Here is a 42,031-nt window from a genome sequence, read left to right on the forward strand (position 1 = left end):
AGGCCGATTCCTGGGGCAGTCCCGTAGCAGTTACTAGTCTCGACTTTCTTCATGAATTGTACTACAGCGGAACACTTGCCATCTCCGGCGACGGTCGCGTCCACACCGCGCTGATGGTCAAAGATACGGCACATGGCCACAACATATGTTACGCGTCTTCGTCGGACCACGGCGTCACCTGGTCCAACCTTGAGGTCGTCAACGTCGATACAGCCAGACTCGGACGTTGGTACCCGGAGATCGTCGCCGACTCGGCCGGGCACGTCTACGTGGTCTGGACGGCCGACGGCAAGATCTGGTTCTCGACCAACAGCCTTCCGCCTGGCGTCGCTGAGGAAATGTCGAACGCCGAACTGCGAGCGACGAACAACAGCCCAACCGTCGTCCGCAACGTCCTGTTCCTGCCGAAAATGGGGACTGTACCTTCAGGGACTGTACCCATTTTCGAGCCTTCGCTGCTGGACATCAGCGGTCGGAAGGTGCTTGACCTCAACCCCGGCGCGAACGACGTCCGGGCGCTGGCGCCGGGAGTCTACTTCGTGAGAGAAACACAGGCGCAAGCTCAAGCACAAGCCGTGCGGAAGATTGTCCTGACCGAATAGGCCAAGCGTCCTTCGGGCCAAAGGCTGCCCGCGTTGCTGCGGGCGGCCATTGGCTCAGCTACCACGCGGCCGACATCAGCGCGCCGCGGCTACGGCGTCGGCGCGGGGACGCTGAAGACGTCGGTGCGGATCGCGGCGAGGACCTCGGGTCTGAGACCGCGATTCTGCCACTTCTCAAGCAGCACCTGGGCCTCCCGCGCGAGGGTCGGGCCGGAGATAGCCCGGCCGTGCGAGAGGCGGAAGAGCTGCCGGGCGAAGTCGAGGTAGAAGACGATGAACATCGTGTCGATGCCGCTGGCGGAAAGCACCTGCTTCGTCTCAGTTTCCATCGAGCACAATGCGACCAGCGAAGCCTGGTAGCGGTCGCTCATGTCGGCATAGATACGGGCGGTTGTTTGCGCAGCGATCTCGGGCGAGTACTTCGCCTGCCAGCGCGAGAGTCTGCGAGTTACATCTGACATGGATACTCTCCTTTCCGGCCTTCCGGCCGGGGTTGCGGAACATACCATCTACTGGACTAGAGACTTGGAGGCGTCTCAACGTAACCTCCTATTCTGTTATCTGCCAAAGAAGGCGAAAATCACGGATCGACGTTGCAGGTCCTGACTTGGTTTCAGCGCCAAACGCGCCGATCTACCCAGGACTCGAGTCGGCAATAGGGGGGTCAATCCGGGAGTGACCTCGGGATTCAAGGCCGCGCTCACTGCTACTATCAAAGTGGCAGTCAATCAAGGACTTAACCCGGATTTCAGTTCCGGGCAGATCGCTGCGGCCAACGCGGGGTAGAACGCCGGAGTCAGCGCGGCAACCAAGGCCGCAGTTGACCGCGCCATCAGCGCCGCAGTCAGTCTGGGGTCGAGTTCGGTAGTCAGTTGCGCCATGATCTGTACTTTCACTCGCGCTTTCAGTCGCGAGATGAGTAGCGTAGTCAGTCGCCGGCCGAATTCGCGGTTAAGTGCTGAAGTCAGGGCCGAAGTGAACGCCGCGGTTCCGGTGCGGGTGCTTTGACCGGCAGCCGGTCTCGCGCGTAGGTCCTGTCCCTGCGGAGTCGCCAGTTCGCTGGACTCCTCACCCCGACCCTCTCCCCGGCGAGGAGAGGGGGAAGGAAGGCATCTGGCGGTCATCTATATGTAGCGGTAGACCGTTCTTCGACCACAATTCTGCCGCCCACTCCACGGCCCACAGGCCGCCTCCCCAGTTGCTTCCGCCGACACGGCGCGAGACACAACTGAACCCACAACCAGAGGTACTTCGCAACGAACATCGAGCCGAACAACGCCGCGAACAACTGCTGGAACAGCAGTTGGTACGACTTCTCGAACAACGCGCGGTACAGCGACGGATTCAGGTCGAGATTCAGCTTGAGATACAGCTCGCTGTTCAGCTACGGACACATCTGCCAACGCAAGCGAACACCCAGCTAACGATACGTCTGCCGTTACTTCGTAAGGAACAACGTGGCGTGCTTCGCGAGACGCAACCGTGGCTTCGGCGCGAGGTCGTTTGAGCCTGCAATCGGACGACACGTCGGTGCTCGGGCTCGCGGAGCGGGCTTGGGGTCAGGCAGGCGCGGGCATGGGTCAGCGACGGTTGACCTCAGAGAGTCGGGGCAGGGGTGAGCCTGCCCCGGTTGCCAACAATGCCGAGCGGCTATGGCCCGAACTCGCCGCCGTTCTGGGTTTCCTCGATACCTTCGTCGCGCTGGCGGCGGTCAGGCTTGTAGTTGTTGAAGTTCCAGGTCAGGCCCGCGGTGATGACGGGCGATTTGCGCTGGAAGCTGAAGTGGCTGTAGAATCCCTCGCCCCGCGAAGTCATGTTGTGACCCGAGGTAGTGAAAAGGTCACGCACCGAGAGCGTCAGCACCAGTGCCCGGCTGAACAGCGCCTGTCGGGCCGAGATGCCGGTAGAGAAGTTGGCCCCTTCTTTTCCCTGTGCCTCGACCGACGGCCCTTCGTACTGGGCCCGAAGCTGGATACGCGTGCCGGTCGGGAAGGTGAAGTCGCTCGAGATGTTCGCGTTCCAGTTGAAGCTGGTCTTCACCTCCACGGTGTCGCGGATAGTCGCTTCCAGACGGTAGTCGTAGACATCTCCGCCGAGGGAGAGACTCCACCAGCGGAACGGCGAGTAGTCGAGCGACAGCTCGCTGCCGAGCGCGTAGTCGGTGCCAACGTTCTCGGAAGTGCGGAGCATCACGCCGGGCTTGCCCGGATAGAGGGACACTAGGTCCTCGCTCACGTTGTGAGTTGCTCTGTAGTAGCCGTCGAGCGAGACCCGGTTCTCTCCGAACGGAAAGAGCAGGCCGGCTTCGTAGGAGTCAATGTACTCGGGTTTCAGGGCCGGATTGCCGCGCCGTACGTTGTAGGCGTCCATCCAGTGTTCGGACGGGTCCAGATCCCAGCCGTGCGGCCGGTCAATTCTCCGCGTGTAGCTGGCCATCAGTTGCAGGTCGGCCGGCAGGTTGTACGAAAGGTGCAGCGAAGGGAACAGGTCCCAGGCAGTCAGTTTGAAAGCGGACTCGCGGACGCCGATGGCCCGGTCCGTGTACTCGCCGCGCAGGCCGAGTTGGTACCCGAGTTTCTTCATGCTGCCCGAAAAGGTGGAGTAGAGCGCCTGCACGTTATCCCGCTGGTCCGAGCCGTAGCTGTACTCGGGTCGCAGCAGGTAGCCTGAATCAGTGACGTACTCGTAGGTGCTGACATTCTCTTGCGACCAGTTGAATCTCCCCTGGTATCCGGCCTCAAGCATCGGCTCGGTCGTGCTCCGGCTGCTCGTCCCCGCTCCCTGTCCTCCCGACATCGGCCCGCCATGTCCCGGTCCGTGTCCGCCCGGTCCCGGACCAGACTGGCCTGAGACGCCGGCCCGGGCCCCGCCGCGCGTCCCGTTCTTGCCCAGCGGCAGCGTGTAGTCGAGCCGGATGCCCAGCCGCTGTTCAGGCCCGGCGTCGGTAGTGTGCCGGCCGGAGGTGATGGTACCCGCACTGTCGCGCATCTCGGTGGTGTCATCCGTGCTTCGGTCGTTGAGACCGTAGTCAGCACGCAAGGCGATTTCGTGCCCGGGCTTGCCGAAAGTGTGGGTCTCGTCCAAGTTGGCGGAAAGGTTGGTGCCGCCGCGTCCCGAGACCGAGCTGCCCTGATAGTAGGTGGTGTCGGTTCCCGGTTCGGACCAGCGCAGGTAGTCTGCCAGTTGGCTTCGTCCACCGCCACGCACGCCCCAGCGTGCGCCCAGGCTCATCCTGTCATTCCGGCCCAGTGCGAAGTCAGTACCGGCGCGCAGGCCATAGTTCCTGAACCCGAACTTGCCCGTCCCGACTGAGTTCAGGTGGGTCACAGTGTCTCCCGATCGGGTCCAGCTTTCCACCGTCCGCGTGCCGGGAAAGTTCATGTTGTTGTAGTTCGCACCGAAGAAGGCCGAGGTCGTGCCTCCCCGCCAGTTCATGAGCAGGTCTCCGCCGTACTTGTCGTCGAGCCCGCCCGTGACGGTGGTCATCCCGGAGAGCCCGCTCTGTCGCTGCTTCTTCAGGATCACGTTGACGATGCCCGACACGCCTTCCGGGTCGTACTTGGCCGAGGGGTTGGTGATGATCTCAATCCGGTCAATGGTCGCGGCCGGAAGCTGCTGCAGCGCCTCGCTCGACTCGAGCAGCGAGGGCCTGCCGTCCACCAGTACCGTAAAGCTCCCACTGCCCCGCAGGGTCACATTGTTTTCCACGTCTACCTTGACGCCCGGCGCGTTCTCCAGCGCGTCCACGGCGGTGCCGTTCTGCGCCGAGGGGTTGGAGGCAACGTTCACGACCTTCTTGTCGATGCGGTATTCCAGCCTCGGCCGTTCGGCGGTGGCTTCCACGCCTTGCACGGCGACAGCGGTCTGCCGGAGGTCGGTCCGTCCCAGGTCGCGGGTCGCGGACGGACCCACGGCGATGTCGCTCACGGTCTTCGTGCGGTAGCCGATGAACGATATCTCCACGAAGTAGCGGCCCGGGCGAATGCCGGGCAGAGTGAAACGGCCGGACTTGTCGGTAATGGTCCCGTTGACTTGCGAGCTGTCGGGCAGGCTGCGCAGTACGATGTTCGCATACTCGATGGGCACGTTCAAGTCGGCGTCATACACCTGGCCGCTTATCGAACCCGCGGCCAGGGGGCTGCCGGTGCCGGGCCCGGGTTGTGCGAAGAGACTGCCGACCACAAAGAGGGCCGGAATGACTACGGCTGCCAGAGGCAGCCGGTATCTGTAATGCTCCATTCTCATATGATAGCATAGACACGGCGGCGGGGAAAACTCTGCGGAGGACGGGCGAAGATGACCTGGTCCCTGAATCCGATACAAGAGATCACCACGAAGAGACAGAAGCACGAAGAGGATCCGGCGCTTGATTGCCTCCGGCTACTAGTGTTCCCGGCATCTCTGTGGTTCAGCACCGGGTGCGGGGCCGGCTTGCCGGTTTGACAGCACCGGGAAAGCGGGTACGATTGCGTCCATGAAGAGGCGCAATATGTACGCGGTCGTTTTGCTCTGCCTGGCCGGCGTCTTAAAGGCGCAGCCGGGCGCGGACCAGGGGGCCGGCACAATCAGGGGCCGCGCGTTCGACGCATCCCAGGGAGAACCGGTGGAGTACGCCAACGTCGTCCTCTACTCTCTGCCGGAGAGCACGCAGGTAAGCGGCACCGTTACGGACAAGGCCGGCGGATTCCGGCTCGACGGAGTGAGGCCGGGGCGCTACTACGTCGAGCTCTCGTTTATCGGATACCGCGACCGAACCGTGAAGGAAATCGAGGTCACGAGTGGGGCACAGGTAGACCTGGGCCAAATCGGGCTGGAGCTGAAGCCCATTTCGGTCCCGGGTGTCGAGGCGACGGCGGAGAAGCCGGCAGTCAGCTACCAGGTTGACAAGAAGGTCGTTGACGTCAGCCGACTTCCCAACGCGTCGTCGGGCACAGCCGTTGACGCCTTGCGCGACGTGCCGTCGGTGAAGGTGGACATCGAGGACAACGTTACCCTGCGCGGCAGTTCGAACTTCAAGGTGCTGATTGACGGCAAGCCGACGTTGCTCGACCCCAACGAGGTGTTGAAGCAGACTCCGGCCCAGACCATCGACAAGATAGAGATCATCACCAACCCCTCGGCCAAGTACGAGCCGGACGGCGCTGCCGGCATAGTCAACATCCTGCTCAAGAAGCAGAAGGGCCGGGGAACCAGCGCGCTGGTCAATGCGAACGCGGGCCTGAAGGGCCGCTACGGCGTCGACGCCCTGCTCAGCTACAAGCGGGGAATAGCCAACGTGTACGCCGGCGGGAATGTCCGCCGCTACACCTCTGACTGGAACTCAGGGGATTCGACGTGGATGTTCGGTGCGGCCGACACATATGTCAGAACCAGCGTCGGCGCGGGCGGCTGGTCCGGCATTACCGGCGCGGGCCGGGCCGGGATTGACCTGACGTTCAGTCCCCGTGACAAGTCGAGCATCTCCGGACGGTTCGGCAGCTTCGACGGCCTCACCGTATCCGGCTCGGACCGATTCGAGTCTCTGCCCAGCGATTCCTCGCGACGCTACCGCGTCGCCAGCAACTGGAGCTACTCCCGGCTCTTCTACTTCCTCACTGCCGACCACGAGCATCTCTTCGACACGAGCGGGCACAAGCTGACGGCGAGCGCATACGTTGTGAACAACACCGGCGGCAGCTACTCGGCGAATGCCGACATGGACTCGGTTGGGGGAGACACCACGGGCGGGCGCAGCAGCGACGAGCTGGGCCCGATGACCCGCGCCAGCCTCGACCTGGGCTACACGCTGCCCTTGCGGCAGAAGGAAAAGCTCGAGGCCGGGTTCCAGAGCCGGCTGGATGGTACGGACCAGGACCTGAAGGTCAGCCTCTACGATACGGCGACGCGTGCCTGGGTCCGGGATGCGCGTTCCAGCCACAAGTATGGCGGCGGCCAGAGCATCCAGTCGTTATATGCGACGTACTCGTGGAGCTGGCGCGAGCTGGGCCTGCAGCCCGGGCTGAGGGGCGAGTACGGAACCCGGGTCGTCAGAGTAACGGACATGGACACGACGTGGCCGGTGACGCGCTGGGACTATTTCCCGAGCCTGCACGCGAGCTACGGGCTGGGCGCGGGCAAGCAGGTCACGGCCAGCTACTCGCGTCGCATAGACCGTCCCGACGCCTGGTACCTGCGCCCGGTCGAGCTGTGGTACGACAAGAACTGGGTGAGTATCGGCAATCCACTGCTGCGGCCTTCGTTCACCAATTCCTGGGAGGCGGGGTGCGAACTTCCGTTCGGAGCCAACTTCCTGTCGGCTGAGGCATACTACCGGACTACAACCGACATAGTCGAGTGGGTGAACCGGCGGGACACGACGAACCCGACAGTGTTGCGCCAGACGGCAGAGAACGTCGGGCGCGACCGCTCAGTCGGCGTGGAGGTGACGGCGAACGTGTCTCCATTCAAGTGGTTCACCGCGTACGTGACCGGGGACTTCTACGACTACCGGGAGATTGCGGCGCTGCTCGGTGATGATTCCATTCGCAGCACATTCACGTGGAGCAGCTCGGCCAACCTGACATTTCGTCCGGCAACGAACACGCAGGTCCAGCTCAACGGCTACTACTCGGGTCCGAGTATCACCGCCACGAGCAGGTCCGATGGATGGCTCGGCGCCAACCTGGCGGTGAAACAGAGTCTGTTCAACCGCGCGCTTTCGATCACCCTGCGCCTCAGCAACCTGCTCGGTTCTCGGATTCAGAACTGGAAGACAGACGGTGCGGGGTTTCGTACGGTCACGTCCTACGGTACAGAGGGTTTGACTGTTTCGCTGGCGCTCAGCTACAACTTCAACAACTTCAAGCTCGACCCGAAGATGCGGGCGGGCGAGGGAATCGAGCAGGAAGGTACGGGCGGCGGGGCCGGCGGTCCGCAGCGCTAGCGGGCGACGGCCGGCGTTGGGCGTCCTATCGCGCGAGCAGGAACTTGACCGGCCTGCGCTGGGATTGGCCGCGCACTTCGGCGAAGTAGACGCCGGCAGGCAGTCGGGAGACATCGAGCGTGACTCTGCCCTGTCCGACCTCGGCCGCCGTGAAGTTCCGTGTGCACCTGGCTCTGCCACTTACGTCCAGAATGGCGACCTGACACTGCGCGTGGGCGGGACCCAAGTCAAGCAGCAGAATGTCGGCGGCAACCGTGCCGAGCACTCTCAGGTCGGACGGCATCTTGCTCGAGATTCCGCCTTCCTCAACTCCTTGTCCGTAGTACTGAATTATGCAGAAACCGGCGAGATCGGCTACGTAGGCGATGTTGTCCCGCACGGAGACGTGATAGGCCCAGCGCGGCGTGTTGTAGTATCCGGTCAGCATAGGATGTGCCGGGTCTGTAGCATCGTAGACGCCGAGGCCGTCGTCGCCGAGTGCCACGAAGACCATCGTGGACATCGCGTCGATGCCCCAACTCACGGCTGGCAGAGGCAGTGATTCGTATGCAACCGGATTCGGCTTGCGCGGATCGCTCACGTCCAGGATGCCGAATCCTTGAACATCCGAATAGTAGACGTAATCACCGCGCACAACGAGATCGACGGCCGCAGCGTATGGAGTCGGACAGGAGGCGGCGATCACCGGGTTCGTCGGATCCGAGACGTCAACAACCTGGATTCCTCCGTACCAGTCGGCTACGTAGCAGTAGTTACCGGATAGGTCCAGACCAAACGCGCTGTTGGGAAGCTTGAGCTTGGCGACCTGCGTCGGCTGAGCTGGCGCGGAGACATCGATGATGCGCAGATACTCTCCTACCGAGACGTAGGCAAGACCAGACCGAACCGCAACGTCGTGCCCATAGCCCAGACTGTCAATCAGACCGATGATCACCGGATTTCGCGGGTCCGAGACGTCGATGACCTGGAAGAAGTTACTGTTGTAGATTGCAGCGTAGACATATGGCCACTCGACGAATAGACGCCCTATTCGAGAAGTGTCGCCAGTTTCACCCAGCAGATAGATGTTGGACGGATCGGCAATGCTATAGACCTCGACTCCGCCGCCCTTCACGCCCGCGAATGCGAACGTGTCGACCGTTACCACCACCTCGGTGTTGAGCGGCAACGAGAATGAGCCGGCCAGCGCCGGACTTGCGGGGTCGGACACGTCAATGACCCGAAACCCTCCTTTGGGATCCGACCGTTCCAGGACTGTGTACAACAGACTCGCTTTGGCAGCGATCCCGTAGAACGCCATGTTACGCGGCGGCCGGTATGTGGATACAAGGTAGGGGTGCGCCGGGTCGCTGACATCGACTACCTTGATCTGGGGAGGATTCGCAATCGTTGCATAGGCAAAGTCCCCGGAGATGGCAAGTCCGTCCATCCACCACCCGGCTCCAAATGACGACGACAATCTGGCCGGGTTGGTCGGGTCCGCAACACTCAACACAACGAGACCGCTTTCGGCGAACGCAACGTACAACAGAGAGTCACGGACCCTGAAGCTCTGAGCATAGCTACCGTTAAGCTCGTACGCGCCGATTTCGCAGGGATTCAGCGGGTCGGAGACGTCAGCAACTCTGACGCCGCCTGTTCTGGCAGACACGTAGAGAAGACCCCCGCGCAACTCCACGCAGACCGCCCCACTGGGAACGGGCAGCATGGCGACCTCGCCCGGACTCCCCGGGTCTACAAAGTCCACCACCCGCACTCCGCCGTCGGAACAGGCGACATATGCATACCTGCCGTCAAAGGCAGTACCGAAGGAGCGGCCCGGTATTCGGCAACGCCCGAGAAACCAGGGCCGCGACAGGTCGGATATGCTGTACAGCGCGACGCCTGCCTCGTCCTCGCCCACGCACAACACCGTGTCGTGGACGGAGAAGAAGAGCGGTAGACCGGGGGTCTGAAGCTCACCGACCTCGGCAATGTTGCCAGGGTCCTTCACGTTCAAGATAATCAGGCCACCGCCGGCGTTGACATACGCGAGTGTATCGTTCACCAGGTCCCGTGGCATCTCACCTGCGCCGAAGGGCCACCGGCCAATCATCCGGCAGGCGCTGGAATCAGGAGCTAGGCTTACTACGGCAGTCAGTACCAGAGTGAGTGTTGTGATCATGGTCCTGTCGGGAGGGCACGGACGAATCCGCGCCCTCCCATCCAGACTAGCCCATCACGCTACCAGGCGAGCCCGTACAGAAGCCATATGTTGACTTCCATCGCGAGCGTCTGCCCCGGCCCGCGGCCGTATTCCTTTGGAGTCAAGTAGACTGGCGAGACCGTGGCGGCCCCTGCGCCTTCAGGTACGGGTGGTTCATCGTACGGTTGAGACGGGAAGTGCTCTATAACCGGCGGACTCCAGCACATGCCGGACATGTAGTACTTGTGGTCTTCAGGAATGTAGATGTAGTCGTAGTTCTTGTTCATGACGTACCAGTTGCTGTAGTAGGGATGTATGTGATTCGACCACCAGGCAGTATGAACCCATCGTTTGATATCCGGGTCGTCCTCGGCTCTGCCCCTTACCCATGACCAGTGTGCCGGTGACCAGTCCTCATACCGCACGCCGCCCCGGATTCCCTCCGGGACTTGAGGGGGTTGGCTGACCAAGTCCCCAGTCGCGGCCACGTAGTTCTCTGCCGCGATGCTATCTTCCCACACCTCCTCGACGGCCTCGACGCCCTCCAGTGCAAAGGCGTTCGTCGCCAGAGGCAGAAGACACCCGGCGCACAGCAGAACCAGCGCCAGTGTCGCTTGGCTATGTCTTGACATCCTTATCTCCTTACAGCCGGGTCTTGTTTGTCCGACTGCAGGCCTAATATACTCTCTCTCTCTCTGTGTGTCAAGGAAGACAGCGCAAGACCAACACAGCGCGTAAGTATCCTATTCTAACTAATTTAGCGACTAGTGCGAGCGCGGATTGCGCCCGCCACGAGATGAACTTCGGAGGGGTAACGTCATCTGCTCGTCCCGGGATTTCGGGGGATCTCGAGGGCACAGTGTCTGGTTGGTATTGACGCGTGCGAGCGGATAGTTAAACACAGGTTTCTACACGGTGAGCTGGGATGCGAGAGACAGCCATGGCAGGTAGGTGCCGCGCGGGGTCTACTTCTATCGCCTCGACACGCCGGGATTCCGGGCGGTGAAGAAGGCGGTGGTGGCGAGGTGAGCGGCAAGTAGACAGAATGCAGTAGACAGGATACAGGGAGGGGCGGGCGAAAGCCCGCCCCTTTGCATCCACCAAACGTTGCGGGCGGCGGGGGTAGTTCTGGCTAGGTCCGAGCTATACTCTCGTCGACCAGCGCGGTGATTCGTTCGCGGAGTGTGGCCCGAACCGGCAGGGCTTCGATCCCGATGTCTGCCGTCCAGCGTTCCAGTTCCTCAAGCTTGGGCTTGAGCTTGTGCTCGTCCTTGCTGCGAGTGAGTAACCGCCAGAGCTTCCTCGCGTAGACTCGCGTCCAGGCCGCCTCGACTGAGGCCGGCTTGATGCCGGCGGACGAGAGCTCAGTCTCCACCAGCCGATTCAGCTGGCGTTGCGCTTCCTGGCCTCGCGCGTACGCCCGGACGCGGGCAAGTCGCTTGCGTACCGGCTCTGTTGTCAGTTTGGCCCGCAGGACGTGATGGTCGTACTTCTCGACCGCTCCGGCCACGCGCCACGACAGCTTCTTGGCGAGGCTCCGCACCCGCTTGTACCCGCGCTGCTCCAGCACGGTGGGCTGAAAGGTATAGGCATTGAGCAGGTCGGCGATGTCGGCGAACGAGGCCCGGCACGCCCGCAGATAGTCGGCCACAAAGCCGAGAGAAGGATAGGGGGCCTTGCCAAGCTCCACCTTGCCGATGAGTTGGTGATTGCCTTTGCCTTGCCTCCCCATCAGTACCACTAGCTCCTGCTGGGTCATGCCTTCTCGGAACCGGAGTTCGCGCAGCCTCAATCCCATTTCGGGCGTGAACCTGAACATCTCTTTCGACCTGCTCATATTGACCGCATGATACCAATAGGACTCATGCGGGTCAATGGCATGAATGGGGGATAAGACGCGGTATCAGAGGAGGTTGGGGTCGCTATGCGAGTCGGCCTGGGGGTCGCTCCGGGGACGGCCCGGAGGGCGGTCTGCGGTGTTGTCTGGGAGTGAGTCCCGAAAGCCATTCAGACGGCTATTCTTGGGGTGATTGAGAAAGCGAAATGCAGGCCAGTTCGGAACGCGCTTCGGGACGCAACGCCCTGCGCTACCCCGATTTCTGCTCTATCCGCTATCTGTTCAGCAGCCCCGAGTGTCGCCTAGCGGGTCACTTGTACGACAACCTGCGAGACTGCTTGGAGGGCGATTCGTTCGACTATCTACAGGGCAATTCGCGGAGCTGCGTGGCGGCTAGCAGTCGGGACTGGGGTGAGAGACGGAGGATTGGCTGTCCGGGCGACTATCCGTCCATCCGTAGTTGCCGTCCGTATCTCTGGATTCTGATCTCTGGATTCTGGTTTCTGGACTCTGAGCTCTGGACTATCCGAACCCGAAAGCGCTACGGCAGGTCGGCGGACTTGAGCTCGAACCTCCACGTCGGCGACGTGAAGCCCTCACCCTTCACCGCGCCTATTCCTTTCGCATAGCACACCCGATAGTACAACTGCCCGAGCAGTCCGTAGTAGTTCACCTCGTAGCAGTTCTTGAATGTGCCGGCCGGCAGGATAACGTCCGTCTTCCCAGCCACTACTGCCGAGTCGGTCCAGAGCGCGTAGGTCCAACGCCATACCGCTACCGAATCCAAGGGCTGCACCACTACCGCAAGGGGCGTCAGTCCGCCCCTGGACCCGAGCCAGGTGGTATCTCCGCTCACCGTGTAGAAACAGGAAGTATCGCCGTCGAGATTGTTGAAGGGGAAGACGTTCGCAAGCGTTACCCCGCTGTCGGTGACCGCCTTCGCGTAGTGCTTCACCTCGCCGACCTCCGTCACAGTCACGCTGAAGTCCCAGGTATCGCCAGCGCTCGTGAGTCTGTACGTCCACTTGCTACCGAGTTCCAGCGGAAACCAGCCCTGTGACAGCTTCTTGCGGCAGCCGAAAGACAGCAACGCCAGCGGGATGATGAACAGGAACGTGAGAAGCCTGATGCGTCCGGTCGTCATCGTGCGAATTCTAGACATCCCAACCGCTGATGTCAATGACGCTGCTTGATGAAGGCATGCCTGTTCGTTCGGGCGTGAGCACATAAATGTCCTACTTCCTCTGCTCAATCTCACGGAGCGCGCACCCTGCGGCTACTCTCACGCTTTCCTCGCTGTCTTGGGCGAGACCCTTTAGCAGCAGCCTTGAGCGGTCATCGCCGATCGCCCTAAGTACGCTCACGGCTTTCCGTCGAGCATCCGACACGTAGTACCACCGGAGGACATCATCTTCACTCTTCGGCTGCCGGAGCCCTAGGACTTCTTGTGCGACTTCGAACGCCAACTCCGTGTCCGTGCCAACCAGACGCAAAGCTGCGCCCGCGCGTAGCTCAGGGTTCCGAGATTGCGTCGCCTTTCGGAAGTATCGATAGATAGTGTCGAGGTCCTCGGGGCGGTCACGGTAGGCGTCGATGGACGTGCCGACGGCCCGGAAGGCGTTCGATGGAATCGCTCCGGGATCGCTATCTCCCAGCGCGAGCACTGATCTGAACACGGGCAGTGCTGCATGCAAATCACCGAGCTGGAACAGCGCAGCCGCCGCGCCCAACTGGACAGCTCTGTTCATCACCAGTGTGTTTCCGGCGCCTGTTGCCCGGGCCGCAAAACGGCGCTCCAGAGTGAGATTCTGCTTCAAGACGGGAATAGCGCTCCTTGCTCCCATGCTGCCGAGGAAGTCCGCAGCGATCAGCAGAGCATCGCGCGTCTGCCGCGCCCCGGTGTCCGACAGCATCTCAATCATCGTCGGTATTGCCCGCGGGTCCCGGGAGCTGGCAATCCACTGCATCAGTTGCTCATACCTGAATGTCGAGTTCTGCGCTGCTGGCTGATGAAGCTGTTTGATGTAGCTGGGGAGATTGCGTCGATGAGATTCCCGCATCTTCTTGGTGAGGTCCGGCTCTTGGTCCGCTGCCAGCGCCGTGACGACTGTCATGGAGGATAGCAGCGCAGCTGTTATTGAAAGCCACGTCGTGCGCATCCGCATCGGACCGACCAGCTTACTCAGTCCGGCCGGGTGATGTTGAGAAGCGGTATCTGAGTCGTGCGTCTATCTCGACACGCCAACCGGGGCGACTTGGTAGATGGCTGGCCGATAGCGCGGCTTTGGAACCGGTTTGCGCAGGCGCTTGGCAGCCGACAGCCAAGCAGCCTTGGCCTTCTCGACCTCGGCTAGCGCCTCCTCAGGCGTGCTGCCGAACGCCGAGCAGGAATCAAGGTCCGGGATATCGGCTATGTATCCGCCATCTTCTTCGCTGTAGAAGATGTTTATGTGATAATCCTTCATCATTGTTCCTCAAGCTTCAGATTGTGCCTCTCCACCAACCGCAGGAACTGTCGTATCTGATACGGTTTCGCCTGACCTCGCGCATCTTGGAGGTTAATGAGCTCGGGGATGCCTTCGCGCGCGAAGATATGATGGCTGCCGCTGGTTCTTCGGAGCCTGAACCCGAATCCCTCGATCAGCTTGACCATGTCTGCAAACGGGACATTGTTCAGCGAGCCATCGACCAAGCGGATCAGGAGTTGTCTGCGATTCACTGGCAATTCCTCCTCAAGAGGATAGGCTGCACTTCCTGCGTGTCAAACCACAGCGCGTCGCGTGATCACCTCAATCTCACAGAAGATGTCGTGATTTCTCTGACGTTCCGAGGAACCGAAGACGGGCGGATTACTTGCGTTTGAGGAGGAGCCGACTAGAATGGCGCGAGGAAATCACGCAACATGCAATACGCTAAATGCTCGACGCCAGACAACGGATATAGGACCTCGACGCTGTGGCTAGTTTCCGTTGCTCTTGCTTTGGTGGCAATCGCTGGGTGCGGGACGGCGTGCAGGTGCTGCCGTTCCAACACCGCCTCAGTCGCCTCCGCGCCGGAGCGGGTGGAGATCGACGGCCGTAAGTACACGCTGACCGCAAACGCATGGCGCGACTTCCAGCCAATCGCGCCGCCCGATGGGCAACCGCTCGTGGTGGTCGCCCGTGTGGTTCGTCCGCTACTCCAAGCTGAGCCGAACCTCGACGCCGCCTCGATTGATCGTATCTGGGTGCTTAGCGGCAAGAAGCAGTGGTCGGCGAAGCCTGAGAATCCCTCGATGTTCGAGGCCGCAGTCCGAGGCGGGCCGAAGTGGGGACCGGGAATCAAGGTGGATGTTGTCGCGCGGCTGAAGCAGGGGAAACAGACGTGGCTTGTCCGCGCCGCCGGAGTAGAGATAAAGCGGACGGACTAGGCGCGGAGAAGTCAAAAGGCAAAAGCCAAAGGCCAAAAGTCAAAGGTGCGGGCGGGGCGAAGCTAGAAGTCAGAAGCTAGATGCTAGAAGCTCGAAGTTCGGAGGTGGGAAAAGCGGCAGCTTTGCTGCCGCACTCCAAGACCGAAGTTTCCGTTTCGTGTGTTTCGTGCTTTCGTGGCTAGTCCCGGCTTCTTGACCTTTGAGTCCTAGCCTGTAGATTTCCGCATGGCGCAGCGTATCGCAATCTGCAACCAGAAAGGCGGGGTCGGGAAGACAACGACCTCGGTCAGCCTTGCTGCTGCACTGGCTCTACGCGGGGGACGGGCGCTGCTGGTGGATATGGACCCGCAGGCGCACGCCACGCTCGGGCTGGGAGTGGACCGGACCAAGCTTGAGATATCGGTCTACGAGGCGATGTGTGAGGCGCAGCGGGTCACCGACGCGGTGCTGAAGGACCGGGCGGAGAATCTGGACCTGCTGCCGGCGTCGGTGAGTCTGGCTGGCGGTGAGGTGGAGTTGATAGACGCGGATGAGCGCGAGTTCCGGCTGAACAAGGCGCTGGGGCTAATCGACCCCGACTACCAGTTCATCATCATCGATTGCCCGCCGTCGCTGGGCATTCTCACAGTTAACTGCCTGGTGGCGGCACAGAGTGTGTTGATTCCGGTCCAGGCCGAGTATCTGGCAATGGAAGGAATGTCGCGGCTGCTTGATACCGTCAGTCTCGTGCGGCAGGGACTGAATCTGACCCTGGCGATTGAGGGAGTGCTGATTACGATGTACTCGTCGCGGTTGAGCCTTGCCCAGCAGGTTGCCGAAGAGGTGCGGAGCTATTTCAAAGAGCAGGTGTTCGATACCGTGATCCCGAGGAGCGTGCGGCTGGCGGAAGCCCCAAGCTTCGGGAAGACGATATTCGGCTACGACGGTCATTCGGCCGGGGCGCAGGCGTACATGGCGCTGGCGGATGAGGTGATGGCGAGGCACAAGTCTGCGGAAAGGACAAAGTGACAAGTCGTAAGGACAAAGCAATGACGCAAGGACAAAGTGACAAGGAGGGAGTTCGGCTCCAGCCTTTGTCATTTCTCCTTTCCACTTTGTCATTACCTCCAGGGAGGTCCAATGCGTAAAGCGCTGGGTAAGGGCATCAGGGCGATAATCCCGGAAGAGACCCGGGCCGCGATGGCCGCAGAAGCGCGGCCCATCCGGATTGACGAGATCCGACCCAACCCGTTTCAGCCCCGGACCAAGACCGAAGAGAACCTCGATGAGCTGGTAGCGTCGATCAAGACGCACGGTGTGCTGCAGCCGATCATGGTGCGGCGCCGGCGGGATGGTTACGAAGTGGTGATGGGCGAGCGCCGGCTGCGCGCGTCCAAGCTCGCCGGGCTCGAGCAAGTGCCGGCCGTCATCCGCTCCGTCGACGAGCTGGAGATGCTCGAGTTTGCCTTGATTGAGAACCTGCAGCGCCAGAACCTGAACCCGATTGACGAGGCGATGGGATACAAGCGTCTCAACGATGAGTTCAAGCAGACGCACGAAGTAATCGCCCAGCGTGTGGGCAAGGACCGGTCGACCGTCGCAAACGCTTTGCGGCTGCTCGATCTACCTTTCAAAGTCCGTGACTGCCTGGCTGCGGGTTTGATAACCGCGGGCCACGGGCGGGCACTGCTGATGAGCAAGAACCGGAGATTGCAGGTCGAGGTGTGCGAACGGATAGTGAAGGAAGGGCTTTCGGTCAGGTCCGTCGAGAAGCTCTGCGGCGAGCCCAGGCCGAAAGAGCCGCATATGCCCAAGCCGGAGAAGGACATACACCTGCGCGAAGTTGAGGAGGGGCTGGCCGGATACCTCGGTACGCGGGTTGTCATCAACCCGGGCAAGGCCGGAGCCGGTGATATCGTCGTCCGCTACTTCTCGGCCGAGGACCTGGAGCGGGTGGTCGAGAAGATGAAAAGGCATTAGAGCTCGGCCGAAGTCAGAAATCAGAAGGCAGAAGGCAGGATGCAGAAGTCGGACAGGCGGGCGCGGACTGGATTCTCACCACCAAGACACAAAGCGGTCAAGGCAGGTCACGTCCCTCGCCCTCCTGGGGAGAGGGGTCGGGTGAGGGGTGAAGCGTCGTGCGTCGGGCGTTGAGCATGAAACTTAGAGCATAGCGCATGCCTCGCAAAGAGCTTTCGTTCTTCGTTGCCAGCAACTACAGCACGAATTCGTTGCGATTCAGCCTGCCGTTGTGGATGGTCAGGTTGCTGGCAGTGGTCGCCGGCTTTCTGGCGCTGCTCGTGGTCGCGTCGCTGGTGATGGCGCTGGCCGGTGCCTACCGGCTCAGCCGGCTCTCGTATCTCGAGCGCCGGAACCGGACGCTTGAGGCCGAGTTTACCAAGGTCGTGGCACTGCGCAGGCAGCTTGAGCAGGTCGAGGCGCAGAGCCGGAAGATGGCGACGATGCTCGGGGTCGAACAGACACCGGCCCCGGTGAACTGGGACTCATTCCCACTCGATTCCCAGGCGCTGCCCGAGTGGGTCAAGGGCAAAGCGTGGGGGAGTCAGCTCGTGCCGAAGCTGGTGCCGGTGGAGGATTACGCGGTATCGCAGCGGGCCAAGGACGGCCACATCGGCATCGACCTGGCAGCGGCGGACGGCGCGCCGGTGCGGGCGACGGCGGACGGCGTCGTGGAGCAACGCGGGGACGACAGGCAGTATGGTCGATTCCTGCTGCTCAAGCATGGCCAGGGCTACGAGAGCTACCACGGCCACCTCAAGGACTGGAACGTGGCCAAGGGGGATTCAGTTCAGGCGGGGCAGACCATTGGCTGGGTTGGAACTACGGGCAAGACAACCGCGCCACATCTCCACTTCGAAATCCGCAAGGACGGGCAGCGGATTGACCCGACGAGCGTCCTGAAGTTCTGACGAAGGAGGATTCCAGCGATCGGACTGCCAGCTTCTTCGCCTGACACTCGAATCGCAGAATCCTTGATCCCTTGACCCCTGCTTCCTAGCATTGGCCATGGAAAGCGTATACGACGTCATCATGCGCCGCAGGACGGTGCGGTCGTTCACCGACCAGCCGGTTGAGGAGGAGAAGGTTCTAAAGCTACTGGACGCGGCTATGCAGTCGCCGTCCGGCGGCAACATCCAGCCAATCTCCATCATCCGAATCGAGAAGCAGGAGGGCCGGGAGAAAATGGCCAGGCTGGCCGTGAACCAGCCGTGGGTGGCGAAGTCGCCGCTCTGCCTGCTCTTCTGCGTCGACTTCCACCGGACCGGTAAGTGGGCGGAGGCCGAGGGCGCGAGCTATGGTGGCGAGAAAGCGCTGATGAGTTTCCTGCTGGCATACGCCGACGTCTTCTGCTCGGCTGAGAACGCGGTCCTGTGCGCAACCAGCCTTGGCCTCGGCACGGTCTACATCGGCATGGTGCTGGCCGCGATGACTGAGATCCGCAAGGAGTTCGGCCTGCCAGACAGGGTCGTGCCGGTGGTGGCGTTGTGTGTGGGGTATCCGAAGAAGGTGCCGGCAGGCATCACCAAGTTGCCCCTGGCGGCGATGGTCCACTCGGAACGGTACGAAGAGAAGTCGCCCGAGGAACTCAAGTACCTGTACCGTGAGAAGTATGGCGACCTGACGTCCGACGTGAAGTCGTACTTCAAGCGGACGTACCAGGAAGCGCTGGAAATGGACGAGCAGGCGCGACCGGACTTCACCGATAAGGTTGCGCGAATCATGGCGCGGATGGAAGTCGGCAACGCGGCGCAGCTTCTGTTCAAGATGCGCTACCCGGAAGACGCAATGAAACGCATGGGCGAGAAGATCATCGCCTCCTTGCGCGAAGCCGGCATCGACTGTCTGTAGGCTTCAGCCGGCTTGCGGGCTCTGCCGGGTTGACTTTCGGCGGCAGGAAGGTAACATCTGAGTCCGCAAAGACAACCATAGAAATGACGATTGACGATTGCCGAACGATGAATCGCAGCGAGACTCGGCGATCGGTGACTGATGAATGGTAGTGAATGATGGGAGGTATTGATGGCTGAATCCTGCAGCTTCCTGGGCGGCCAGCCGCTGGAGATACGCTGGCACGGGCGCGGAGGGCAGGGCGCAAAGACCGCGGCGCTCTTGTTCGGTGAGTCCGCGCTTGACACCGGGCTCTACATCCAGGCGTTCCCGGAGTACGGACCGGAGCGGATGGGTGCACCGGTGGCCGCTTTCAACCGGCTTTCAGACAAGCCGATACGTTCCCACGCCGGCGTGAAGACGCCGCGCGTCGTGGTCGTGCTCGATGCCTCGCTGATCGAGCCGGCGCGGGTAACCGAGGGCCTGATGGACGACGGAATCCTGCTCGTGAATTCGAACGTCGAGCCGGCCGAATTGCGCAAGCGGCTGCAGCTGCCGTCCGGCATCAAGCTCTACGTGGTGGACGCCTCGAAGATAGCGATGGAGACCGTGGGCAAGAACGTTCCCAACACGCCCATGCTCGGCGCGCTGGTGAAGGTCACGGGCGTGCTGGAGTTCGAGCCGATGATGGAAGCGATCAAGCATAAGCTGGCGGAGAAGTTCCGGGGCGGCAAGGAGAAGTTCGTGGAGCCGAACCTGGTGAGCATCCGCCGGGCCTACGAGGAAGTGAGGTGTTAGGATGGCCAAGCTGAAGAGCTGGAAAGAGCTTCCCTGCGGGGCGATCATCGACGACCCGAAGGCTGTGCTGGAGAACAAGACCGGTGCTTGGCGGTCGCAACGTCCGTGCTGGAACGCGGAGAAGTGCATCAACTGCCTGACGTGCTGGATCTACTGTCCTGACGCCGCCATCATTGTCAAAGCCGGCAAGATGGCGGGCATCAACTACGACTACTGCAAGGGCTGCGGCATCTGCGCTAACGTCTGCCCGACCAAGGTGCAGGCTATCACCATGGAAGAGGAGAGGAAGTGAGGCAAGTCAAGGTGCAAAGTGCAAAGTGCAAAATGGCGGGCAGGAGGGGGACATGATACTTGCCAAGACCGGGAACGAGGCGCTGGCGTACGCGATGCGGCAGATAAACCCGGATGTGGTTGCCGCGTACCCAATAACGCCCTCGACCGAGATCGTGCAGATTTTCGCCCAGTACGTGAGCGACGGCAAGGTCAATTCCGAGTTCGTGGCGGTGGAGAGCGAGCACTCGGCCATGGCTGCCTGCATCGGCGCGGCCGCATCCGGCTGCCGGACGATGACCGCGACCGCATCGCAGGGGTTGATGCTGATGCACGAGATGCTCTTCATTGCCGGCGGCCTCCGGCTGCCGATAGTCATGCCTATCGCCTCCCGCTCGGTTTCGTCGCCGCTGAACATCCACGGCGACCATTCGGACTCGCTTGCCTCCCGCGACTCGGGCTGGCTGCAGTTCTTCTGCGAGACGGTGCAGGAGGGCTACGATACGCTCATCCAGTGCGTGAAGATAGCCGAACGCGCGTCCCTGCCCGCCATCTGCGCGGTGGACGGTTTCATCCTGTCGCACTGCATGGAACGGATCGAGACGTTTGAAGACCAGCCGGTGCGCGAGTTCATCGGCGCGTACAAGCCGAACTGGAACCTGCTCGACTACAAGAAGCCGATCCTGGTCGGGCCGGCGACGATGCAGGACTACTTCTTCGAGTTCAAGCGTTCGCAGATCGAGGGCATGAACAAGGCGCTGCCGATAGTCCAGGAAGTACAGGCCGAGTTCAGGCAGAAGTTCGGGCGGGGCTACGGCGTGGTTGAGGAGTACCGTACCGATGACGCCGATGCGGTCGTGCTCCTGATGGGTTCGGCCTGCGGTACGATGCGCGAGGCCGTGGACACGATGCGCAACCAGGGGAAGAAGGTCGGGATGGTCAAGCTGCGCCTGTTCCGACCCCTGCCGCACCAGGTGTTGAGGGAGACGCTGGCGAAGTTCAAGACGGTCGCGATCATGGACCGTGCCGATACGGTCAACTCATGGGGCGGCGCGCTCTTCACCGAGATAGGCTCGGCGCTCTATGACCTGCCGCAGCGGCCCAAGCTGCTCTCGTACGTCTACGGACTCGGCGGCAAGGAGTTCTCGCTTGGCGATGCCGCGACGGTGCTCGAGCAGGCGCACGCAGGCAAGAAGGAAGACCTCGTGACCTACATCGGAGTGAGGTAGACATGGCGATCCCAATGACGAATGACGATTGTCGAATGACGAATTGCGGAGTCGGAACGGCGGACCTCACGAACCGGAGAGGGGAGTAGGAGATGGCAAGACTCAAGGACCTTTGTCAGAATCCCGAGCTCTTTTCGAGCGGTCACCGCGCCTGCGCCGGATGCGGCGAGGCCCTGGCAGTGCGCCAGATACTCCTGGCCGCGCCCCAGCCGGTGGTAGGCATCATGCCGACCGGCTGTACCGAGATCTTCTCGTCCATCTACCCGCATGCCGCGTGGCAAATACCGATGATCCACACCGCGTTTGAGACGGCGGCTTCCACCGCGTCCGGCGTCGTTGCTGCCTACAACTTCCACAAGAAGATGGGCAACATCAAGGAGGACGTGAAGTTCATCGCCTTCGGAGGGGACGGCGGTACCTATGACATCGGGTTCCAGGCGATTTCCGGTGCCTTCGAACGCCGGCACAAGTTCCTCTACGTCTGTACCGACAACGAAGGCTACATGAACACCGGGATCCAGCGCAGCTCGGCTACGCCGTACGGTGCGCACACGACTACGTCGCCGGCCGGTGCGGTGATACCAGGTAAGACGATGCCGCGCAAGGATATCATGGAGATCATGATTGCCCATAACGCGGCGTACGCAGCGCAGACCACCATCGCGCATTGGAACGATCTCGTCACCAAGGTCGGCAAGGCGCTGGCCGCGGACGGGCCCTCGTTCCTCAATGTGCTGGTACCGTGCCCGCTGGGCTGGCAGCACGCCGGCAACCTGACGGTCGAGATGGCAAGGCTTGCGGCCGACACCGGTTTCTGGCCGATTTACGAGTGGGAGAATGGTAGGTACAAGATCAACTACCAGCCCAAGGAGAAGAAACCGGTCGAGGAGTTCATGAAGCCGCAAGGCCGGTTCAGCCACCTCTTCAAAGATGAGGCGGGCAAGGCGGTCATCGCCGAGGCGCAACGTCAGATTGACGCGCAGTGGGCGTTGCTTCGCAAGCGGCAGGAGGCGTTCGGGGCGTCCTGAAGTAGCAGGCCCAGGTTTCGAGCAAACGGGCCGGCTGATGCCGGCCCGTGGCTTCTGAACTGGGTCGCTGCCGCGGGATTGGTACGGAGGCTGACGCGGACAGGATGGCAGTCCTGTCCACGTTCCTTCCGTTTCTGCCTGGCCGCTGACACCGGGGCATGCGGCCGCCGGCAGGCAGCGCCTGGTCTGGTGGATGGACGTGAACCGGGCGACAGGCGCCGGAAGCGGGGATAACCAAGGTCGGCCCGATGTCGCCTGCAATTTGCCCAAGGTCTAACTCAGAGCAGACACCAAGGCTCCAGCTGTTCCATGCCCGGCGGCCACAAATCGTGCTTGACACAGGTGGCCTGTTCGGCTAATATCACTTCGTGAGTCCGGAGACTCCGGCGGGATCTGCTGCGCAGATAGGGCAATCCGGGGCTGCCTTCTGTTTCCGTGTAAGACAGGAGAGATCCGGCTGGAGCCTCCTGCAGCCAAGACCTCTGAAGACAACCGTCGATCTGGCCGCACTTGTGTGCAGTGCGCCCGAGTTCCTGAGCATGGAGAGCGGCGAATCCTCCTGCCAGGCAGCGGTTGTGCTCTCCGAGCGGGGCGACACGCGGGTGGTGGCTGCGGTTGACGACGTCGGTGCAATCACGCTGATCGGTTGTCCGGCCCAGTTGACGCGCGATGCGTTGACCACTGTATGCCAGGAGGTGCTGGTTTTCACCGGCAGGCTCTGGCGCATGGCACCCCAGGAATTCTCTTCGGTCATCGAGAAACGACTGGGGCAGAGCCTGGACGACTATTTCTCCAGTCGGATCCCCATCGGCTGGTCAGAGAAGGGGTTCCTCTCCGGGCTGGGCCGGAGCCTGGAACACGGCCGGTTCCCGGTTGTACTCCTGGTGACGGACTCGAGTCCGGAAGTCGAGCAGGCGGTTGCTCACCTGCGGACGTTCAACCTCGCGGTCAAGCCGCTAGGTGTGGAGTTGTACGAGAGTTCGGGTGTCGAGATCATGATGCCGAGAGTCCTGGAACTCCTCGAGTCTGGCCCCCAAGAGGAAAGGGAGCCAGTGAGGCCGGCGTCGCGCCCGGTGCCGTCCCAGCCCCGGACGCCACCGCGGCCACAGCCTTCGACGGCCGGCCCCGAGGTGACCGAATCCGAGCCGCAGGCTGGGCCGGCCCAGGACACGCCGCCGTGGTCGGAAGAGCCGGTGCTGTCAGACAAGGAGGCCGAGCCGGCGTATGTCGACCAGGAAGTCGAAGCCGGCGAACCGGCTTTGACCCCTCTGTCCGAGCCGGCCGTGGTCAGGAAGCCGCCCTGGGCGAACGAACCGCCTTCGGCGCGTGATGTCATCCCGCCACCGGTTCAGTCAAGGCCGGTTAGCGCAGCTCCGCCGCCGGCCCCCAAACCTGCAGCCACGAGGCCCGGTTGGGATGGAGCTATGCCGGGTGTGATGGCAGGGAGGCGCCCGACGCGAAGACCGCCGGAGGGTTCCGGGACGCCAAAGGGTCACGAACAGGCCAGCGGGAGGCGCTAGCGATGATTCAGGGTCCATGTTGGGCTCGCTTCAAGCGAGCCGGAGACCGATGGTTCGCTTTCAACGGCCGCGATGGAACGAGCACGGTTGATGCGCTCCAGTTAGTAGTCGATGCCCCGGAGTTTCTTGGTCAAGGCACAAGCCAGTCCCTGCCGCGGGCGGCCATGGCTCCGCCGCAGTCTCACTCCAACCGCGTGTTGGTAGTCGTCGATGACGCCGGCGGCGTTCAGCTCGCGGTCTGCCCGGAGCCGGGCGGGGATTCGGCCGTGGTCGTCGGGGACGTGGTGGCCACCGGCCACCGTTTCTGGCGCAAGAAGTATGACGTGCTGGCCATGCCCTTCCAGGAATTCCTCGGAACGTCGCTGACCGACTGGATTGCCGGCCGCGCGGGTGAGAGCTGGTCGGCTGAGAAGTTCCGGGCGGGGCTGGAGCGGAGTATGAGCGAGGGGAAGTTCCCAATAACGATTGTCGTCAATGAACTCGACTCAGCGGTCAAAGAAACGCTCGACTATCTCAGGGAAGTCAACCAGCAGGTGCGAGTGCTGGGCTACAAGTGTCTGACAAGCGGCGGCGATGAGTTGGTGTGGCCCAGGGAATTGAGCGAAGAGCGGGTCGTTCCGGCTTCACAGGCCGCAATGCCGCAAGCGCGTTCGAACCCGCCGCAGTCCGGCATGAGGGCCGCGTCGCGTCCCCAGAAGACGCGCTTCGAGAATGATTCGCCTCGGTCCGACTGATTCCTGACGACCCCGGCCTGACTGCGCAGCCCCTTGGGCGAGGCCGGAACGCCGTCGGGATCCGCTACCACAACCAGGCCGGAGATCCTCAGCCGGCAGGCCGAGAGAGGTGGTGGTCGGAGATTGCCCGTCCGGCGAGCTCGGACCGACTGCCCGTCAGGTAGTCCCGAACCAGGAGTATCGTCCGGCGCGAGAGAAGCCCATACCCGAGGTCAAGCGCAGCGACGCCCTGTTGTTCGTGACGATGTGCATGAATGGCTGAACGCCGAGCCGCAGCAGCCGTTCTGCCAATGCGGTTGTCAGTGTTCTCCCCATGCCCTGGTGTCGGTAGCTCTCGACCACATGCAGGAAGCCCATTGAGCCGTCATCGTGGGTCAAACTCCAAGCCACCGGCGCGCCCTTGCGGCGAATGCAGTAGCCCGGCCCGCTGCGAATGCGGCGAAGAATGCGGTCGGCACTTCGGCCAAATGGCCACGCTTGGGCAATAGGCCGCGCGTCCTCCGGCCGCAGCCGGCTCACTCTATGTGTCCGGTCGATGACGAGTCGGCCCGGCCGGAGAACGTACAGGTAGCAGTGGTTGTACCACAGCCGCCGGCCGGCATCCGGGCCGCGCCAGTGGGTCCTTATCAAGCGACAGAAGCGGGTCGGGGTAGCGCTGAATACCAGCCGCAGGTTCCGGGGCACTTCGGCGAGCACACGGCTCGCGGCCTGCCCGGAATCGGCGAACAGTGTGAGCCGATGCGTGCGGCAGAGCAGTGCGTGCGGGTTGTCGAGGTCATCGGCCCGGACCCACCGCAGCGCGGAACTGAAGGTGCCGTTGACGAGGTTGAACAAGGAACTGGTCGCGGGAAGGTTTCCAGTGATGAAAGGTCGGATCAGGTCGAGGTCATGGCAAAAGGGCATGGGGGAGAAGATAGAATGCGAAGCGCCGAGGTCAAGGGAGACCCGTCCTGAAGCCGGACGAAGGCAGAAGTCAGGATGCCCGGAGACATCGGCAGTGCTGGAGCAGTGCAGCTTCAGTATTGACTTGCGACCGACGTGCCTCTAGTCTGATCCGGTGAAGCCGAAGTTGCTGCTCCATATCTGCTGCGGGCCTTGTTCGACCGAGGTCATACGCCGCCTGAAGGACGACTACGAGGTGGTCGGGTTCTTCTACAACCCCAACGTTCATCCCGAGGCGGAGTACAACAAGCGGCTGATGGGGGTGCAGCGGATCTCAGCCTTGTGGCGAGTGCTGGTTGACGTCGGTCACTATGATCGCGGCCGGTTCATCGAGGCCGTGCGCGGCCTGGAGGCGGAACCGGAGGGCGGACGCCGATGCTCTGCCTGCTATCGGCTGAGGCTCGAGGAGACTGCCAGACGAGCAGCCGAGAACGGGTGCACGCATCTGGCTACGACGTTGACCATCGCGCCCATGAAAAAGGCGGCAGTCATCAATCCCATCGGGAAAGAGGTGGCGACTCGCCACGGCCTCACATTTGTGGATGAGGACTGGAAGAAGCGGGACGGGTTCAGGCAGAGTATCGAGCTGTCCCGCGACCTGGGTTTGTACCGCCAGAACTACTGCGGTTGCGGATTCTCGCGCCGCTGACTCCAGCCGGAGCGACCGGCACTTCCGAGGTTCAGTCCGGATCGTCCCGGCGTGGTTTCGATGGGCAGCCGCACTCTTCTTGACTCCTGCCGTGTCTCGGAATATCCTGTTGCTCGATGGCCGAGTTTGCAGCCGACGCGAATGGCCGGAGCATGCACTATGACGAATAGGACCGGCCAGCGCCTCGCGGGACTGCAGCTGGCCGACATCCTCTGTCGCAACTGGGTCGTCCTGCTCTTGCGCGGCCTCATAGCGATGGTTTTCGGCGTCCTGGCCCTGTTGCTCCCCAAGCCTTGGATCAGTGTCCTGATCATGCCCTTCGGTACCTATGTCCTCGCCGACGGCGCCCTCGGCGTCGGGATGACCATGGGCGAGTACGCGGGGCGCAGGCACTTGTGGGCGCTGGTGCTGTGGGGGCTGTCCGGCGTTGGGGTAGGTCTCCTGACTCTCCTCCAGCAACCTCGCAGCGGACCGGAGTTCATGAGCTACATCGGGCTCTGGACGGTTTCCACCGGTGCCATGGAGCTGGCGACGGCATACCTGCTGCGCAGAAAGCTGGGGGCAGAGTGGCTGCTAGCTCTGCTCGGTCTGACGTCAATCGCGGTAGGCGTGATCCTCTTGGCGATACCGGCTGCTACCCCTGTGTTCCGCTCACGTTTGCTCGCGGGCTACGCATTCGCTCTTGGTGTCCATTTTGTGATTCTCAGCATCAGGGCGCGATGGGCGCCGATGCCCCCGGCATAGCCAAAGTTAGTTGGCGGGAGCGGCTGCCAAGCCAGGGAAGCCGCAAGCCGCGCGGCTCGGATCGTTGACCGAGAATCTCGCAGTCGCGCGCCAGACCGCCGCAGCAGTGCTGACGGTCTGTCCGTTTCTGACCAATCGGACCTGTGATAGGGCCGAGTTGACACCAGGCAGTGACCGGATAAGATTCACGCGTGGCTGGACCCTTCGGCTGCCCCTGGCTGACATTTGCTGCTGTGCTGGTGACGATTGGCGCCGGTGTTACCGCGGTCGTCTGGGCCGTGCTGGTTCGGTTCAAGGACTAGAGTGAGCTCAGTCGCGGTTCACGTCCTCGTCCTTGCCGCGTACCTTCTGCTGTTGTTCATACTCGGACTGGTCGCTCGCAGCCGGGCCCGTTCGGCCGAAGGGTTCTACCTCGGCTCACGCTCCGTCGGCCCCTGGGTCACCGCGTTCTCCTTCGTGGCCGCGTACTACAGCTCGGTCGTGATCATCGGCGGGGGCGGTTTTGGGTACAAGTACGGGATGGCCACCCTCTGGGTGGGAGCCACGAATGTGCTGGTCGGCACTCTGTTAGCCTGGGTCGTGCTGGGAGCGCGCACGCGGGCGATGACCGGGCGGCTGAACACCATCACCATGCCGGATTTCTTTGCCCGGCGCTTCGACGCACCGGCGGCCCGGTTCATCACGGCAGCCGTCGTGACCGTCTTCCTTGTGGTCTACAGTGTATCGGTAATCCAGGGCATGGGGCATGCCTTTGAGGTACTCGTCGGGGTCCCCTACGTCTACGGCGTGTTGATTTCGGCACTGGTAATCGTGGTCTATGTGAGCATCGGCGGATACATGGCGGTGGTTTGGACCGGGTTTGTGCAGGGGATAATAATGATCGTCGCGCTGCTCCTCCTCGCCGTGCTGGCGGTCGCCAAGGTCGGCGGACTGAGCGAGGGGTTCCGTCAACTTGGCGCCATCGAGGGGGGCAAGTACGTCGCGACGCCCGGAATCTGGGGCTGGCCGGGAATCATCTCTTATTCGATGATAGTCAGTTTCGGGGTCTGGGGGATGCCGCAGCTTGTGACGCGGTTCTACTCGATCAAGAACACGCAGGTGCTGCGGTTCGGTACGGTACTGGCCACGCTGGGCGGCTCGATCGCCCTGCTGCCTTACTTCGGCGGCGCGCTGGCGCGGGTGCTGTTTCCCGACCTCCCGGCCGCGGACAAGGCGATTCCCATGCTGGTCAAGGCGGCGATGCCGGCCTGGGCCTCGGCGATTTTCCTGGCCGGGGTCCTGGCTGCGGGCATGTCCACTTTCGCCGCCGTGCTCATCGTGTCGGTGAGTTCGCTGGTCAAGGACCTGCTCCGGGACAGCTTCCGTGCGCAGTTCACATCCAAGACCGAGGTCGTGCTCTCGCGTGTCTCCTCCGCGGTCATCGGGCTGGCCGCGGTGCTCGTGGCGCTCAAGCCGCCGGCAATGATACTGGTTATCACCGGGTTTGCCTGGGCGGCGATTGCCTCGACCACACTCTGGCCCTACCTGTTCGGCCTCTACTGGCGCGGAACGAGCCGGACCGGCGTGCTCGCCGCGATGATTGGCGGGTGCGCAACCGCGCTCGTCTGGCTTGCGCTCAGAAACCCGTTCGGGTTGCACGGCTTCATACCCGGCATGGTGGTCAGCTTCGTGCTCCTGCTGCTCGTGAGCCTGCTCACTTCTCGACCGCGGACTGACACGCTCCGCCTCGCGTTCGGCGACGGGACGAACGATTCGGAACGACAGCCGCCAAGTCGGTCATAGCCGCCTAGTCCGTTCGTCGCCGTACACAGCCCTGCTGTCTCCAGGCCCGCCTTGGTCTGGGCGTAGGGTCCTTCCCAGCTGTTTGACACTGGCTGCCGGCCGGACTAGACTTTCATACTGACCACAAGGAGATAGACACATGAAAAACCTGGTCCTCATCGTTGTTTCACTTCTCGCCCTGACGGCTGTTGCCCAGCCGTTCCACGAGGGCAAGTACGTGACCGCGCCCTACCCGGAGTTGATGCCCGGCGATTCGGCCCACCACTTCGACGTCCGGTTCTATCGTGTCGACCTTAGCCTGCCGATGACGTCGGGAGCGATGACCGCGCGCGTGCGCATTGAGCTGACGCCCCGCCACGACGACTTCGATACATTCAGTCTGCATATGGTGAACCTGGTCTGCGACTCGATTCGCCGGGCCGGCAACGCCTGCACGTTCACGACCGGGAGCGGCCGGCTGAATATAGACCTGGACCGGTCCTTTGCGAACGGTGAGTCGCTAGCCGTCGACATCTACTACCACCGCAACTCGGGCGTACAGAACCGCGGGTTCTACTACCATTCCCGGGGTACGCAGGGCATTCCCCACGCCATCTGCTACACGACCACCGAGCCGGCGGACGCGCGGTACTGGATGCCGTGCTTCGACGAACCGTGGGACAAGGCCGAGCGCGGGTGCGCGGTCAACGTGACTACTCCGGACTCGATGAGCGCCTGCTCGAACGGGCTCCGCGACAGCGTCACCACGTCGGGAGGCACCAGGACCTGCTGGTGGAAGACGAGCTACCCGATCCCGACCTACCTGATGGTGTTCTCCGCGTCGAGGTGGGCGAACTTCAGACAGTGGTTCCACTATTCGCCGACCGAGTCGTCCTACGTAGACAACTACATCTGGCCAGAGGACTCGGCCGATGCGGTGAGCTCGTTCAGCAACGTAGTCGACATGATGGACTTCTTCTCGGACTCGGCCCGGTACGGTCGTTACCCCTTCGAGAAGTATGGTCACGTTGAGGCCTACCCGTTTCCGTGGGGCGGGATGGAGAACCAGACCATGACGATGGTGCACCAGGCTTGGATTGTCTATGGCTCAGACAATGGCATCGCCCACGAGCTGGCGCACCAGTGGTGGGGAGACATGGTTACCTGCCAGGACTGGCGCAACATCTGGCTGAACGAGGGGTTCGCCACCTACTCGGACGAGCTGTACGACTTTCACCAGAACGGTCGGAGTTCCTTTCTCAACATCATCGCGTCACGTGCCCAGGACTACTTCGAGGAGGAGGCAATCGACCCGCATGCCATCTACGACCCGCCCTACCCGGACCACCTCTTCGACTGGGGCCACTCCTACTGCAAAGGAGCCTGGGTGCAGCACATGCTCAGGTATGTGGAAGCCGACACCAACTGGGCACAACCCGGCATCTTCTTCCGTGCCCTGCGGGCGTACGGCGACAGCTTCAAGTACGGCAATGCCAACACCGAGGACTACAAGCGCATCCACGAACAGGAAACCGGACTGGATCTCGACTGGTTCTTCATGGAGTGGGTCTACAGTGTCGGCTACCCGGTGTACAGCCTCGGGTGGCACGGTCGGCAGAATGGCAGCAACTGGGAGGTCGTGCTTGAGCTCTCGCAGGACAACGGCGCCGTCGCGCCGCCGCTCTTCCACATGCCGGTGGAAGTCAAAGTGAACTGGACCGGCGGGAGCGCCACCTTCCGCTATGACGTGACATCGAATCAGCAGCAGAACGTCTTCCCGGTCGGCGGGCAACCTACGAGCGTCGTGTTCGATCCGAATGACTGGATTCTTGAACAGCACGACACGCACGTGGGAGTAACACAGGGGCCGTCGGTGCCATACCGCACAGCGCTCAGGCTGGCCGGGTCGAACCCGACAGCGGGCCCGGCGCGGCTCAGCTACGAGCTGGCTTCTGCCGGGCGGCCGCGGATTGACATCTACGACGGCAGCGGCCGGCTCATACGGACGCTGCTCGAAGGACAGAGGCCGGCCGGCAGCTACACGGCGAACTGGAATCGGAGAGGAAACGACGGACGTTCCGCAGCGGCCGGTGCCTACTTCTGCCGCCTGATAGCGGGCAGCGAAAGCCGCACCGTTCGCATCGTGCTTGCCGACTGACAGCCAGTCAGGAGTATCCACCGCGGCCACTCTGTGGCCGCGTTGCTTTCAGGCGCGGGTCAGGCTCATACCACAAAGACACCAAATCCTGGGAGGGACAGAGACAGACATCGAGTCTGCCACTGCTGCCCAGACTCTCTCTATGTCTCTGCGTCTTGGTGGTGGAAGTCCGTTCCGAACTTCTGCCGTCTGATTTCTGGATTCTGACTTCTGAACTCGGTAGAACTGCCCGCTCAGTCGTTGTCGGGGACCAGCTCGATGGCGATGCCGTCGGCTTCGAGCCGCTTGCGCAGGTGGCCGGCTACCTTCTCGCCGCGGAACTGCTGCCAGCGTTTGAACTCGCGCGGTTCCTCCCTGAGTGCCGTGCGGAACCGCCGATACACGCCGGGACCGCTGATCGCAGCTTCCAGCACCGCGCGGAGTTCCGGCCGGCTGACCGTGCGAGCAAACTCCACCATGGCAGTGTAACCGGAGCGCCCGGCCTGCGGCGCCAAACGCAGATAGCGCTTGGGATACTGCCGGATTTCGGCCAGGATCTGGTCGCGATTAAATCCGAACGCCGGTACGACCTCGCCGGTTTCGGTATTCAGATACTGAGTCGTGCCTGGCACGCGGTTCTCCATAGCGAAGAGCAGGTCCCGGGTCGAGACTCGAAGCGTGCGCACTCGCTATTCTATTCCGGCGGGCGGTTCAGTCAAATGCCGAACCGGAACCAATGAGGATTTCGCCACCAAGACTCAAAGACACCAAGGCAGCAGACAAGGGCGAAGGGCCAAGGACAAGTCGACTAGGATATGGACTGCGGCCTACGGCCGCCAGCGGAAAATCTCGCCGGGGTAGAAGTAGAACAGGTTGTCGCGCACTTCGAGCCAGCCGCCAACTCCGTTCCGCGAAAACCGGCAGATCGGACCGGAGACGCGCCGCGCGCTCTCGAGCAGCGTCAGCAACCGCCACTCGCCGTCCTCGAGTGCGGCAAAGCTCGCAGATGGCCCGGACGGCCGTGAGCCCGGTACATAGTAGCCATATGCGACCAGCGTGTCGCCCACGTCGAAAAGCCTCAAATCGCCGGCCGGCAGAACGCGGTCCTTCGAGAACCACTCCTGCCAGGGAAACGGTCTGTCGGTGAGCACGAGCGAGTCGGGCTTGGGGCGGTAGAGGATTTCGTACATGCTCGGCTTCAGGGTAGGGTAGATGCTGGCTACTATCGGCAGCTCGCCGGGGTAGTCCTCGAGCCTGGCCGAGCCGAGCAGCGCGACCCGCACGTCTGCTCCTCGTTCGATACCGCATGAGTAAGGCAGGCAGGGCACGAGGCCGGTGGCGGTCATCCGGTAGAGCCGCAGCAGCCGGGCGGTCTTGACCGAGTCGAGTCCAGATAACTCGAGGGTCGCGACGTCGGCAAGACCATCGCCGTCGGCATCGCAGACGGTCGCCGCCTCGACCCAGGCGCCGGCCAGACCGTACGCGCTGCTCGTGACCGAGTCACTCACGAAATGCATGACATTGCAGCTGTCGGCGGTGAAGATCAGCAGTTCCTGCAGACCATCGGCGTCAACGTCACCCGAAGTCCAACATGTCCCGGCGATGTCCGAACCGGCTGCGGTCGTGCTGTTGAACGGCTCGCTCTGCCACACGGTCTTGAAGCCCGCCCCGGCGAGTCGGAGCAGGGCCAGGCGTCGGAGGTCTACTATCGTCCTGTCCCTTCCGGGCCCACGCGACAGTTCCATCCGGCCGATGTCCTGAACCACGAGGACATCGTCAGAGGTACCGGCAAAATGGCCACTCGAAATGGCGACCACCCGGTCCAGCGGGCTGCGGCCCAGCACCGCTAGCGGCTCGGACTCGGCGGCGGACAGCGACACTGCGACCAGGACAAACAGCGTTCTTATGACAAAGGATACACCCGGCAGGGGACGTTTCAACTTACACCTCTGGGTCCCGATCCGGAGATTGAGCCACAGAGCGCCTGGCGCGGCCTGGGAGGCCGCAACCAAACCCAGGCGAACCACGGGTGAACAGAGATGGACACAGATCCAGCCCAGTGCCGAACTCAAACGCTGTGTCGCCGGAGGGGCACTTTGCGGTGGTCTTCAGGACCCCGATCGCCTTGGCGGGCGCGCAAGTGTCGGTTCCAGAATTCGGCGCGGGCTAGGTCAACCGTCCGTCAGGAGTCGCCCGCCACAATGCCGGAACCGGGCTCCGCCATTTTGCAGTCTTACGCCTGCAATCTGCAGTCTGGATAGGCGGGCGAAACCCGCGGCTACGCCTTGACATCGTCTGGAAACATGGGAAGTATCCATCATCTTGCCCACTTCACCGTTCGAGGTTTGGCTCATTCCCCCATCTTCTTGTTGCCGGCCCAGGGCAACCGTCTCGCTTCCCCCTTCTCTACTAGAAATCGTACTCGCAAAGCTATACATGGGACCTGGCAGCTGATTTGCAGGACGAATGGTAGAGCCTCAGCCGAGGGGACTTGGAAGGTCTGTTGCAGGGTGTCTCGCGGTTTGTCCTGCAGGCCGGTTTCTGCCGTGGTATGCGCGGTGAATTCGGAAGTGAGACGTACGGCCTGCTCAAGGGCGGGAAATCTGGTACTCGCACGGCCCCTGCTCCAGGTTGCCACCGCCAGACCGCGGATAGGGCTGATTCTCGGGGCAAGCCGGGAGTCGTCTACGGCCAGTTTCTCGGACCAGACCTGGAGTGAGGTTGCTGCCTTGGATTTCAGCCATTTGCGGCCGACAGCGTCCATAAGTAGCTGACAAAGCACATCATAGGAACATAACCCACACGCGCACGCGTGGTGCCATGTATTAACATTAGGCGTGGTATGGACGTGTGCACATTCACTTTATCAATATGTGCATTAAGTATTTTAATATTTAGTGAATCTTTTCCTTGACATTCAGCGTCAAAAGGGTATGATGACAGGCATGAGTGTAAGTCAGGTGACTGAATCCACCGGTTCCGGAGCGGCGGTAACCGGTCTATGCCTGGGGAATTCTGTGGGGCTCAGATATGATATGGAGGTAGCGATGAAGAACGTACTGACAGGTCTGCTGGCCGTGGCAGTGGTCGCGGCCGTGGTGGTCGGCGGCGCGTTTGCGGCTGAGGGCCGGCTTGGGACACGATCCGTGCAGGGCCAGGTCCCTTCGTCCCCAGCCCAGGGTTTGATGCCTGAAGTGGTTTCGACGGCTGAGATGCCGAGACTCGTCATGCCGACCGTGGAAGTGCGCGCGTTCCAGACCGTGGCGATGAGCGAGCAGAGCCTGCTTGTGAACTAGGAGGAAGAGGATGGCACGCAAAGGGCTGGTTTCCCGCTGCCCGGTCTGCGAGTCGGGCATGGCGGTGTCGGAGTTGACCTGCGAGGCGTGCGGCACATCGGTCCGCGGCCGGTTTCAGGTTCCGGACCTGTGCCGGCTGCCCGATGAGCTGTACCAGTTCCTGCTGGTCTTCGTCAAGAACCGGGGCGTGATCCGCGACGTGGAGAAGGAGCTGGGGATCTCGTACCCGACCGTGCGCTCGCGCCTCGACGCGGTGCTCGCTGCCCTCGGGTTCGGAGAGCAGGTTGGCCGCTCTGGTTCGAACGAAGTAATCGAGATGCTGGAACGCGGAGAGATAACGCCGGAAGAGGCGGAGAAGATGCTCCGCGGCGAGAGTGACAGCAAGCAGGAGTGAAGATGATACTACCATTTGTGGCATGGCCGGAGCAGGAAGCTCCGGCTGAGAAGGAACCGGGCCGCGGCAAGAGAGCCGCGACCAGGCGGAATGGATCGGGAGCAGGCGTGAGGACGAAGTCAAAATGCAGAATTCAAGAGGCAAATTGCACAATGCCGGAACGAGGACACGGACATGAGCAACGAGAGAGATAGGATTCTGAGATTGCTGGAAGACGGCAAGATCACTGCCGACCAGGCCACGCGCCTGATCGAGGCGCTGGGTTCAGAGAGGCCGGAGACCGATTTCTGTGTACCGCCCAGCCCACCGTTCGGCCCGAGGCACTTCCGCGTCCGCGGCGTCGGCCGGGGACTGGACCGGATTCCCGACGTCGTGGCGACCGCGGTGGCGTCGGCGATGAAGAACGGATATGAGCCGGGCGAGGAGCGGAGCACCGATTTCCCGGGCAAGCGTTACTTGTTGGTCAAGAGCGTGAGCGGGGATCTGGAAGTGACCCGCAGCGCTGAGGAGCGGATCGGGCTCAGCTACTCGGGCGGAGCGGTGAAGGTGCGTTCGAGCGGGGACCAGGTGGTTGTCCGGACCATGGCCGGCGACGTGTCGGCAACCGTCCCGGCCGAGGGGCGGCTTGAGCTCGAAGTCGTGTCCGGCGACGTGTCGATCATCGAAGTCGGGTCGCGCATCGAGGTGAAGACCGTATCGGGCGACGTGGACATCAGCCAGACCACCGGCGACGCCCAGGTCAGGACCGTTTCCGGCGACGTCAACCTGGATCGAGTCAGCGGGAGCTTTGTGGTCCAGACTCGGGCAGGGGACGTGGACCTGGTCACGTCCGGCCCGGTTTCGGGCAGCGTTTCGACCAAGTCCGGGGACGTAACCGTCGCGCTGGGCAGCGATCCCAACCTGGTGCTCGAGATGGCAATCGAAGAAGACGGCGACATCAGCGTCGAAGAGTCCCTCCCGCACGAAGTGCTGGAAGAGCGTGAGCGCTACATGAAGGTGAAGTTCGGCGCGGGCAGCCGGACGTTGGTTGTGAAGACCTGCGACGGCGACATCGACGTCCGGGAGGCAACGGAGAAGTAGGTCGAGGACAATGCAAGAGTCAGAGTGCAGAGTGCAAAACGCAGAAGTCACAAAGAACGGACACAGGAGGAGAGCGTGATACGGACGATAATCTGGGGACTGGTCATCATCGCCATCGGGACGTGGATATGGCTGGCCAAGCTCGGCATCATCACTTCGGGCATAGTGTTCAGCCGGGACTGGCCCGTCATCATCATCATCGTCGGGTTGCTGACCGTGGGCGAGGGGATATCGTGGATCTTCCGGCGCGGGAGGAAAAGATGCGGCGGATGATCGGCTGGGGCATCTTTCTTGTCATCCTGGGTGCGTGGATTTGGCTCTCGGCGCTCGGCGTGCCCTACATCTCGTTTGCGCAGAACTGGCCGCTGCTGGTCGTGGCGTTCGGCGTCTGGCTGATAGTACACCGGCTCGCACGCCACTCGCGCCGCCGGCGTTCCAGTGTACAGGTGCTTTCGGATCTGGAGCAGGGACGGATTGACGTTGAGAAGGCGATAACGGAGATCAGGAGGAGCAGATGAACGACGAGCAAGACCGGGTACTGAAACTGATCGAGGAGAAGAAGATAACCGCAGAAGAGGCGGCGAAGCTGCTGGATGCGATCAAGGGCAGCGCGGGCGGCGGGAACGCGCGCAACCGCTTTATGAAGGTCCGGGTGTATGACCGTGGCGCGGATCGTCCCAAGGTGAACGTGACCCTGCCCATCGGCCTGGTGAAGTGGGGAATGAACTTCATCCCGAACGAGGCCAAGGCCAAGATCGAGGAGCAGGAGATCGACATGAAGATGATCATGGAGGCCCTGGAAAAGGGGATCACCGGGAAGATCGTCGACGTGGACGAGGAGGAGAAGGGCCAGCACATCGAGGTCTGGCTGGAGTAGCCGAGAGCCTGATTGCGGATCGTGCGGGCGCAACTCGCGCCCGCACTGCGTCTAGTCGGTCAGCGTGCCGATCGAGCTGCTGAGCAAGGGCACGTCTGCACCCACACCCTTCCCTCCCCCTCAAGGGGGAGGGAATAGAAGGGGGGGGGCGTGGAGCTACCTACTCGAGAGCTTAGTGGACTTTGACTACGCGGCGAGAGAGACCCGGGTCAGCCCCGCGGATAAAGTAGACGCCCGGGGCGAGGCTTCCCACGTTGTTCGCGCCGGGCTTCAGGTCGAGGACCTTTCGTCCGGAGACGTCGAGCAGAATGATCTCAGATTTCAGATTGCAGATTGTGGATTGCAGACTTAGCACTCCGCGGACGATCGTTGCCGAGTTCGTCGTTCGCACCTCGGCGGTCGTCGTTTCCTCAACGCCCACGGAGTCGATCGGCGCGGCGAGTGTTGCCAGGCAGGCCGCAGCCATCATCGTCGTACGGGTCACGAGTGACATGGTCAGGTTGCCGAGTGTGTCGTGCTCTGTGTGGTAGTGCGGGTTGGACCCGTTCCAGATGCCCCACTCCGAGTCTTCCAGCGCGAATACACTCGCGTATCCGGCCTCCCAGAACGGGGTGTTGTCCCCGTAGACGTCTTCATCGAGGTAGTTCATCACCCGGAGGCCGATTGAGTACCAGTCGTTCGTCGAGTCGCAGAGGTTGGCGAGCGGGCGCGAGGCGGTGTTGGTGTTGATGAAGACCAGGTTGGTGTCGTAGGCGGCGTACCCGAACATGTCGAGGTTGTACGCGCCGGCGATCTTCAGGCTTTCCGGGACGGCCGTGGAATCGACCCAGTGGTAGGAGCCTTTCATCCACTGCTCTTCGCCGGAGAAGCAGAGGAACTTCACGCTCCAGCGGAACCCGGCCTGCCTGAGTACGCGCGCCAGTTCGATGACTGCGGCGGTGCCGGTGGCGTTGTCGTCGGCGCCGGGCGCGTCGTTCTGGTTGTTGCCGTTGTAGGAATCGAAGTGACCACAGGCGACCAGCATGCTCTCCGGGACGACAAGCCCCGGCAGTGTGGCTTCCACGTTGAAGGCACGAGTGGTCGGCGAGGTCAGGTAGTACGTGTCGAGTCGGACGTCGTAGCCAAGGTCGGTAAGGCGGGTGCGCAGATAGAGCGCGGCCGATTCGCACTTGAGGTTGTAGGAGTAGCGCGTACCGAAGTCCTCGAGGTCCTGAATCGTCCGTATCAGGCTGTCCTGCGATACGAGGGAAACAAGGCGCGCGACTGTCGTGTCGGCCGAGAATCGGCGAGGGGGAAGGGGGGCGGGGGACGAGGGGAGCGGACGCGGGACGAGACGGAGTTGGGTGATGGGCAAGCCCGCGGCTTTGGCCGCGCGGGCGTCGAGTTCAGGCAGGCGGACCAGCCGCAAGCGGTCGTTCTCCCAGAGCACGCAGCCCGGGATCCGAGGACCAGGATGGGAGTCCACCACCAAGTCACCAAGACACAAAGAGGACGAGGCTGGGCCGCGAGTCGGCAGTGTGCAGTCTGCAGGTTGCAGTGGCGGAACCGGGCCTTGGCGTCCTTGGCGGCTGCATTCCGGTTCCGGGTTCGGGGCCGAGTTCGCGCCGAGGCCGACTTTGGGGACGAAGAAGTAGTCGCCCGGAGACAGCTCAGCGTCCAGTACTTCCACCTGCCAGCCTTGGGATTGAAGGGAGGCGAGCTGGTCTTCGGAGAGCGGCAGGATGATGCAGGTGCCGAGGTCCTTGTACACAGGCAGTTTCTCAGCGAGGAACGCGGTCCGTTCAACCGGCTGGAGATCGAGCCTTGCCAGGTACGACGCGGGCAAAAGCGCTTTGAGCAGCAGCAGGATGGCGGCAGTTTTGACCATTCCCGGCTACCTTACACCGAACTCGGCCGTGACGGTAACCGTAACGTCTTTCTGGCGAGTCGAGGTATTGTAGATGCCGTAGTCCGAGACCTCGGTTGAGTAGGGCTCGGTAATCTGGAAGATGCCGGCCCTGGCCGAGCGCATCGCGCCGATACCAGAGCCGGAGTTCTTCGCGATCTCGACCGCCCGCTCCCTGGCATCGCGGGTCGCCTCGGCCAGGAGTTCCTTCTTGATGTCGGGCAGCTTCGAGAAGTAGTATTCAAGCGTGGACGACTGGAGCGCGACACCCTTCTGGAACATCTCGTTCGGATTGAGCGCCAGCTTCTCGACTGCTCCGACGTCCGAAGAGATGACGTAGACGCTCTGGTTGAAGCTGTACCCGGTATTGTTGCCGTTGTTGTCGAACGTCGGGTTCCGGTTGATTGGTTGTACCGAGATTTCCTTCTCGTTGATGCCGGCCGCCTTCAATTCAGCCATCAGGCCATCGAAGGTCCGGCGCGTGTCGGCATAGCCGGCACTCACGTCTCCGAGTCCGGTGTTCCGCCCGACCGATATCCGCCACTTGACGATGTCGGACTCGTACCGTTTGGTGGCCGCGCCGACCACGCGGATGGTGTTGTCCTGAGATCGGCTGCGGTAGAAGTAGTTTCCGAATACTGCGGCACCAACGACGAAGCTGATGCCGAGGATGATGGCAATCATGGTACGCATGGGAGAATATACCGACTGGGAAAGAGAGAGTAAAGGCCGCGAGTGCCCGGAGGCGAGAGCGCCAGGTCAGGAGCAGTCTTTCCTCACCGGGACGTACAACGATTGACGAGAAGCCGGAACTGACTATAATCCCGCGAATGGGTGGAACTACCGCCGCCGGCAACGATCCTCTAGCCCTGCTGTTGATTGTCGTAGTTGTGGTTCTGGCCGCCGTCGTTATCGGCCTGGCCATCCGTCGGCAGCGCCCCGGACTCAAGCGGTGGATGAGGAGGGCGCTGATCAGCAAGAGGCTGGACGTGGTAGTGCGCGACCTTGACCGGATGGCTGAGCACCTCTACGGTCTCACTGAGGGTGGTCCCGGGGCCTGGCAGAGGTTCGACCACGGCATGGCGGCTATGGCAGCGTGCCAATGGGGTGAGGCGGTCGAGCACCTCCAGAAGGCGCAGGAGCATGCAGGCGAGGCGCAACTCGTCTCCGTCCTCAATCAGGTGGGAGTGTGTCATTTCACCGAGGGACGTTTCAGCGATGCGCTGAGGTACTTCCAGGAGTCTGTCCGCCTTGCCGAACACCAGCAGGACCGGTCTGGACAGGCCGCGGCCTTGAATAACATGGCAGTTATCCACCACGTGCGTGGGGAGTTCGACCTGGCGCTGAGGCACCTGAAGCAGGCGCGGGTCCTGTACCACGAACCGGGCAGGGAGGCGGCTGAGGCGCTCATACTCAACAACACCGGGAACGTCCTGCGCGAGAAGGGCAAATTCAGCGCCGCGCTGAGTACGCAGGAAGAGGCGTTGGCGATGGCCCGCCACGCCCGGGACGAGCAGGGCGTGGCATGTGCCCTGGGCGGCCTTGGCAGCGTCCTGCGGGATCGAGGCGAGTTTGAGATGTCTCTGGAACGCTATGCGGAAGCGATTGAGACGGCCCGCAGCAGTAACTTCAGGCTGGGCATGGCGGCCTGGCTCGCGGATACAGGCTGCCTCTACCGCAACAAGGGCGAACTCGACCGGGCCCTCAAGTCCCACGAATCTGCGCTGGCGCTGGCGCAGGAGACAGGCTATCGACTGGGCGTGGTGACGGAATTCTGCAACATCGGGCTCATTCTGGCGAGCAAGGGGACGTACGAGCGCGCTGTGCCGTATCTGGCCGAGTCATTGAGGTTCTTCGTGACTGCCGGGGTGGCGAACGGTCCGCGCCAGGCGCTCTACGGACTATCCAGGAGCGAGGATTCGCTGGGTCGAGAGCGGATGCAGGCGCTACTCAGCAGAGCCGGGCTGGCGGCTGAGGCAGTTGCCGATACGCTGGCCCGGATAGACAAGATTCGCTCCCGACGCCCATGGAAGCTCGGGAAGTACAGACACCCATTTGCTCCGGCGCGCCGAGAAGCGCATCCCGAGTAGGCCCTCCCAGAAGACGCGGCGGCCACCTCCGACCTCGAACTTCCAGTCCCTGCGTGATGCTCTCCCCGCGGGGCAAGGTGGCAGTCAAGCGTCGCTTGACAGCCGGGAGGCGGGGGGTAACATACGAGTAGCGTAAGCACCCCCACTGACGTGGCATTGCGGCCGCGCGGTGAGATACCCGACCATTTGTCCAGCGTGCGACGGCGCGGTGCCAACAAGGCTGGGTCGGGTCAACACACATCTACCACCTGACAACAGAGAGGCAGTAGTGCCGCGGTCGTCGTGGCCGGCTTTGTGCTTAGGCGAGCCCGTCTGAGATGCCGGCAATCAGCAAGGACGATGGCCGTCGAGAGTCGGGCACAGGCAGGAAGCGTGGAAGGTGCCCGGCGGCTGTTGATACGCTTCGGGTCCGCTCTCTTGGGTGGAAGGCGGATTCCTCTGAAATACCCCGAGTCCGAAAGGCAGAGATGCACCTGCCCGGGCAGAGGCAGCGGCGAGAGCCGCGCCCGTGACAGGAAGAAAAGGAGACAGCAACATGAAGCAAGCCAAGTGGTTGCTGCTTGCGGTGCTGGGAATCCTCATGGTTCTCCCTGGATGCAGGTCCACGGATCCGGTGACGAATCCGGACGTCCGTGTCGCAACCTATACCCAGACAATCGGGACGTGGCCGCTGATGACAGGTGGCAAGCAGCCACAAACACAAATCGGCGATGTCACCATGTACTGGCAGTATGACTACTTCGACCCCAACCTTGACCCGGGCTCAAACGGCAACGGTCAGTTCGTCAACCTGGAGCTGGGTGTCAAGTATGAAACCTACAGTCCTACATATCCGATTACCGAGGCCCATCTGAATATCAGTACGGTACAGCCTACGGGAAGGGGATCACCAGGTAAGTACAACTTCAACGGCTATCTGCAGACTCCTTATCCTGATGCCTACACGCGCATCTTCCTGATTCCGGAAGCGGCACTGAAGGCAGTTCCGGATACCGGCTGGGATTGCGGGGACTACCTGTGGTTTCTCTGTCATGTCGCGGCCGGAGGCGTGACCGGGATGGCAGGCAATTTCCATGCTCCTCGCGGGCAGGCTTGGTGGAACGACCTCTACGCGAAGATCTCCAATCCGACTCCTCCGGATGATCCGCAGGAGCCCAGTTATCGCGAAGAAACGGCCTGGGGCTACAACATCCTTGACCCGACGCACTGGTTCCGGGCCCTTGGTCCCACCTACAAGTGGGGCGGAGTGATTCCGTACACGCTTGGTTCGCAGACGCAGGTCCTGCTGTGGGCCGGCGCCGGCCAGAATGACCCCTCGAAGGGCACAGTTGTCGGCACGGTGACGGTAACCGACGATGTTGTCAATGACGAAGGGAACGTGTACGTGCACTATCTGCTGAGCGGTGGTTGCCTGGCAGGGGAGGCACATGCCGGTGCGGACAGAACACTGCAGCTTCTGTCTGACAAGAGCAAGAAGTTCGCCCCGGGAAAGCTCGGAGTAAACGGCTCCTACTATCCCTGGGAGGATGACTTCACCTTGACCATACCCTACGAAACCGGCTGGACGACGAGTTTCGTTGTCGCAGCCCACGCTGTGGTCTACATACCGGAGACGACCACGCTGGAGACAACGGCGGAGTAGACTGCGAACGGCCGCATGGCGGCCGCGATTGCCCGGAGGCGGACGTACTAATCAGAGCATAAAATGTTTGACATGGGAGTCGGTTTGGTGTATACTGTGAGTAATGAGAGAAGACGATACTCGGCGTCTATCGCCGGCGGCTTTGGATGTGCTGCGTGTGCGGGTGATGAAA

The 42,031-nt window shown here is 62.1% G+C and carries 40 protein-coding genes; 25 read left to right on the forward strand and 15 right to left on the reverse strand.

All coding sequences use genetic code 11. The features are described from left to right. The first annotated feature begins 56 nt into the window (after nt 1-56). Nucleotides 57-602, forward strand: a complete 546-nt coding sequence (locus tag FJY68_04155) for an exo-alpha-sialidase (protein MBM3331029.1) — start codon at nt 57-59, stop codon at nt 600-602. Nucleotides 603-691: 89 nt separating this feature from the next. On the opposite strand, the gene FJY68_04160 is transcribed toward FJY68_04155, so the two are convergent. From FJY68_04160 to FJY68_04170, 3 genes are all read right to left on the reverse strand, one after another. Beyond that, nucleotides 692-1,063: a hypothetical protein gene (locus FJY68_04160; GenBank protein MBM3331030.1), complete on the reverse strand. Its 372-nt coding sequence runs from the start codon at nt 1,061-1,063 to the stop codon at nt 692-694. Between the two features lie 659 nt (nt 1,064-1,722). Then, on the reverse strand, nt 1,723-1,926 hold the full coding sequence (locus tag FJY68_04165; protein ID MBM3331031.1) for a hypothetical protein: 204 nt from the start codon (nt 1,924-1,926) through the stop codon (nt 1,723-1,725). Nucleotides 1,927-2,252: 326 nt separating this feature from the next. After that, the gene (locus FJY68_04170) at nt 2,253-4,847 is read right to left on the reverse strand and encodes a TonB-dependent receptor (protein MBM3331032.1); all 2,595 of its coding nucleotides are present in this window, start codon (nt 4,845-4,847) and stop codon (nt 2,253-2,255) included. 229 nt (nt 4,848-5,076) lie between these two features. Here FJY68_04170 and FJY68_04175 point away from each other — a divergent pair, with 229 nt between their 5' ends. Next, entirely contained in the window at nt 5,077-7,524 is a 2,448-nt protein-coding gene (locus FJY68_04175) for a TonB-dependent receptor (protein ID MBM3331033.1), read from the forward strand. 25 nt (nt 7,525-7,549) lie between these two features. Here the strand turns inward: FJY68_04175 and FJY68_04180 are convergent, their stop codons facing one another. The 7 genes from FJY68_04180 to FJY68_04210 all read right to left on the reverse strand — a co-directional run bounded on the left by FJY68_04180 (nt 7,550) and on the right by FJY68_04210 (nt 14,265). Continuing rightward, a complete protein-coding gene (locus tag FJY68_04180; protein MBM3331034.1) occupies nt 7,550-9,688 on the reverse strand; it encodes a hypothetical protein in 2,139 nt (712 codons plus the stop codon). A 59-nt stretch (nt 9,689-9,747) separates the two neighbouring features. Then, nucleotides 9,748-10,341 carry a hypothetical protein gene (locus tag FJY68_04185; protein ID MBM3331035.1) on the reverse strand — a complete coding sequence of 198 codons (594 nt, stop codon included), beginning with the start codon at nt 10,339-10,341 and terminating at the stop codon, nt 9,748-9,750. A gap of 500 nt (nt 10,342-10,841) precedes the next feature. Next, on the reverse strand, nt 10,842-11,546 hold the full coding sequence (locus FJY68_04190) for a helix-turn-helix domain-containing protein (GenBank protein ID MBM3331036.1): 705 nt from the start codon (nt 11,544-11,546) through the stop codon (nt 10,842-10,844). A 541-nt stretch (nt 11,547-12,087) separates the two neighbouring features. Then, a complete protein-coding gene (locus FJY68_04195) occupies nt 12,088-12,690 on the reverse strand; it encodes a hypothetical protein (GenBank protein ID MBM3331037.1) in 603 nt (200 codons plus the stop codon). A gap of 91 nt (nt 12,691-12,781) precedes the next feature. Continuing rightward, complete coding sequence (locus FJY68_04200; protein MBM3331038.1) at nt 12,782-13,660, reverse strand: hypothetical protein; 879 nt, start codon at nt 13,658-13,660, stop codon at nt 12,782-12,784. Between the two features lie 114 nt (nt 13,661-13,774). Beyond that, nucleotides 13,775-14,011 (reverse strand): type II toxin-antitoxin system HicB family antitoxin, encoded by a 237-nt coding sequence (locus FJY68_04205; protein ID MBM3331039.1) that lies wholly within the window; start codon nt 14,009-14,011, stop codon nt 13,775-13,777. Next, complete coding sequence (locus FJY68_04210) at nt 14,011-14,265, reverse strand: type II toxin-antitoxin system HicA family toxin (protein MBM3331040.1); 255 nt, start codon at nt 14,263-14,265, stop codon at nt 14,011-14,013. The genes FJY68_04205 and FJY68_04210 overlap by 1 nt, the downstream gene beginning before the upstream one ends. A 264-nt stretch (nt 14,266-14,529) precedes the next feature. On the opposite strand from FJY68_04210, the gene FJY68_04215 reads away from it, so the two are divergent. From FJY68_04215 to FJY68_04265, 11 genes are all read left to right on the forward strand, one after another. Beyond that, the gene (locus FJY68_04215; GenBank protein MBM3331041.1) at nt 14,530-14,955 is read left to right on the forward strand and encodes a hypothetical protein; all 426 of its coding nucleotides are present in this window, start codon (nt 14,530-14,532) and stop codon (nt 14,953-14,955) included. A gap of 225 nt (nt 14,956-15,180) precedes the next feature. Continuing rightward, a complete protein-coding gene (locus FJY68_04220; protein ID MBM3331042.1) occupies nt 15,181-15,963 on the forward strand; it encodes a ParA family protein in 783 nt (260 codons plus the stop codon). Nucleotides 15,964-16,074: 111 nt separating this feature from the next. Then, nucleotides 16,075-16,914 carry a ParB/RepB/Spo0J family partition protein gene (locus FJY68_04225; protein MBM3331043.1) on the forward strand — a complete coding sequence of 280 codons (840 nt, stop codon included), beginning with the start codon at nt 16,075-16,077 and terminating at the stop codon, nt 16,912-16,914. Nucleotides 16,915-17,396: 482 nt separating this feature from the next. After that, the gene (locus FJY68_04230) at nt 17,397-17,864 is read left to right on the forward strand and encodes a M23 family metallopeptidase (GenBank protein MBM3331044.1); all 468 of its coding nucleotides are present in this window, start codon (nt 17,397-17,399) and stop codon (nt 17,862-17,864) included. A gap of 97 nt (nt 17,865-17,961) precedes the next feature. Continuing rightward, complete coding sequence (locus FJY68_04235) at nt 17,962-18,804, forward strand: hypothetical protein (protein MBM3331045.1); 843 nt, start codon at nt 17,962-17,964, stop codon at nt 18,802-18,804. Nucleotides 18,805-18,975: 171 nt separating this feature from the next. Beyond that, on the forward strand, nt 18,976-19,581 hold the full coding sequence (locus FJY68_04240; GenBank protein MBM3331046.1) for a pyruvate synthase: 606 nt from the start codon (nt 18,976-18,978) through the stop codon (nt 19,579-19,581). A gap of 1 nt (nt 19,582) precedes the next feature. Continuing rightward, the gene (locus tag FJY68_04245) at nt 19,583-19,873 is read left to right on the forward strand and encodes a pyruvate synthase (GenBank protein ID MBM3331047.1); all 291 of its coding nucleotides are present in this window, start codon (nt 19,583-19,585) and stop codon (nt 19,871-19,873) included. Between the two features lie 52 nt (nt 19,874-19,925). Beyond that, the gene (gene porA, locus FJY68_04250; protein ID MBM3331048.1) at nt 19,926-21,080 is read left to right on the forward strand and encodes a pyruvate ferredoxin oxidoreductase; all 1,155 of its coding nucleotides are present in this window, start codon (nt 19,926-19,928) and stop codon (nt 21,078-21,080) included. 92 nt (nt 21,081-21,172) lie between these two features. Next, a complete protein-coding gene (locus tag FJY68_04255) occupies nt 21,173-22,108 on the forward strand; it encodes a pyruvate ferredoxin oxidoreductase (protein ID MBM3331049.1) in 936 nt (311 codons plus the stop codon). Nucleotides 22,109-22,620: 512 nt separating this feature from the next. Further along, complete coding sequence (locus FJY68_04260; protein ID MBM3331050.1) at nt 22,621-23,628, forward strand: hypothetical protein; 1,008 nt, start codon at nt 22,621-22,623, stop codon at nt 23,626-23,628. Nucleotides 23,629-23,630: 2 nt separating this feature from the next. Next, nucleotides 23,631-24,362, forward strand: coding sequence for a hypothetical protein (locus tag FJY68_04265; protein MBM3331051.1), 732 nt, complete (start codon nt 23,631-23,633; stop codon nt 24,360-24,362). 156 nt (nt 24,363-24,518) lie between these two features. Here the strand turns inward: FJY68_04265 and FJY68_04270 are convergent, their stop codons facing one another. Beyond that, entirely contained in the window at nt 24,519-25,265 is a 747-nt protein-coding gene (locus tag FJY68_04270; GenBank protein MBM3331052.1) for a GNAT family N-acetyltransferase, read from the reverse strand. A gap of 154 nt (nt 25,266-25,419) precedes the next feature. On the opposite strand from FJY68_04270, the gene FJY68_04275 reads away from it, so the two are divergent. From FJY68_04275 to FJY68_04290, 4 genes are all read left to right on the forward strand, one after another. Further along, entirely contained in the window at nt 25,420-25,953 is a 534-nt protein-coding gene (locus tag FJY68_04275) for an epoxyqueuosine reductase QueH (GenBank protein MBM3331053.1), read from the forward strand. Between the two features lie 60 nt (nt 25,954-26,013). Next, entirely contained in the window at nt 26,014-26,697 is a 684-nt protein-coding gene (locus tag FJY68_04280; GenBank protein MBM3331054.1) for an HdeD family acid-resistance protein, read from the forward strand. A gap of 246 nt (nt 26,698-26,943) precedes the next feature. Then, nucleotides 26,944-28,479 carry a hypothetical protein gene (locus tag FJY68_04285; GenBank protein ID MBM3331055.1) on the forward strand — a complete coding sequence of 512 codons (1,536 nt, stop codon included), beginning with the start codon at nt 26,944-26,946 and terminating at the stop codon, nt 28,477-28,479. A gap of 139 nt (nt 28,480-28,618) precedes the next feature. Then, on the forward strand, nt 28,619-30,616 hold the full coding sequence (locus tag FJY68_04290; GenBank protein MBM3331056.1) for a hypothetical protein: 1,998 nt from the start codon (nt 28,619-28,621) through the stop codon (nt 30,614-30,616). A 233-nt stretch (nt 30,617-30,849) separates the two neighbouring features. Here FJY68_04290 and FJY68_04295 read toward each other — a convergent pair whose 3' ends face one another. Beyond that, nucleotides 30,850-31,281 (reverse strand): hypothetical protein, encoded by a 432-nt coding sequence (locus tag FJY68_04295; GenBank protein MBM3331057.1) that lies wholly within the window; start codon nt 31,279-31,281, stop codon nt 30,850-30,852. Nucleotides 31,282-31,422: 141 nt separating this feature from the next. Next, nucleotides 31,423-32,535, reverse strand: coding sequence for a hypothetical protein (locus tag FJY68_04300; protein MBM3331058.1), 1,113 nt, complete (start codon nt 32,533-32,535; stop codon nt 31,423-31,425). A 1,107-nt stretch (nt 32,536-33,642) separates the two neighbouring features. On the opposite strand from FJY68_04300, the gene FJY68_04305 reads away from it, so the two are divergent. The 6 genes from FJY68_04305 (at nt 33,643) to FJY68_04330 (ending at nt 36,242) form a co-directional block, all read left to right on the forward strand. After that, nucleotides 33,643-33,891 carry a hypothetical protein gene (locus FJY68_04305; protein MBM3331059.1) on the forward strand — a complete coding sequence of 83 codons (249 nt, stop codon included), beginning with the start codon at nt 33,643-33,645 and terminating at the stop codon, nt 33,889-33,891. 25 nt (nt 33,892-33,916) lie between these two features. After that, nucleotides 33,917-34,285, forward strand: a complete 369-nt coding sequence (locus FJY68_04310) for a DUF2089 domain-containing protein (GenBank protein MBM3331060.1) — start codon at nt 33,917-33,919, stop codon at nt 34,283-34,285. A 174-nt stretch (nt 34,286-34,459) separates the two neighbouring features. Next, a complete protein-coding gene (locus tag FJY68_04315; protein ID MBM3331061.1) occupies nt 34,460-35,365 on the forward strand; it encodes a DUF4097 domain-containing protein in 906 nt (301 codons plus the stop codon). A gap of 75 nt (nt 35,366-35,440) precedes the next feature. After that, entirely contained in the window at nt 35,441-35,638 is a 198-nt protein-coding gene (locus FJY68_04320) for a hypothetical protein (GenBank protein ID MBM3331062.1), read from the forward strand. After that, nucleotides 35,626-35,883 carry a hypothetical protein gene (locus FJY68_04325; protein MBM3331063.1) on the forward strand — a complete coding sequence of 86 codons (258 nt, stop codon included), beginning with the start codon at nt 35,626-35,628 and terminating at the stop codon, nt 35,881-35,883. Before FJY68_04320 ends, FJY68_04325 begins: the two co-directional genes overlap by 13 nt. Further along, nucleotides 35,880-36,242 (forward strand): hypothetical protein, encoded by a 363-nt coding sequence (locus FJY68_04330; protein MBM3331064.1) that lies wholly within the window; start codon nt 35,880-35,882, stop codon nt 36,240-36,242. The genes FJY68_04325 and FJY68_04330 overlap by 4 nt, the downstream gene beginning before the upstream one ends. A 172-nt stretch (nt 36,243-36,414) precedes the next feature. Here FJY68_04330 and FJY68_04335 read toward each other — a convergent pair whose 3' ends face one another. Then, on the reverse strand, nt 36,415-38,109 hold the full coding sequence (locus FJY68_04335) for a Zn-dependent exopeptidase M28 (protein MBM3331065.1): 1,695 nt from the start codon (nt 38,107-38,109) through the stop codon (nt 36,415-36,417). Nucleotides 38,110-38,115: 6 nt separating this feature from the next. Continuing rightward, nucleotides 38,116-38,820, reverse strand: a complete 705-nt coding sequence (locus FJY68_04340) for an SIMPL domain-containing protein (protein ID MBM3331066.1) — start codon at nt 38,818-38,820, stop codon at nt 38,116-38,118. 137 nt (nt 38,821-38,957) lie between these two features. Here FJY68_04340 and FJY68_04345 point away from each other — a divergent pair, with 137 nt between their 5' ends. Continuing rightward, complete coding sequence (locus tag FJY68_04345; protein ID MBM3331067.1) at nt 38,958-40,217, forward strand: tetratricopeptide repeat protein; 1,260 nt, start codon at nt 38,958-38,960, stop codon at nt 40,215-40,217. Nucleotides 40,218-40,752: 535 nt separating this feature from the next. Further along, nucleotides 40,753-41,859, forward strand: a complete 1,107-nt coding sequence (locus tag FJY68_04350) for a hypothetical protein (GenBank protein MBM3331068.1) — start codon at nt 40,753-40,755, stop codon at nt 41,857-41,859. Nucleotides 41,860-42,031: the final 172 nt, after the last annotated feature.

The sequence above is a fragment of the candidate division WOR-3 bacterium genome (assembly GCA_016867815.1).
GTDB lineage: Bacteria > Hydrothermota > Tepidihabitantia > Tepidihabitantales > Tepidihabitantaceae > UBA2258.

What these genes read in the sequence shown, in the direction of transcription:
- FJY68_04160 (MBM3331030.1), bottom strand. Translation starts at nt 1,063, where the DNA reads ATGTCAGATGTAACTCGCAGACTCTCGCGCTGGCAGGCGAAGTACTCG.
- FJY68_04170 (MBM3331032.1), bottom strand. Translation starts at nt 4,847, where the DNA reads ATGAGAATGGAGCATTACAGATACCGGCTGCCTCTGGCAGCCGTAGTC.
- FJY68_04175 (MBM3331033.1), top strand. Translation starts at nt 5,077, where the DNA reads ATGAAGAGGCGCAATATGTACGCGGTCGTTTTGCTCTGCCTGGCCGGC.
- FJY68_04180 (MBM3331034.1), bottom strand. Translation starts at nt 9,688, where the DNA reads ATGATCACAACACTCACTCTGGTACTGACTGCCGTAGTAAGCCTAGCT.
- FJY68_04185 (MBM3331035.1), bottom strand. Translation starts at nt 10,341, where the DNA reads ATGTCAAGACATAGCCAAGCGACACTGGCGCTGGTTCTGCTGTGCGCC.
- FJY68_04190 (MBM3331036.1), bottom strand. Translation starts at nt 11,546, where the DNA reads ATGAGCAGGTCGAAAGAGATGTTCAGGTTCACGCCCGAAATGGGATTG.
- FJY68_04195 (MBM3331037.1), bottom strand. Translation starts at nt 12,690, where the DNA reads ATGACGACCGGACGCATCAGGCTTCTCACGTTCCTGTTCATCATCCCG.
- FJY68_04200 (MBM3331038.1), bottom strand. Translation starts at nt 13,660, where the DNA reads ATGACAGTCGTCACGGCGCTGGCAGCGGACCAAGAGCCGGACCTCACC.
- FJY68_04205 (MBM3331039.1), bottom strand. Translation starts at nt 14,011, where the DNA reads ATGAAGGATTATCACATAAACATCTTCTACAGCGAAGAAGATGGCGGA.
- FJY68_04220 (MBM3331042.1), top strand. Translation starts at nt 15,181, where the DNA reads ATGGCGCAGCGTATCGCAATCTGCAACCAGAAAGGCGGGGTCGGGAAG.
- FJY68_04225 (MBM3331043.1), top strand. Translation starts at nt 16,075, where the DNA reads ATGCGTAAAGCGCTGGGTAAGGGCATCAGGGCGATAATCCCGGAAGAG.
- FJY68_04230 (MBM3331044.1), top strand. Translation starts at nt 17,397, where the DNA reads ATGCTCGGGGTCGAACAGACACCGGCCCCGGTGAACTGGGACTCATTC.
- FJY68_04235 (MBM3331045.1), top strand. Translation starts at nt 17,962, where the DNA reads ATGGAAAGCGTATACGACGTCATCATGCGCCGCAGGACGGTGCGGTCG.
- FJY68_04240 (MBM3331046.1), top strand. Translation starts at nt 18,976, where the DNA reads ATGGCTGAATCCTGCAGCTTCCTGGGCGGCCAGCCGCTGGAGATACGC.
- FJY68_04245 (MBM3331047.1), top strand. Translation starts at nt 19,583, where the DNA reads ATGGCCAAGCTGAAGAGCTGGAAAGAGCTTCCCTGCGGGGCGATCATC.
- porA (MBM3331048.1), top strand. Translation starts at nt 19,926, where the DNA reads ATGATACTTGCCAAGACCGGGAACGAGGCGCTGGCGTACGCGATGCGG.
- FJY68_04255 (MBM3331049.1), top strand. Translation starts at nt 21,173, where the DNA reads ATGGCAAGACTCAAGGACCTTTGTCAGAATCCCGAGCTCTTTTCGAGC.
- FJY68_04265 (MBM3331051.1), top strand. Translation starts at nt 23,631, where the DNA reads ATGATTCAGGGTCCATGTTGGGCTCGCTTCAAGCGAGCCGGAGACCGA.
- FJY68_04270 (MBM3331052.1), bottom strand. Translation starts at nt 25,265, where the DNA reads ATGCCCTTTTGCCATGACCTCGACCTGATCCGACCTTTCATCACTGGA.
- FJY68_04280 (MBM3331054.1), top strand. Translation starts at nt 26,014, where the DNA reads ATGGGCAGCCGCACTCTTCTTGACTCCTGCCGTGTCTCGGAATATCCT.
- FJY68_04290 (MBM3331056.1), top strand. Translation starts at nt 28,619, where the DNA reads ATGAAAAACCTGGTCCTCATCGTTGTTTCACTTCTCGCCCTGACGGCT.
- FJY68_04305 (MBM3331059.1), top strand. Translation starts at nt 33,643, where the DNA reads ATGAAGAACGTACTGACAGGTCTGCTGGCCGTGGCAGTGGTCGCGGCC.
- FJY68_04315 (MBM3331061.1), top strand. Translation starts at nt 34,460, where the DNA reads ATGAGCAACGAGAGAGATAGGATTCTGAGATTGCTGGAAGACGGCAAG.
- FJY68_04325 (MBM3331063.1), top strand. Translation starts at nt 35,626, where the DNA reads ATGCGGCGGATGATCGGCTGGGGCATCTTTCTTGTCATCCTGGGTGCG.
- FJY68_04330 (MBM3331064.1), top strand. Translation starts at nt 35,880, where the DNA reads ATGAACGACGAGCAAGACCGGGTACTGAAACTGATCGAGGAGAAGAAG.
- FJY68_04335 (MBM3331065.1), bottom strand. Translation starts at nt 38,109, where the DNA reads ATGGTCAAAACTGCCGCCATCCTGCTGCTGCTCAAAGCGCTTTTGCCC.
- FJY68_04340 (MBM3331066.1), bottom strand. Translation starts at nt 38,820, where the DNA reads ATGCGTACCATGATTGCCATCATCCTCGGCATCAGCTTCGTCGTTGGT.
- FJY68_04345 (MBM3331067.1), top strand. Translation starts at nt 38,958, where the DNA reads ATGGGTGGAACTACCGCCGCCGGCAACGATCCTCTAGCCCTGCTGTTG.
- FJY68_04350 (MBM3331068.1), top strand. Translation starts at nt 40,753, where the DNA reads ATGAAGCAAGCCAAGTGGTTGCTGCTTGCGGTGCTGGGAATCCTCATG.